This window comes from Citrobacter sp. Cpo037 (assembly GCF_030332945.1).
Taxonomy (GTDB): Bacteria; Pseudomonadota; Gammaproteobacteria; order Enterobacterales; family Enterobacteriaceae; genus Citrobacter; species Citrobacter portucalensis.
Map to the genome: position 1 here is coordinate 53,185 of NZ_JAOWGW010000075.1, position 40,789 is coordinate 93,973.

General features: G+C 48.9%; 50 protein-coding genes (1 of these 50 cut by a window edge). 45 read left to right on the top strand and 5 right to left on the bottom strand.

The features are described from left to right. The 38 genes from OGX94_RS19630 to OGX94_RS19810 form a co-directional block, all read left to right on the top strand. On the top strand, positions 1-1,007 hold the 3' portion of the coding sequence (locus OGX94_RS19630; protein WP_268056538.1) for a tyrosine-type recombinase/integrase. It extends 37 nt beyond the left edge of the window; the window shows 1,007 of its 1,044 coding nt (coding positions 38-1,044); its start codon lies beyond the left edge, outside the window; the stop codon is at positions 1,005-1,007. A gap of 20 nt (positions 1,008-1,027) precedes the next feature. Further along, positions 1,028-1,351: a helix-turn-helix transcriptional regulator gene (locus OGX94_RS19635; protein WP_256433909.1), complete on the top strand. Its 324-nt coding sequence runs from the start codon at positions 1,028-1,030 to the stop codon at positions 1,349-1,351. Positions 1,352-1,729: 378 nt separating this feature from the next. After that, the gene (locus tag OGX94_RS19640) at positions 1,730-2,383 is read left to right on the top strand and encodes a hypothetical protein (protein WP_071667176.1); all 654 of its coding nucleotides are present in this window, start codon (positions 1,730-1,732) and stop codon (positions 2,381-2,383) included. 219 nt (positions 2,384-2,602) lie between these two features. After that, positions 2,603-3,121, top strand: coding sequence for a hypothetical protein (locus OGX94_RS19645; protein WP_268056540.1), 519 nt, complete (start codon positions 2,603-2,605; stop codon positions 3,119-3,121). Beyond that, positions 3,118-3,294: a hypothetical protein gene (locus OGX94_RS19650; protein WP_286569811.1), complete on the top strand. Its 177-nt coding sequence runs from the start codon at positions 3,118-3,120 to the stop codon at positions 3,292-3,294. The genes OGX94_RS19645 and OGX94_RS19650 overlap by 4 nt, the downstream gene beginning before the upstream one ends. A 9-nt stretch (positions 3,295-3,303) precedes the next feature. Beyond that, a complete protein-coding gene (locus tag OGX94_RS19655; RefSeq protein WP_071667174.1) occupies positions 3,304-3,549 on the top strand; it encodes a hypothetical protein in 246 nt (81 codons plus the stop codon). Continuing rightward, on the top strand, positions 3,549-4,175 hold the full coding sequence (locus OGX94_RS19660; RefSeq protein ID WP_256433879.1) for a Ref family recombination enhancement nuclease: 627 nt from the start codon (positions 3,549-3,551) through the stop codon (positions 4,173-4,175). The genes OGX94_RS19655 and OGX94_RS19660 overlap by 1 nt, the downstream gene beginning before the upstream one ends. A gap of 225 nt (positions 4,176-4,400) precedes the next feature. Beyond that, positions 4,401-5,048, top strand: coding sequence for a hypothetical protein (locus tag OGX94_RS19665; protein WP_185656607.1), 648 nt, complete (start codon positions 4,401-4,403; stop codon positions 5,046-5,048). Next, positions 5,045-5,386 (top strand): hypothetical protein, encoded by a 342-nt coding sequence (locus tag OGX94_RS19670; protein WP_071667171.1) that lies wholly within the window; start codon positions 5,045-5,047, stop codon positions 5,384-5,386. Before OGX94_RS19665 ends, OGX94_RS19670 begins: the two co-directional genes overlap by 4 nt. Before the next feature lie 221 nt (positions 5,387-5,607). After that, entirely contained in the window at positions 5,608-6,318 is a 711-nt protein-coding gene (locus OGX94_RS25015) for a DUF2829 domain-containing protein (protein ID WP_373566558.1), read from the top strand. A 38-nt stretch (positions 6,319-6,356) separates the two neighbouring features. Next, entirely contained in the window at positions 6,357-7,568 is a 1,212-nt protein-coding gene (locus OGX94_RS19680) for a phage tail protein (protein ID WP_256433877.1), read from the top strand. Further along, the gene (locus OGX94_RS19685) at positions 7,568-8,326 is read left to right on the top strand and encodes a phage tail protein (protein WP_239177772.1); all 759 of its coding nucleotides are present in this window, start codon (positions 7,568-7,570) and stop codon (positions 8,324-8,326) included. The genes OGX94_RS19680 and OGX94_RS19685 overlap by 1 nt, the downstream gene beginning before the upstream one ends. Next, complete coding sequence (locus OGX94_RS19690; protein WP_268056542.1) at positions 8,316-9,131, top strand: hypothetical protein; 816 nt, start codon at positions 8,316-8,318, stop codon at positions 9,129-9,131. Before OGX94_RS19685 ends, OGX94_RS19690 begins: the two co-directional genes overlap by 11 nt. After that, complete coding sequence (locus OGX94_RS19695; RefSeq protein ID WP_071667167.1) at positions 9,121-10,131, top strand: phage tail tape measure protein; 1,011 nt, start codon at positions 9,121-9,123, stop codon at positions 10,129-10,131. Before OGX94_RS19690 ends, OGX94_RS19695 begins: the two co-directional genes overlap by 11 nt. Beyond that, entirely contained in the window at positions 10,115-10,726 is a 612-nt protein-coding gene (locus OGX94_RS19700) for a baseplate protein (RefSeq protein ID WP_185656604.1), read from the top strand. Before OGX94_RS19695 ends, OGX94_RS19700 begins: the two co-directional genes overlap by 17 nt. Before the next feature lie 267 nt (positions 10,727-10,993). Further along, complete coding sequence (locus OGX94_RS19705; RefSeq protein ID WP_139239846.1) at positions 10,994-11,245, top strand: hypothetical protein; 252 nt, start codon at positions 10,994-10,996, stop codon at positions 11,243-11,245. Continuing rightward, positions 11,245-12,147 (top strand): recombination-associated protein RdgC, encoded by a 903-nt coding sequence (locus OGX94_RS19710; protein WP_268056545.1) that lies wholly within the window; start codon positions 11,245-11,247, stop codon positions 12,145-12,147. The genes OGX94_RS19705 and OGX94_RS19710 overlap by 1 nt, the downstream gene beginning before the upstream one ends. After that, entirely contained in the window at positions 12,144-12,908 is a 765-nt protein-coding gene (locus tag OGX94_RS19715; protein ID WP_071667163.1) for a hypothetical protein, read from the top strand. The genes OGX94_RS19710 and OGX94_RS19715 overlap by 4 nt, the downstream gene beginning before the upstream one ends. After that, a complete protein-coding gene (locus OGX94_RS19720) occupies positions 12,890-13,702 on the top strand; it encodes a DNA adenine methylase (protein WP_268056546.1) in 813 nt (270 codons plus the stop codon). Before OGX94_RS19715 ends, OGX94_RS19720 begins: the two co-directional genes overlap by 19 nt. Next, positions 13,702-14,490 (top strand): hypothetical protein, encoded by a 789-nt coding sequence (locus OGX94_RS19725; RefSeq protein ID WP_268056547.1) that lies wholly within the window; start codon positions 13,702-13,704, stop codon positions 14,488-14,490. Before OGX94_RS19720 ends, OGX94_RS19725 begins: the two co-directional genes overlap by 1 nt. 5 nt (positions 14,491-14,495) lie before the next feature. Beyond that, the gene (locus tag OGX94_RS19730) at positions 14,496-15,236 is read left to right on the top strand and encodes a hypothetical protein (RefSeq protein ID WP_268056549.1); all 741 of its coding nucleotides are present in this window, start codon (positions 14,496-14,498) and stop codon (positions 15,234-15,236) included. Beyond that, on the top strand, positions 15,233-15,610 hold the full coding sequence (locus tag OGX94_RS19735; protein WP_268056551.1) for a hypothetical protein: 378 nt from the start codon (positions 15,233-15,235) through the stop codon (positions 15,608-15,610). The genes OGX94_RS19730 and OGX94_RS19735 overlap by 4 nt, the downstream gene beginning before the upstream one ends. Before the next feature lie 64 nt (positions 15,611-15,674). Then, on the top strand, positions 15,675-15,959 hold the full coding sequence (locus OGX94_RS19740; RefSeq protein WP_071667240.1) for a PAAR domain-containing protein: 285 nt from the start codon (positions 15,675-15,677) through the stop codon (positions 15,957-15,959). A 3-nt stretch (positions 15,960-15,962) separates the two neighbouring features. Beyond that, a complete protein-coding gene (locus tag OGX94_RS19745; RefSeq protein ID WP_268056553.1) occupies positions 15,963-16,745 on the top strand; it encodes a hypothetical protein in 783 nt (260 codons plus the stop codon). Beyond that, positions 16,745-17,194, top strand: a complete 450-nt coding sequence (locus OGX94_RS19750; RefSeq protein WP_181553339.1) for a hypothetical protein — start codon at positions 16,745-16,747, stop codon at positions 17,192-17,194. Before OGX94_RS19745 ends, OGX94_RS19750 begins: the two co-directional genes overlap by 1 nt. A 37-nt stretch (positions 17,195-17,231) precedes the next feature. Then, entirely contained in the window at positions 17,232-17,369 is a 138-nt protein-coding gene (locus tag OGX94_RS19755; protein ID WP_268056554.1) for a hypothetical protein, read from the top strand. 261 nt (positions 17,370-17,630) lie between these two features. Beyond that, positions 17,631-19,349, top strand: coding sequence for a DUF8615 domain-containing protein (locus tag OGX94_RS19760; RefSeq protein WP_268056555.1), 1,719 nt, complete (start codon positions 17,631-17,633; stop codon positions 19,347-19,349). A 54-nt stretch (positions 19,350-19,403) separates the two neighbouring features. Continuing rightward, positions 19,404-21,005, top strand: a complete 1,602-nt coding sequence (locus OGX94_RS19765; RefSeq protein ID WP_268056557.1) for a hypothetical protein — start codon at positions 19,404-19,406, stop codon at positions 21,003-21,005. 8 nt (positions 21,006-21,013) lie between these two features. Beyond that, entirely contained in the window at positions 21,014-21,754 is a 741-nt protein-coding gene (locus tag OGX94_RS19770; RefSeq protein WP_181553335.1) for a hypothetical protein, read from the top strand. Positions 21,755-21,759: 5 nt separating this feature from the next. Then, a complete protein-coding gene (locus tag OGX94_RS19775; RefSeq protein WP_256433883.1) occupies positions 21,760-22,374 on the top strand; it encodes a hypothetical protein in 615 nt (204 codons plus the stop codon). A gap of 15 nt (positions 22,375-22,389) precedes the next feature. Continuing rightward, a complete protein-coding gene (locus OGX94_RS19780) occupies positions 22,390-22,884 on the top strand; it encodes a baseplate protein (protein WP_181553334.1) in 495 nt (164 codons plus the stop codon). A 309-nt stretch (positions 22,885-23,193) separates the two neighbouring features. Continuing rightward, a complete protein-coding gene (locus tag OGX94_RS19785) occupies positions 23,194-23,505 on the top strand; it encodes a type II toxin-antitoxin system TacA family antitoxin (RefSeq protein ID WP_181553333.1) in 312 nt (103 codons plus the stop codon). Continuing rightward, entirely contained in the window at positions 23,489-24,034 is a 546-nt protein-coding gene (locus OGX94_RS19790) for a GNAT family N-acetyltransferase (RefSeq protein WP_181553332.1), read from the top strand. The genes OGX94_RS19785 and OGX94_RS19790 overlap by 17 nt, the downstream gene beginning before the upstream one ends. A gap of 89 nt (positions 24,035-24,123) precedes the next feature. Further along, the gene (locus OGX94_RS25020) at positions 24,124-24,330 is read left to right on the top strand and encodes a hypothetical protein (RefSeq protein WP_502873448.1); all 207 of its coding nucleotides are present in this window, start codon (positions 24,124-24,126) and stop codon (positions 24,328-24,330) included. Positions 24,331-24,413: 83 nt separating this feature from the next. After that, a complete protein-coding gene (locus OGX94_RS19795) occupies positions 24,414-25,127 on the top strand; it encodes a hypothetical protein (RefSeq protein WP_268056558.1) in 714 nt (237 codons plus the stop codon). A gap of 36 nt (positions 25,128-25,163) precedes the next feature. After that, positions 25,164-25,727 (top strand): hypothetical protein, encoded by a 564-nt coding sequence (locus OGX94_RS19800; protein WP_268056559.1) that lies wholly within the window; start codon positions 25,164-25,166, stop codon positions 25,725-25,727. 3 nt (positions 25,728-25,730) lie between these two features. After that, positions 25,731-26,336, top strand: coding sequence for a phage tail protein (locus OGX94_RS19805; protein WP_268056560.1), 606 nt, complete (start codon positions 25,731-25,733; stop codon positions 26,334-26,336). A 9-nt stretch (positions 26,337-26,345) separates the two neighbouring features. After that, positions 26,346-27,242: a morphogenetic protein gene (locus OGX94_RS19810; protein ID WP_256433804.1), complete on the top strand. Its 897-nt coding sequence runs from the start codon at positions 26,346-26,348 to the stop codon at positions 27,240-27,242. Positions 27,243-27,389: 147 nt separating this feature from the next. On the opposite strand, the gene OGX94_RS19815 is transcribed toward OGX94_RS19810, so the two are convergent. Together OGX94_RS19815 and OGX94_RS19820 are read right to left on the bottom strand one after the other, a co-directional pair. Further along, on the bottom strand, positions 27,390-27,647 hold the full coding sequence (locus OGX94_RS19815; protein WP_071667146.1) for a hypothetical protein: 258 nt from the start codon (positions 27,645-27,647) through the stop codon (positions 27,390-27,392). A gap of 90 nt (positions 27,648-27,737) precedes the next feature. Continuing rightward, the gene (locus OGX94_RS19820; protein ID WP_268056561.1) at positions 27,738-28,397 is read right to left on the bottom strand and encodes a ParA family protein; all 660 of its coding nucleotides are present in this window, start codon (positions 28,395-28,397) and stop codon (positions 27,738-27,740) included. Between the two features lie 358 nt (positions 28,398-28,755). Here OGX94_RS19820 and OGX94_RS19825 point away from each other — a divergent pair, with 358 nt between their 5' ends. After that, positions 28,756-32,271 (top strand): lytic transglycosylase domain-containing protein, encoded by a 3,516-nt coding sequence (locus OGX94_RS19825; protein WP_268056562.1) that lies wholly within the window; start codon positions 28,756-28,758, stop codon positions 32,269-32,271. A 37-nt stretch (positions 32,272-32,308) separates the two neighbouring features. On the opposite strand, the gene OGX94_RS19830 is transcribed toward OGX94_RS19825, so the two are convergent. After that, positions 32,309-32,995 (bottom strand): hypothetical protein, encoded by a 687-nt coding sequence (locus tag OGX94_RS19830; protein WP_256433810.1) that lies wholly within the window; start codon positions 32,993-32,995, stop codon positions 32,309-32,311. A 288-nt stretch (positions 32,996-33,283) separates the two neighbouring features. Here OGX94_RS19830 and OGX94_RS19835 point away from each other — a divergent pair, with 288 nt between their 5' ends. The 6 genes from OGX94_RS19835 to OGX94_RS19860 all read left to right on the top strand — a co-directional run bounded on the left by OGX94_RS19835 (position 33,284) and on the right by OGX94_RS19860 (position 39,240). After that, positions 33,284-33,631 carry a hypothetical protein gene (locus OGX94_RS19835; RefSeq protein ID WP_181553325.1) on the top strand — a complete coding sequence of 116 codons (348 nt, stop codon included), beginning with the start codon at positions 33,284-33,286 and terminating at the stop codon, positions 33,629-33,631. After that, positions 33,631-35,055: a baseplate J/gp47 family protein gene (locus OGX94_RS19840; RefSeq protein ID WP_268056563.1), complete on the top strand. Its 1,425-nt coding sequence runs from the start codon at positions 33,631-33,633 to the stop codon at positions 35,053-35,055. The genes OGX94_RS19835 and OGX94_RS19840 overlap by 1 nt, the downstream gene beginning before the upstream one ends. Continuing rightward, on the top strand, positions 35,055-35,975 hold the full coding sequence (locus tag OGX94_RS19845; protein ID WP_268056564.1) for a phage tail protein: 921 nt from the start codon (positions 35,055-35,057) through the stop codon (positions 35,973-35,975). Before OGX94_RS19840 ends, OGX94_RS19845 begins: the two co-directional genes overlap by 1 nt. 128 nt (positions 35,976-36,103) lie before the next feature. Continuing rightward, complete coding sequence (locus tag OGX94_RS19850) at positions 36,104-36,571, top strand: phage tail protein (protein ID WP_181553322.1); 468 nt, start codon at positions 36,104-36,106, stop codon at positions 36,569-36,571. Continuing rightward, entirely contained in the window at positions 36,571-38,697 is a 2,127-nt protein-coding gene (locus OGX94_RS19855) for a hypothetical protein (RefSeq protein WP_273622603.1), read from the top strand. Before OGX94_RS19850 ends, OGX94_RS19855 begins: the two co-directional genes overlap by 1 nt. Positions 38,698-38,709: 12 nt before the next feature. Next, positions 38,710-39,240, top strand: a complete 531-nt coding sequence (locus tag OGX94_RS19860) for a tail fiber assembly protein (protein WP_181553321.1) — start codon at positions 38,710-38,712, stop codon at positions 39,238-39,240. Here the strand turns inward: OGX94_RS19860 and OGX94_RS19865 are convergent. Then, entirely contained in the window at positions 39,212-39,751 is a 540-nt protein-coding gene (locus tag OGX94_RS19865) for a tail fiber assembly protein (RefSeq protein WP_268056571.1), read from the bottom strand. The two genes, OGX94_RS19860 and OGX94_RS19865, sit on opposite strands and share 29 nt — an antisense overlap. Positions 39,752-39,766: 15 nt before the next feature. Continuing rightward, entirely contained in the window at positions 39,767-40,678 is a 912-nt protein-coding gene (locus OGX94_RS19870) for a phage tail fiber protein (RefSeq protein ID WP_181553319.1), read from the bottom strand. Positions 40,679-40,789: the final 111 nt, after the last annotated feature.

Sequence of the window (40,789 nt, forward strand, 5' to 3'; positions counted from 1 at the left end):
CCCCGCTGCTGATAACTGCGGATAAATATGATGAACGGGTTGCTGAAAATTTACACATGTTCTTTGTCGACCGGGAAGCCGCGTCGGAAAATACCTGGGCGCAAATGAAGTCAGTTCTCCGCAGTTGGGGATTATGGTGTAAGCAGTTCAATAAAGTTTGGCTTCCGGCCAAGCCTGAAGATGTTCGTGAGTACCTGCTTTATCTGCGAGAGACACTTGGGCGCAAAAAGAACACCATCGCGATGCACAAATCAATGATAAACAAGATCCATCGCGAGGCTGGTTTGGCCCTACCTGCGTCACACATACTGGTGACTCGCGGGATGAAAAAAATAAGTCGGCAAGCAGTCCTCAATGGTGAGCGAGTAGAACAGGCGATCCCTCTTCACCTCGATGATCTTTTCCAACTGGCAGAAATTACCCAGGCCAGCGGTAAAATGCAGCAGCTTCGGGACCTCGCATTTTTAGGCGTGGCCTACAACACACTGTTGCGCATGTCAGAGGTTGCACGATTAAGAATTGGTGATATTCAGTTTCAACGAGACGGTTCGGCCACACTTGATGTGGGTTATACAAAAACAATTAAAGACGAGATAGGCGTAGTGAAAGTGCTGGCGCCAGACGTCGCCGGTTGGTTACGTAATTGGCTCGACGCAAGTGGCCTCACGGATGAATCAACCTTTATCTTTGGCAAGGTCGACCGCTATGGCAACGCTCATCCAGCAGCGAACCCCATGGCTGGTAAAAATATAGAGAAAATCTTTGCCAAAGCCTGGGAGGCAGTTAAAGGCGCACCTCTTGAATCCTCCCGCTACAGAACTTGGACCGGGCATAGCCCACGTGTGGGCGCTGCGCAGGATATGGCATTGAGAGGAACAGAGCTCACTCAGATCATGCATGAGGGTACGTGGAAACGTCCCGAACAGGTCATGAGCTATATACGCTATATCGATGCCAATAAGTCAGTAATGCTCGATATTGTAAACAGCCAACGCATGAAGCGGTAAGATCAAGGAGACAAGCAACAATGGCGCTTTCAACAATTCAAAAGTTAGCGTTATCTTGCATAGGGCGCAGATATATCGAGCAGCATGTTTTTACCCCGGTGACCCTGCTCGCTATAACTACGTATATTGATGACCATTATGGAGGTCGTAAAGCCAGGACGCAGAATGTACGTCAGTCACTAGCCAGGCTGGAACAGCAGAGCCTGTTGACGGTGCACACACTCAATGAAACACCACCGGTTCATACCTACCAGCTGACCGAAATGGGCATGCTTAAAGCGCAGGAAATCATTCTGGAAGAAGACAGCGCGGCGTCACATGGGCCGGATTTGTTTTGGTCATAAAATACTAATTATGTGCTTATTTTTATAAATGAAAAAATCAATGCTGATTAATGGCGTTCACGTCCACCTGCAAAGTGGGCTAAGGAACGGAGCGCCGGTAGTGGCTTGCACACTGAACTATGGTGCCCAGAACCCTCTTCACTTTATCCAGGTTGATCGACCAATGTCCTCAATGAAGGCAGCTGACGCATACATTACGCACGCTGATCACTTCGTATGTCGCAGCATTCTTTCACGCCTGAGCCGCTCAGAAGAGAACGTCATAGCCGGTGTTAATCGTGTATTCGGAGCCTCTGATGCTGAGGCATCCATCGCCTACGCAAAACTTGAAAGGAATAGTCATGTTAATCGAACACAAAGAAACGCTGGTGGCCGAAAATGAATGATCGCTTTTATATGCTTTGCCTACGAGAAACAGTTGGCACTAACGCCTCTTTTCATTGCCGGAACGGAAATGGCTACAGCAGCAACATCGATGCCGCACATGTTTACACACTGCAAGAGGCGCAAGAACGCTGGAATAAGGGCCGTCCGATCGATCTGCCGGTTGCGGCCGATTGTGTAGATGAACTGGCCATATGGCATGTCGACTGCCAGCAGCTGCCGGGCGAATCGCTAATAGAACCAGGTTGCACGCAATACGTGGCATACGTGAAAGGAGAATGGGATGGCAACGACGTTTACTGGCTTGCCGGTACCGAGCTGCCTACAACAGATTTCACGAAAGCCTATATTCATCCCTTCGCCGTCACCACCAGCGAAGGGCTAATTTGGCTCCCATATCATCTGGCCAACAAAGTTAAACGGCGCACGTTCTGCATAAACCGGCTCGACCGGCGGAAAATGATTCAGGCCCGCGGGTTACGTCAGCCTGACTGGCTGAAACGTCAGAAACGACGAGATCGCACATCAACCGGTAAAACTCGCTGGAATTGCCCGTGTTGCGGTCGGATAAGCTGGCAACTTAACCCGTATGATTTTGACGGATGCAGTAATTATATGTGCGAAAACTGGAATAAGAACGTGTATTAGAGGGACCTGGCTCGAAATGAACAGCCCCCGGCGAACCAGGGGCTGCATGCTCTTATCAATCAATCACTATTTCTAAAAGCACCAGCAGATGTTAATGCACTAATGCCAGACAGGCAATGCAATTCAAATCCCAATAACTCGCGCATTTTCAAGGCAAATACCCCGCCGCAATACAGATAATACTAATTATTTATTTTTTAATGTGTCATTATTACGAACATGAGACTGACCGACGACAAGATCATCACCGCAATTTTCAGCGCCACCATTAAGCGGCTTCCACGGGAGGCTCTCTTAATGGTCGATGGAGGCTATACGCTCACCCCGGATGATGGCTACTGGATGGATAAGGCCATACGGATTTCATCAGCGGAGCGTTCCGCTATTCTCCCGGGGCTGTCGACAGCTCGCCTTCATTCTCTGGCCAAACAAAACCATCTCCAGACAGCACCGGCTGGCCATGGATTCACATTTAACTTACCCGAAGAGCACCTGGGACAATGTTGGTTTCGCAGTCGAGAGATCCTTCGCGCTGCGTGCGTCCCTGCTTACGGTGATAAACCCGCGGTAATCGACCTTAAAACTGTTACTGCGATGGCCAGCACTCAATTGGCGAAGGAGTATTACGTCGCTAAAACAGTTGTGAATGACGCTATTCGCTGGCGCATCATCAGCTCTGCTGAGCACGGCATCGGCTGGTATCCCCCTACTGAACCATCACTCTGTTACTCATCATGATTGATCACTACATCAACATCGCTCTCGACTATTCGTTTGCTGGGTGGCTGATTGCGCTCAAGTTATCTGTGACCGTGATCCTTGCGCTTAGCACTCTGGAACTCATCAAAGCAGCTATCCGGGCGGGCCTGAAGCGCCGGATTAAATCAAAGCGCCGTCCTAAACACCGATAAGGAGAATACATGAACAATCCACTGCAATACCCTACCCGCGTCGCCGTGGCTGTATTCAATGAATACTGCACCCGTACAGTAACAGCAGCAAACATAGCCCAGCTGGCAGCAGCTCAACCGGGCGGTTATATAACTGCTGGAATGCGTGCCCGCCGCCACTTCCGATCGCTGTACATTTCCCTGGCTCTCCTGGGTACAGGGAAAATGAACCCGGCCGAAGTGGCCGAACGCTATAAATGGCTGGGCCAAATCTAATGGAATTAACTCAGGAAGCCCGGGAGAAGCTATTCGCCCGCCAGCGCGCCGCCGTTGAGCGGCAAAGAGCCCGCAATGCAGAAAAACTCGCGGACCCTGAGTATCGCCAAAAGCAGGTTGATAAAGCTCGCGAGGCGCAGGAACGCCAACGCGAGAAGAGGCTCCTTCAGTTACAGTCTCCAGAATATTGGGAGAAACGCAGAGAGATTATTGCGCGCAAGCGAAGTACGGTACTCAACACATCCACTAAGCCACGTAAGGCTATAAAGTCCCGTGGCAATAAGGGACGTACACCAACCGCAGCTGAACGCCGCATCATGGATAAGCTCGGAGCCTTACCATGTATTGCATGCCTGATACATGGGAAAGTGTCGCCGCTGATCAGTTTGCACCATATTGATGGCCGAACAGCACCTGACGCCCACGCTCACGTTTTGCCATTGTGTAATTTCCACCACCAGCACGCAGCACCGGCTGATATCCGGGAGCAATATCCATGGTTGTTACCAGTGCATGCCGACGGCAATGTTGGCGGTCCCGCTGAGTTTGAAAAAGCGAATGGTACTCAGCGTGACCTGCTGGCTGAGGCTTACAGACGTGCTGGAATTGAACGTTTAAAAAACTAATTGTGAGCTTATTTTGAAAAGAAAACACAACATAAACAGAAAGCGTTACTGGTTCTATCGTCATAAGGAAGCTATGATGGTAGCTGCCTCGCATTGCAATAGTTAAGGTTTACCCAATCCCTCAAGGCTGGTTTTATATCGGCCTTTTTCTTGTCCAGATTTCGCCCTTCCTTACAGAAAGTACTAATTATACTATAGAGACTTCATTACCAGCGGAGTCCTACTATGGATAAGGCCATATGTGCCATCACCCTTTCCACTTCCAAGCCAATGCTGGTGGAGGCTGTCTGGCATAAGGGAAACCTCACCCTGTTATCAGAACAAACCCTTCCAGCAGATCGTAAGGGGTTGCTTGACGTCCTTCCCAACATCATTCGCAAGATTGAGAAAAACGGCGATGACGTGCTGGTGGACGAACGCAGCGGTTTCTTCAGCGCGACCGGCGGAAAGCATATCCAGTTTGCTGCCCCAGGAACGAGCGGAAAGCCAATCCTAGTCGAGTCACTGGACCTCTATCGAGAGCTCTCGCTGCAGAAGGCCATCATCCGCCCCAAAACCACCGGAGCTGGCCAGCGTTATACCATCCCGGACAACATTATCGATGTAGAGCATGATACCCGCGGTCAAGCCGTGTATCGCATTGACTGGGAACGCCTTAAAAGCGAACACCTTCTAATGCTGCTTTGCGTATACGGTACGATCTATCAGAACGTGGCCAGCGCTTCCTACATAGAGCAAATGTACAGCTCGGTGACGGTTGAAATGCCTCCTGACCCTTTAGATCCTCTGCGTAAAATTGTTCGCGCAACCGAAACTGAAGCAATTAAATCAGTTACTATGAGTCCGCTCACGGGCAAAGGAAGATACCTATGAGCATCTCACGACTCGACGATCGTAACGTATCTGATCCAATCATCCGCGCGTACATGCACCAGGCCGTAGTAGCCAAGTGTAACAGCTACGATTCAGACCTGATCCCCCACGACATTACTCAGGACGAGATATATCGCCCTGACCTCATTGCTCAGCGTGTATGGGGCACCGACGAGCTGCGTTGGGTTATTACCCGTGTCTGTGGCCAAGAGGATGAAAGCGAAGCGCTACCAGTGGGCAAAGCCCTATTCCTCCCGGAGCTAGCGTGGATACGCGAGCAAATAAACATCTATTCCACCAGCTTGCCGGAATTAGACGGCACCATACAGAGCAACTGATGCAGCAATTTACAGGACAAAATGAAATGACTAACGATTTAAAACTACCTAAATATCGTTGCCATAAAGTTGTTCAGGCAGCAAAGATTCTAGCAGTGAAATCATTCCGATCATCTGTGATAGTGGACACCGGTAATACAGACGCATGGCTGGAAATACCGGAAGAACTGCTTAGCAAGGTTGATGTGGGTGGTTATATCGTCGTGTATGAAGACGGCTATATGTCATATTCACCAGAAAAGCCTTTCTCCGAGGGGTACACACGTATAGATGATAACCCTCAACCTGCCCTTACCCGCTGGCGCAGAAAGCCGATCGAAGTGAGCGCCAGCCAGTGGTTCAAGAATGGTGATCATCCACTGGATTATTCCAAGGTTCATTCAGGCTTAGACAACGACCAGTTACGGGACTTCTTACCGTCAGAACGTAAAGCGAATGGCTGGGAAGGCGATATAGTCCGCTATTTCCGCTCTCCCGACGTATCAGGCGATAAACTCTGTATCCGTTGTCGCAAAATCATGCGCGTTCACGGTTGGATCGACACATTGGACGGCGGGCATATCGTATGTCCTGGAGATTGGATCATCACCGGAGTTCAGGGTGAGTTCTATCCCTGTAAGCCAGGTATTTTCAATGCTACTTATGAACCTGCCGAAATCGATCTTAACGCAGCCGACTTCTCAGACGCCCTAATGTGGCTGAAGGAAGGCAAACGTGTTGCACGTCGCGGCTGGAATGCTGGTGGCCAGTTCTGCTGGATGGTCCCGGAGGGACAATATCCGGCACGGATGGAAGCAATCAAAGGTTATTACTCGACAGATATCGTCCCATACGGTGCTTACTTTGCACTGAAAAATGCCCAAGATGTGGTCGTGCCATGGGTGCCGTCAGTTGGTGATCTTCTTGCAACTGATTGGGTGGTCGTCGTATGACAGTTGCTATCCAGCGCTTAACAAAGAGGGGGTAGCTAATGCCCTCTTCGAGCTTTGAAAAGAAAGAGAACGGCCGTTACGCCACGCACGGCCTTTCTGCAACTGACTTCCTTAAGGTCTTCAACAAAATCCGTAAAGGTCAGCGCGCAAGCCGTAGAGGCGCACACCGCACGCTTACGCCTGCAGGACTGCGTAATAAAAGCGTCGATGAGATTCTTAAGCTCGGCAAGAAGAAAGACGGCACATTCTTTACTCCTGAAGATTTAAAGCAATTCATCGAAAAACGCGCTGGCCATCGCACGAAGTTCAGCAGTGATCAGGCTGGCATTACCTACGCTCAGCTGGTGGCCATGTCGACTCAGATCGATGTTAAGCGCGCCAACAACAAGGTAGATGATGGCACCGGCATTAAGTCGGCGCTGTTTATACGCATACGCCATAACATCGCCGATGTGAAGGTTACGGCATCTGATGCGTCGGTCGACGATAACCACCTGGTACGCGTGCGCTTTGAAGAATGGGACCGATACGTTGAAGACGTCGGTGATGAAAAAGTAAGTCTGGCCACGCTGGCAAAAAACCTCGCTAAAGGTCGCGTATCTTTCGACTGTGATTGCGGGCGCCATCAGTATTGGTTCCGTTACATGGCCACAGCCGGTAACTACGCACTGAAGCCACCAGCTGAGTATGCCTTCCCCAAAATACGCAACCCTGATCTCGTCGGCGCAGCCTGCAAACACGTCCTCCATGTCATGACCCGTTTTCAATCGTCTACCTGGCAACGCCAGTTGGGCACACAGATGAAGAAAGCTGCTGAGCAAGTAGCTTTTGGCGATGACAAGAAACGCACGACCAAGGTTTTTACCGACAAAGAACTGAAAGCTTTAGCCCGTAACCGCTCTGATCAAACAGACCAGACGAAGATCCGCCGCGAGTTCGAAAAATACCAGGCCGCACAACGCGGGTTAGCCAAGGTACAACGAACCGAGAAAGACAAGATCGATAGGCTGAGAAAACAGGCCTCCACCGCGCGTAACTCACTTAAGCGCAAAGCAGCAGAGCTTAAAACCGCCCGGGCAGAGAACGCGCTGCTGAAAAAGCAGCAGGAAGCGATGAAGGCTCAATTACAGGAGCAACTGAAGCTGAAGAAACAAGGCTTCATTCAGGCCATGAAGATAACCGGCATGACCGATCAACAGGCAGAGACAGCATTCAAGAAATGGCTCGCCTCCCAACAAGGTAAACAATAATGGCAGGTTTTTATGACGATCTCATCGATAACAACGACGATATCAAAGTGGCTGGTGGCGTTCCTGATGGCGTCCCTTCTCCTGTTGATACTGTAGCAGTTCAAAGCCCAACCTCTACTACGTTTGAGACGTTGGAACCGGTAGCGGACCCTATAGATGAGCCATCTGGAAAACATGAATTACCCAACGAAACCAAAGAGCCTACTGAAGCGCCTGTCTCAATTACTGCTGCAATGCTTTCCCGTCCTGCTAACAGTGATATGCGCGCTCGATTTCTTGGCCACAAGAGTTTCAACGACCTTTACCGCGAAGCGTGGGCTTTAGCCATCATTAAAGACCCATTGTCGTTCGACGCGCTCCTGTATCGCGCCAACTCGATAGACGCGCCTATTGATGATGAAGGTTTTGAGGTAATGCAGGCGGAACGCCTTGATCCAAACCAGGAAACGCTCTCCTACGGCGAGCCTGAAATCGTGAAAGTCCTGGACTGTCCGGACGAAATGGACAGTTTCCTGAGCATGAACGAAGAGGACGACAACACCGGCTATCAAGAAGACTCTTTGATACTCCGTGTGGCCGCCCTTGATATCTCGATAGGTTCGATCCTCGAATGGAATGAGGAACTGGCATCCGGAGAAATGACCCGGCGCTGGTGGTACGTTCACCGCAAATTTAACTATGGTACAGCAGCCGTGGGCACGCTCTTCGTCTGTATACCATGCCGCACGTTTGAGGAATCCGTATCTGATGGTGAATAACGACAAATTATTGATGCGCTTCAAGAAGGCTATGTTGACGCCCACGGGTAAGCGTGAGCTCTCATCCACCAGCGATGTGGATGCCGGTCTGGGTAATGCGCTTTTATCGGCACTGGAGGATATTGAAGTAACTGACACACGGCCATGGTCCAAGCCTCTTGTCGAATTTCTGTCCCGGAAGAAGAGCGATCAGCTTAAATTTGGCGAGTTTGATGATGTGGAAGCGTTTCTCCGGGCATACCGTGCTGCTGGTGCCGGTCGTCGCTTCAACCCAAACCGACCAGAAGTGAATACAAATTCCCTGCCAGTACTGAACCTGGGGCGAACTCCAGGATTCCAGTTACATGACAACACCATAGTGACAGATGAGTATGATGCCGGGTATATCACTGATAAGGATGGGAAGCCTACAGCCCTACTCAGCCACACCCCCATAGAGATCTCATACTCTCTGATGGTTTTAGCCAACGAAAAAGAGGTTTTGAACGCGTTAACCGGCATTTATGCGTCCTGGTTCCGCCAGTTCTCCAACTTTGGGAATACAAATTTCACCTTCCAGACCATGCTTGCAGGAGCCTCGTTGCAACTGAATTGCCTGATACGTGATCCCAAGGCAGTCATTGTCGACAATTTGACGCTACCGCTGGCGTCGAACAGAGTGTTCGCCTCAGCGATATCCTTCACTGTTATCGCCCCACTCTATTCCGCGTGGAAAGGTACGCCATTATCGCAAACCATCGATGTCCTCTCTGGTAATGATTCTGGAGTTATGCCTGAATCAGGTAGGGTGACCAATGGCCGCTAATAGCAATTCATCAGAGAAGCGTTCCCAGCTCTTCCTACAGACCGTAAAGATTGGGAAAACGGAAATCCCCCGCTCCATGATTGCGCGCTGCCTTTACATTGAGGTAGCCGATCTGACCGGTCCGCAATTGCAGCTGGAGGTTCGCGATAATTCCAGTTACGTAGTAGATCAATTAGGCGTTAAAAAAGGCACGATTCTTACCTGCAGCTTTGGTGATCCACAGGGCATAGGCAACACAACATGGACCGATACATTTGAGGTCCTGAAAGCCCCCCAGTCGGCGGATATCGTCACGATTATTGCTTTCAGTGAAAAGGTGAAAACACTCAAAGTTCCGGCTTCAAAGCCTCAGTTTTTTGTTAAGAAGCAACCGGCTAATATCGTCCGCGCTCTGGCCACAGGCCTGACGGTTAACGCTGACAATTTCAAAAAGTTGGGTACGTATCATCTGAACATGGGGCAAAAACCCAGCGGAGTGCTGGCGCAGATGGCTCAGGAAGCCGGTGCCCTTTGTTGGGTGTGTCGTGGTTCGATTAACGTTAAAAGCATGGCCACGTTATCCAGGCAGTCACCGGCACTAACGTATGAAGCGAATAACCCAAAGGCAGCGTTGCGCATTAACCGCTTCGCCAAGCTTAATAATGACGACCAATACATCCGCTCACGTCAATACCGGCTTATGGCATACAGCCCGACTAAAGGCCTCCTGACGTCCGGTGATAAGTCGTGGCCAGTAAAGATGGTGAGCGTTGATGATCAGACAGCCCTCAATAACCTTTCGACGTTCCTTTTACCCAAAATCGATATCGAGGTTACCGGCAACTCAGCTATTACTCCCGGGCTGCCGATGAAGGTCCTGATCCACAACTACAACACTGAAAGCGGACTTGATGAATCCGTGCCTACCAAATTAGTAGTTAAGCTTGCAGCCCATCAGGAAGACCGATTTGGATATGTAACACGAGCATTGTTAGGGGTGATTTATGACGGCACCAATTAACGGCCCGCAGCGGGCAAAGGTGGTAACGGTCGACGATCCTGCCGGTCTGCTTAGAGTGTCTGTGCGGCTGGTGGGTATATGGGATAGCATTCCTGACGGAGATCTACCATGGGCTGAGCGTATGCCTCCGGATGATGGCGCATTCATACCGTTACTCGCCGGTGATGATGTCTGGGTGGACTTCCCATATAGCGGGGATAGTACACGCCCGCGTGTTGTTGGGCGCGCTACAGATGCCCCTGGCGGCGTTCCTAACACAGCACCAGAAGCCTCCGGGCAAGGTTCACCTTATGTACCACCAGCTGTAGAAGGTGCGCCCGCAGCCGGTACAACTACGCCAGGTAAAGACTATGTGTGCGACAGGAACGGGTTATTAGAGATTAGGAACCAGAGCGGATCTTGGTCCATCACTCATAAAGCCTCGGGTTCTACCATGGGTGTGAATGATTCAGGTCAGTTATATATTAGTAGTCAGCTGTCTCTTTTCGTACACTCTGTTAGTGATATGACGATCAAATCAGATGCCAATATCAACATGAGCGCCGCGGGTAAAATATCCATTAAGGCTGCAGAAGTCGCCATTGACAAAGGCTAATCTTGATAGCGTACAAAGTGCATCCAATAGATTTATAAAAGGTGCACTTTGTACTTACTTAGTAAATCCTTTATACATCCATAAGTAATCACCGAGTACGAAACAACACGTGCCAACCACCTGGAATCAGCTTCCGTTCTGACAGTTAACCACCATGAGAGTAACCCGGCATTATCCTGAAAAAGCAAGCAGCTACCGTTTGAATCAATATCATTTTCTTAATAAATTAGTATACTCTGTAAGTTCTATTTATCGGAGTAATGCTAAATGGCCCAAATCGTACTAAATCGGGCGAACTTCATCCGCGAAATGACAGCCGGGAAGTTCGACGAATACATAATCTATGTTGAAGGAAAAGAGCATTACATCGTCGCCCGCTGCGCTGATGGCACCGAACTGGTGTTGGGCACAATCGGTTACGATCGCCGCACCTGGTCCAACATAATTCCTCCCGCTGATTTCCTGCGTGAATGTGGCGTTCTCAGCTTCCATGTCCAGTACCTTAAGGCGTCCTCCTGATGTTTAAGCAATACAAAAACTTCAGTGTTTATCGCCTTAGCCGCGATATGAAGCTCGATGAGGAAGCGCTCAAAACGGCTCTACCTGACTACCAGTTCTCACCATGTGGAAGCCAGGATATGGTTCGCACCGGCTTCACCAGCCCACTGGGCTCCGACATGCTGTATTTTGCGGCCAGCGGCTTCATCGCCTTAACCGTTCAACGCGAGAAAAAATTACTTCCCGGGCACGTCATCAAAGCCGAGCTAAACCAAAAAATTGGTAATCTCGAAGCCACTCAAGGGCGAAAGCTCAAAAAAACCGAGAAGGACTCGCTCAAAGACGAAGTGATCCACTCACTACTTCCGCGCGCATTTACCGCCACCGACCGGACCCAGATCCTCTATTCATCAGAATCAAACCTGCTGTATATCAACAGTGGCCCTCGCAAATCAGAGGATGCGCTGGCTATGCTGCGCAAAGCGTTGGGTTCTCTCCCGGTTGTGCCACTTACGCTCGAAAACCCTATTGAGCTGACGCTGACTGAATGGGTGCGTAATGATGCTCCACCAGCTGGTTACACCCTGGGTGAAAAAGCCGATCTTAAAGCCATCCTGGAGGATGGAGGTTCTGCGAAGCTGAATAAGCAGGACCTTTCCAGTGATGAAGTTAAAACAATGATTGCGGCCGGGAAGCTGGTCACCAAACTGTCGCTTTGCACCGACAGGGTGAACTTCGCTATTAACGATGGAGCTGGATTCTCCGGGGTTAAATTTGCCGACGAACTGCTCGATCAAAACTCAGATATTGATGTTGAAGACGAATTACAGCGCCGTTCTGCGGATATCATTCTGTTGGCCGGTGAGCTGGATAGCCTGACCTCAAAAATTGTAGCGGCCCTCGGAGGCGAGGCCTCTCGATGAGTAATCGCGCGCTGGTGGTTAGCCTATGCGATTTTACGGGGAAAATGGTTATCCCATGGCTGGAAGCCGGTTGCGATGCTGTAATAGTTGATCCTCAGCACCAGGCCACGAGCGAAGAATTACACCCCTCTGGAGCTACTTTGACGCGCATTAGCGCCATCATCGATAGCTCTGAGGTATATGCTTTCATCAGGGAAAACCTGAACCGTATTACATTCCTCGCTGGCTTCCCTCCTTGCACTAATTTAGCCACTTCCGGCTCGCGCTGGTTCGCTTCAAAGGCAGAGGAAGATCCGGCCTTTCAATTTAAGGCTATGCAGGTTGTCTGGCAGTGTTATGACCTTGCCCGCTTCATTGGATGCCCTTTCCTGATTGAAAACCCGGTCAGCAGAATATCGACTTTTTGGCGCAAGCCAGACCATTTGTTTGATCCCTATGAATTCACTGCGTACATAGCCAAAGATAACTACACCAAACGCACCTGCTTATGGACGGGGCAAGGCATGCAAATGCCCTTTCCGGCGCTTTTGCCCGCGGTAAGTGCGGCGATCGAAGGGGTGATCGCTGAATATGGTCGGATGATCCCAAAGGGAAAACTCCCGGTAACCTTCCCCGGTTACACAGACTATCCCGATAACCGTATCCATACAGCGGCGCCAGGCCCTGAACGGGCGAACATCCGCAGCGAAACACCTGAAGGATTCGCCCGGGCGATATTTGAAGCAAACAAGGACCGCGCCACATGCTTAATCCGATCCTGAAATGGGCTGGTGGCAAACAGCGTCAGCTCAAACATATCTTTCCCCTCATGCCTGAAGGTCTTCGCTTAATTGAGCCCTTTGTTGGTGGCGGTTCTGTTTTCACCAACTCTGATAAGCACGGTTCATTCCTGTTGGCCGATGTTAACCCTGACCTAATCAGCATGTATCAAATGCTCACCGTTGTGCCGGAGCTTGTTCTCCAGTTAGCCCGCGTAATGTTCGACAAGATGAATACTGAAAGCGGATATTTTGCCATCCGCAGTGACTTCAACGAGCAGCAGTTATCCGGTCCTGAGCGCGCGGCTGCATTCCTGTTCCTGAACAGGCATTGTTTCAATGGGCTCATGAGGTACAACAATTCAGGTGGATTCAACACCAGCTTTGGACACTACAAGGCCCCATATTTCCCAGAAAAAGAAATAAAAGCCTTCGCGAAATATGCGCATAACTACGTGTTCATGCTTAGTGACTTCCGGCGAACCATTGGCCTTGCGAGAGAGGGTGACGTGGTTTACTGCGATCCACCTTATGAACCGATGCCAGGCCAGGCGGGATTCACCAATTACACACCTGACGGTTTTAAATGGGAAGATCAGTTAGGAGTGGTTGAGGCCTGCCGCGCAGCTCACCGGCGCGGGGCCAAAATTATCATATCCAATTCCAGCGCGCCAGCTATTGACCAACTATACCGTGACGCGGGATTCACTATTCATCACATACCTCGCCGCCAGTCGATAGCCAGCAATGGTAACTCGCGCGAAACAACTACTGATATTTTGGGAGTACTTGATTAATGGTTACAGCAGATACAGACCCTCGCTGGCAAGCGCTCAGTGACAAATACCAGGGTAATTGGACCCTGGCAATGAAAGATTTGTTTGGTATTGAAGCTACTCACCAGCAGGAAAAAGTTTTGCTGAGTGCAGAAGTAAAAAGTTCGAGCACTTCAGTAGCTGTCGCTACAAATGGTGTGGGGTATATCGAATTAGTAGCGGTCATTACCATATTGAGAACTATTTTATACCGTGATTCCAGAGTGATTATTACGGGTTACGGAATCAGCCAGACGTACTTGCATATAATGCGCCGTATTGAATGTCTCTGGAAAAAGATATTAAAAACTGAACCGTGGCTTGATAACTACTTTGAACTAAAAATCAGCAAACTTCAGGCCCGGACTAATAAACATCTTTGGCAGTGCAAGAGTGTTTCGTACCGCACAGGCAAAGAGGAAAATCTTGCGGGTGAATGCAGTGAAAATCTGATGTTCATCGTTCTTGACGCATCGCGAATGCCTGAGCGTGGACTTGGTACGATCCGAGGTACTCTGACCAATTCAGATAACCGAATTTTGTTGATCTCAATTCCCGATAAAAACAAAGGTCACTTTTACGATTCTCAGCATGAGAAATTAGCAATAGGACCAAATAACCCAAGGGACATTTATACAGCCATTACATTAAGTGCAGAAGACTCTCCCCTGGTTCACCCCGCCTATCTTGATAAAAAGCAGAAGGAATATGGTGGCAGAGACAGTCGCGATTATCGGATAAAAATACTTGCTCAATTTGTGGAGGACTGAGACCCATGGCCAGAAAAACCCCGCCTCATTTAGAGCGGGCTCTTAGCCGGGTAAAAGCATACGTATTGCGTTACCCAAACGGCGTGGAAGAGTCCGATCTGTATAAGGTGGATTCCTTTTCAGTATTAAGTAAAAAAGAACGACAGCAGCTGGTGGGCATTATCGAAGCCACCAGCGCACTCCATGTAACTCGCTCCGGTAAACCAGGGAAGGAAAAACTCTGGTTTCAGCATATGAGATTCGCCGGTATCCCAGAGGACAAGGTTAGCCTGTTACCGGCTGCAAGCGTTATCCCAGCACAACCGACAGTTACAGAGGTTGTGAATTCATGGAGGGAGGAAGCTCCCCCTAAACATCAGTGCATGTCGTGCGGCACAAGCAAACCTCTTTCTGAATTTCCTGATAACTACGGCAAGCCACTGGAAACTTGCAGTCACTGCCTTAAACGTCTTAGAGAAGAAACCATGTTAGCTAAACATTCCACTCATCAACAATCATCCGATCCTCTCGCCGGTTTTACGCCTGAGCAGTTACTAAAAATCTCTGAAATGGCACTATCCCGCGCCAAGGAAGCGAAAGAAGCCCAAACTGCACGCGATGCCATCACTAAACAGCTAGAGCCAATCCGCCGTGAAGTGCTCCAGGCACATCAGAAAGTGACAAAAGCCTTCGATACTATGGTGGATGGAATGGCTGAACTGGATAAGGCAATGGCGAAGCTACGGGGATTTAAAGTAGAGATATGATGCTTAACTGGTGGGATAGCGAATCGTCTCATGAGCCAACAGCTGAGACGCTGAACATCGCGGTCGACTTCGACGGGACGTTTACGGCTAACACAGCCCTCTTCTGTCAGTTGGTTGGCCAGATGCTGAAATACGGTGCCGACGTGCGCATTGTGACGTTCCGTTTTTCGACAGGTAATAACAGCGACATTATCACCTGGGGGGAACGGCTTAATGTGCCGGTCATTTTTACGGAAGGTAAGCAGAAAGAAGCGTTCTGCGAAGCGCTCGGCTGGAAACCTAACATCTGGATTGATGATGATCCGCGCTTCATCCCTGTCGTTTCAGATCTCGAAAGCGTGGCGCGCGGTTGCCGGGTTAACGGCGAGAAATAACGCCCTATTTGAGAAGTAACTTTCCTTACACTGCCCACAGAACCATCAATCTGTGGGCTTTTTTATGTCGAACATCGCAGTAAAAAACTCTGTCTGTTCCGGGCACGGCGGATTCCCTTCAAGGCCACCAGCAGAGGCCGTCGAATTCGTTAAGGTAAACGGTATTGGCGTGCTGGTGGACGGTAACGCCTACCCCGCGCATACAGACGGTAAATCATCTCACCCGGGTAATGCTGTTTCTACCCGTCCCTGGTTCACTATCGGAGGCAAGCCGGTTGTGTGTGAGGGCGACCCGGTGTCTTGTGGATCGACTGTCACCAGCGGTGATCCGCTCGTTAAGGTTGGATAAATTATGCTCTCAACGACAAATCAACTTGATGCCTACAAAGCGCTCACCGCTGCCGGTGGGATGACGACACCACCAAGTATTGAAAAAAGCGTCGAGGTGGTCACCAATGCAAATGCGGTTAGTGGCGTGCTGGCTGGCCTGATCCTATCAACCATTGAATACCCTGCGACAATCAGCACAGGAACCGCGCAGATCACTGGCTGGGCCTCCATTCTATCTGAATTAGCAAAATCCACTGACGCGCACGTGAAGCTGCTACGTGTGTATGCCGATCCGTCGGCACTTATTCAGCTATCTATCGGCTGGGATGTTTATTGCCGCGCTAATGATCTCTCTGCAACTGAACTACCGGTATCACGGGCCATCGCTGACGAAACTCATCCGGAAAACCTCCGGTCTGCTCTTGCTGCGCTCGATACTGCGCCCCTCAAAGAAGCAATGGATGCCATCAATGCTGCGTTATCGGCTGGTGCCGGTGGCGAAGAAGCTGGTAGCGGAGAAACAGGAGGGACCACCAGCCCAACAATCACTGATGGCCAGATCAAAGCGTTAAACGATGCGGTTGAGGGATTCACCATTCCAATGGCCAATGTCACTGCTGCAGGTGATGAACTGAAAACCATCTATGAGGACGCGGCCAGCAGCAGCAATACGGCTCAGACAGCCTATAGCAATGCGATTTCCGTTGCGTTGGTAAACGCCTCAGTTAATGACAGCACGGTCGCCAGCGCTATTACAGCGATTACACCGGCTACTGTGCTTAACGCATTGAAAGGAGGTTCATAGTGTGGGCTTTGATTAAAGGTTGGATCGGGACCCCAAGCCTGAAAAGCGTCTCGATGATGGTCCTTATCGTCATGGTGTGTATCGCGGCCTATTTGGGGTGGCGCTGGCTTGATGGCGTTCTCACTACTGTAGAGACACAAACCACGGCCATAAATAACCTCAATAAAACCATTGGAAGCAAAGATCAACAGATCTCGACCCTCGATACAGCACGACAGGCGGCTGAAAAGAAAGCTGAATTCTATGCGGCCAAAACCGAGATACTTAACAAAGAGAGCCAAGTTAATGCCAAACAAGCTCAAGAATATCAGCAAAAAAGTAACGTTCTTCAGCAAAAACTTCGAGAACTCCAGAGTGAAGATAAATGTGCTAAAGCTGCTGTTTCCGATGATGTTATCCGGATGCAGCGGGAATCAATCGACGCCTTCAACGCCAAATATTCACGTTAACGCAGCACCTGCAGGTGTTAGCGCGTGGATGTGTCAGATGCCCGACTACAACGTAAATCTGTATGGCGATTACCCCACATACATCGAAGCAACACGACTGGGCCTGGAGATTACCAACGACCATAACATCACAGTGAACCGTATTAATGGCGCGACGTCGGTAGACAAACAATAAATACTAATTTAAATTACTTTCGTTGCATGTCTTTTAGAGTAATCACATAGCTCTTGCCTGTTTCCTTGGGAAGCAACCGTAGCAAGTTCCTTCAAGGCGTCGATTATGACGCCTTTCTCTTAAGCTTTGGGCGTTAATCGGTACATGGCAAAACCAAAGGCGCGAAAGCGCCTTTTTCTTACCTAATGTACTAAGCAATGAATAATCGAGATGTAACTTTCCGGATAATTGAGCCGACTGAAAACCACAAAGGCTTGATTTATGTCCGACAACAAAGAGTTTCGCCAACGCATTGCCGAGATCTCGAAAAATGCTCATCTCGTAACCAGCTATTGTTCCGATGCGCAATTCGACCATAACGGCTACATCCAGGACCCTGAACTGCGTATCACCTCCATGATGGAAGCAGCGAAAGCAGATCCAATCTTCGAAGGGGTTCCTGAATCCGTACAGCGCTCTGTACTGTCTGCCTGGGGTTCTGCGATCGCAGAATACTCAAACAAACACCGCTGTTCACCTCGTCCTGAAGTACTGGCAGCTGCTCACCAGACCCTGGAAAACTGCCTGCTGATGGAGAACGTCCAGTCCGGCCAGAAATCGTTGAACGATATCATGCTGGAATCCATCAACGCAGAAGTGATGTCCAGCCAGGACGGTATCATTCGTCAGCCAATCTTCCTGGCAATGATTCTGCCGGTCGCCCTGGGCGCACAAACCGGTGACGCTTGTACCTTCATTCCGGTACCGCGCGATAAATCCAAAATTTATGAAATCATCAACGTAGCAGGTACCACTTTCGGTGATTTCAAACAGGGCGACCAGCTGGACATGCAGTCTGTTGGCCAATACGCGCAGATGCGCCGCAACTATGTCCTGACTACCAAAGGCGACGGTGTAAAAACCTCTTTCACCTTTAAAATCTCCGACTTTGAAAACGGTAAAGAAATCCCTATCCGTAAGGGCCGCTCCGTCGTTTACATCAATAACGAATCAACTGATGTGGATGCCGCTAGCGGTAATTCCGGTCAGATCATTTACAGCTTTGCCAACGCAGACGGCCAGCAGAACGTATTGACTGGCGTTGTCGACTACGGCAAAGGTCAGATCGACCTCACCTTCTCTAAGCCACTCGATTCAGGCATTGAGTTGGAAGCTGAAGTTGAGATCAATATCGAAGCGGCTCCTGAATACATTCCGGTTATCAACCAGGAAATGCGGGAATGGACCGTTTACCCATCACAGTATGCTCTGGCTGCAGAACATAGCGTGATGGCAGCATACGATGCGCAACGCGAATTCGGCATTGACCTGGGCTCGCTGCAGTATCGTACGCTGAAAGACTACCTGTCCCACGAACAGGACATGCTGCGCCTGCGCACCATGATCCGCCGCTGCAAACACTCTGACACCTACGACGTGGCTATCCCGCAGGATACCAATCTGGATGTCTGGACCATGATGTTCAAAGGTAAGGTACAGCAGGTGTTCCGCGATATCGCAGAACGTACTCGCACTACCGGCTCCGTTGGCATGTTTGCGGGCGCTGATGCGGCTGGCTTCATCAAAATGCTGCCACCTACCATGTTTACCGCAGCGGAGAACTACACGCAGGTTCCGTACGTACACTTCATCGGTACGCTGTTCAACGGCATCAAAGTGTTCGAAATCCCGTCTGGTGTTTGCACCGCATTCACCGCCAGCGGTATCGAGTTCCACTCCTACGACATCCTGTGTTACTGCCGTGACGAAAACCCGGGCAAAGCTGGCTTCATCACCGGCGATGCCGTTCCGGTCATTCCGTTCAAGCATCCGACCACACCGGCGCTGGTGGACCGTACCACCCTTTGGGGTTCGTCTATCAACCGTATCCATCCGCGAAACGGCCAGGACTACTTCACGCTGTTCACCCTCACCAGCCTCAAAGTTGGCGGCCTGAACTTCCGCACCGGCGGCGTGATTGAGTCCGCTTCCAGCAACTAATCAAACGCTTTCAACCAACGCGCCCCATAGGGGCGCTAATCAGGACCGTACTGAATGAATTCTAACTACAGTATCCCTTTTTCGTTGACTAACGTTTCTGCTGTTGCGGTTGCCGCTATCGACGCAAGCAAAACAGCTACCGTGGGTTCCAACCTGAATCAGTCCTTATGGGCTGGCGTAGGTGTGTTCGCACGCGGGAAACCGTTCAAGGCGTTAAAAGTCACCAAATCCAACTATATGGATGTTCTCGGCGATCCGATTCGCCCGCAGGAAGGTAGCCACTTCGAACCAATGCGCCACGTCTATGAAGCCGTGCAGCAGACTGATGGCTATGTCGTGCGAGTGGTCCCGGATGATGCAAAATTCCCGATTATCAGCTTCACGAAGGAATCCTCATCCACCGGCGTAATCAACGCGGTACCGTCCAACAGCGCGCTAGCGTACGGCCAGAAGACTGAGCTGAAGGATAAGCAGTTCCTGATGATCTACCCGGTCGACGGCGATCCGTCCACGAACCGCAGCATTTCTTTCACTCCGGATAAAACTAACCCCAACCGTTTAACCCTGACACTGAAAGAAACCAGCAAGCTCGGTACCGTAACCGTACTTGAAAACATTGTTGTCTCTCTGAATTCCGACGAGATGGATGCCATGGGCCGTCCTTGCTTCATTACGACAGCGCTGGAATCTCGTTCTGCATACCTTGGTGCAACTTGTGATCTGACAGCAGCGGAAGGTGTTAACCTCGGCAATATTGCTGACGTTAAGTTTACTGGTGGTACTAATGGTGACCAGACCAAGATCACTGACGAACAGTATGCGAAAGCAATCGAAGTTCTGAACAATGCCAACGTGAACTATACCGCCGTTCTGGGGCTTGGATGCTACAGCACAGCGTCTTATACCCTGCTGGGTGATATCTGCCAGGACCGTCGTATCGATGGTTTCTTCGATATCAAACCCACGCTGACTTATGCGGAAGCATTGACCGAGATGGAATCGACCGGTCTCGTCGGTGTCGATTACGTGTCCTGCTCAATGTATCACTTCCCTTTCACCTGCAAAGACAAGTGGACACAAGCCCGGGTAGCTTACGGCCTGTCTGGTGCTGCGTACGCGGCAAAAGCACGCGGTATTGCGCTCAACACTGACGTTGGCGGCTGGCACTACTCTCCGGCTGGCGAAACGCGCGCACTCATCAACCGTGCCCAGCTCGAACCGATCGACGGTATCGGTACTCCTGACTTCGATGCGATGTACACCGCACGCATCAATAAGGTGGCCACCAGCTCGACCGGTCAGATGATTATTGACGATGCGCTGACCACCTATAGCGAAGAGAACTACCTGCGCTTCCAGCATGTGTCTTCGACCTTTGACGCGATCAGCCGCTTCTTCTTCCAATTGGGCCGCAAACTGAAGCACCAACCGGACGGTGTAACCGAGGAAAGCCTGACGCGTGAAATGACGAAAGTATTAGAGCGCTTCCATGCAGCTGGTGCTTTGGTCACTCCACGTGATCCTGAAACCGACGGCACCGCGCCATTCATTCTTGTGGTTAAGCAAGTTGAGGTCGATTACTGGTCCGTCACCTGGTGGGCATGCCCGACTGGTTCGGCACGTCGTCTTCTCGGCAAACCTGTTGTTATTCGATAAGGCATATTATGGCTAATAATTTCTTTCAAAACGGCGGTAGCCAGGCTGATGCTCTGACTACTATCGCAATGGGTGGCAAACCTCATACTTCCATCATGATGGAAAACCGCGGCAATAAACCCGACACAGAAGGCTCAGGAAGAGAGCCTAAACAGCCCGAGGTTGAACTCACCCCGGACAAGGCCCACCAGATGATTCTTGAGGCTGTTGCCGCTCAGGTGGCCAGCGCCAGCCTCGCCGACTCAGCTGCAGCTGTGTTTGATTGGGCGAGTAGTGAAGATTCCTCATACGACAACCTGGACGCATTCGCGCAGTCTCTGGCCGGTATTGACGACAATACCGATGAGCCCACTGACGAAGAAATGGATGACTACTACAACATCCTCGCTGAGATGGCTAACTTCATGGTCAGTGTCGGTATTGATGAAGATGCTGTTACAACGTTCTTCGACGATGCTGATGATGAAATGGGCGCCAGCATTGCTTCCCAGCTGAACGACATCGATATGGATGAACAGGATGAGCTGGTGGCTACTTACTCTGTAAGCGGCGATGACACCATGACCGAAGCACTCAAAAAAGTGGTACGCAACGGCAAGGTGAAGCTGATCCGTAAACCATTCAGAAAGCATCGTCGTACATCGGCGCAGCGCATGGCTCTTAAAAAAGCACAGCGTAAAGCCAATACGGCTCAGGGCAAGTTGCACCGTAAGAAATCCATGAAACTGCGTGCTAAGCGCATCGGCTAACGGATATGGCCACCAGCGATGGTGGCCGATTTGGGGTATCAATGGAGTACTTTGGTGCTATTAATCCTGATGGTGTAAGCCCTTTTCTGAAAGCATATATCACGTCAGATAAATACTGCGTGGTTGGCTATATCGGACAGGGTGCATCGATGCAAATAGCATCTGCGTGGAATAGCCCATTCGAAGGCGATAACGCAGGTTCTATTGCCGGGATAGAGACCGTCGCAAACATGGCTCAATCCGTAACGGCAACTACCTCAGTGTCTCGATGGAATAGCCTTATGGTATGGCAAGGATCACAACCCCCCGCTTTCACCCTGCCACTTGAATTTTTGGCTATTGATAACCCAGCGATAGAAGTAAACGGCGCTATCACCCGGTTATGTCAAATGATCTCCCCGGAGCTCAATGATACGACGCCAGGTGGACGCCGCCCTTACGCTGTCACGCTGAATATTGGCCGTCGGCTCATTCTGGCTGATGTCGTTATTCAGGATGTTTCATACAACATCGATGCACCCAAAGCATTTGACGGCAACTACATATCCAACGTAGTCAACCTTCAACTCTCTGGTATGGCGGTGCAAAACCGTTCAGAGATCGAGAAAATATTTATTTAATGAGGAAAATACCTTATGCCTGGTCATGCTAATGCCGTTGGCAATGTTGCGTTCCTGAAGGAGCAATACATTGCCAACCGCTCAATGGGTGAAAAGCTCAATGGCTCTGAGTTTAAGTTAACGATCATCGGCGCAGAACATCTGTCCGTACTGTTCCGCACTACCCAGTTCCCTGAGCGCACTCGTGAGGATGTCGAAGATTTTGGCCCTAATGGCATGAAGTTCAACCAGCACGGTCCGGTCCGTAACTGGGGTGAGATGCCATGTCAGGTTGTTGAGACCATCCAGGGCCCTGTTTTGAAGTTCATCGTGGATGCCGTGAAAAACAAAAGCTACTTCGATGTTCGTGTTGAAGCCACCCCCGAATCGCTGGGTGGGAAGTCTCCGGACTCGCTAAAGGTCAATCTGTACGACTGCAAAATCTACATGGATGGCACCGACCTCTCGACCGAAGACGTCACCGCTATGGTGCGTCCTAACCTGCGTATCATCTATAACTTTATTGAGTAATCCACTCGATAACGCTATCGATGATGTACAGATAAACCCGCTTCGGCGGGTTTTTTAATGCATTCCCCATACGGCTGATAGCCGTACCTGTTGACGAAAGAGATAATTGAGCGTAGATTAACCATACGGCCAATAGCCGTATCAAATTTTAAGTTTTACTAATTTAGTGAGTAATTTATTAAGTTGATAAATTCAACGATACCGAGTGAGGCATTAAAAATGCAAAAACATCAGAAAGATACCACCACTAACTGGCTGGTCCTTTTTTAAAAACGAAGGAGGTTCATCAACAAACGAGAGGAAAACAATATGACAGTTCAAGTAGCAACACTGCCAGGTGCTGAAAAAGCCCTGAAAAACGCCAGGGTCGAGTTAAAAACCAGCCCTGATGCCAAAAACGTGCTTCGCGAAGCAGCTGAAGCTGTGGGATTAGATCTGAGTGCATTCATTCTCAGTGCTGCGATGGAACGAGCTGAAAGTGTGCTGGACAACCAGCGCCGCCGCCAGCTTTCGAACCAGAGTTGGGAATTAATGAATCAGCTCATGTCTGAACCTGCTCAGCCTACGCTCGCTTTACAAGCGTTGATGAGAAGGAAGAGAACAAATGGTCGGTCAGCATGAAAGTAATGATGCAGTAAACCCGGTGATGTCCTGCAACTACCAAGCGGATATCACCTACAAGAGACAGAAACACTTCGAATGCGGTAATCCCGTAATCGATAAATTTATACGCTCTTCGCTAAAGAGAAGTGTGGCCAACGGCGACTGCGCCGCGAAAGCCCTTATTGACTCTGAAAGCGGTGAGCTTATCGGTGTGTGTACCTTCACAGCGTACTCACTCGAACGACAGCGCGTTGCCGGTGTTCTGCAGGGCTCCCTGCCCTCTGAAATCGGTGTCGTGAGATTGGTAATGCTTGGGATAGCATCCAACTACCAGAAGAAAGGTTATGGCCAAGATTTGCTTTGCGATTTTTTCGAGCACGTTAAGGTCATTCACCAGTCATTACCAATCAAAGGTGTTTACCTGGATGCCGATCCCGATGCCATAAATTTCTATGCGCGATTGGGTTTCGTCCAGTTGCAGGAACCGCCAAATGCCTATGGCGCTGTTCCAATGTTTTTAGGCATACAGCACATACTTGCTGCATAATTTATAAGCCCGCTTCGGCGGGTTTTTTATTACCATATTCAACAGACAGCAAATACGTCAGGTTAACGCATTCTAAAAAGGTACAACAGGTGAAGTACGAGCACGAAGTTCATGCCACTGGCAATCTCTCTCAGCAAGGCTATGAAGAGGCCCTTAAGACTGTAGAGCATCTGCTGGAGCACCAGCCTGATAACCCGCTGGTGGACATCCTATGCGATAAAATATCGAAGTATGAAGATAGTGCCTCAGAGCTCTTAGAGTTCAATGAACGGATTGCGCGCTCCCCTACCGCGTAGTATCACCGCCCCTTGAGGAACACTTCGGATATCCATAATACATCCATTAGAAACCCATTAAATTTTTCGACAAAAGGTATGCAATGAGCGAGAACTCAGCAGACGTCAGAGAAGACGCAAAAAAAAGAGTATCAAATGTTGTTTCCGACAGATTGAAGGATGGCTTTTACGGTTATTTAATTACGGCATTCTTTATCGGTAACTGGCAAAATATATTTATGTTGTTCATGTCCAAAAAACCGATAGAAGAGACAATTCAAAATATTATCTCCCAACCAGATTTCATGGCTGATAGGTTCTGGTGGCCTTTGGCTTACGGTACTTTAGCTGCATTTTTCATGCCATGGGTTGTAGTTGTGTATGTCCGATTGGTAGCAGCGGCTCGAAGCCATATAAAATCAGCTGAGAGAGCAGCGGATGCAGCAAGAGAGATCAAACTGGCCAAGTCTGCATTAAAAGCTCAGCTACAATACAACCAAAAAGCAAACCTCGCAGACTTACTCGAAAAACAAAAAAATGATTACGAAGCTCTGGAAGCAAAGTTAGCGAGTAACCTCATAGCCAAAGAAAATTTTGATAAATTTTTCGTATCTCTCAATAAAGTATTCGTTCAAGGTCCCAGAATTGAAAACAAAGAAGACTTAATTAAATTTTTTGAAAATGCTAAACGCGAAGGTATTTTCGAGTACTACAATGATCTTTCACTGCCTTCTCACCTAGAAAATGGAGAAATAGCCTGGGTACTCAAAAGTCCTTCGCCATCACCTCGCATTACCACTGAAACACCTCAGATGTAACTTTCCCTAACATAGTGCCTTTAAACAGGAGGCACTATGGCCACACCTCGCGAACTACTGGAGGAAGTGAAGAAACGCTTTCTCACCCTCTTGGTTGAAAACCAAAAAGACCTGCTCGACTCACTGCTCATTAAGGCGCTGACTGAGTACCAGGATCGAGCTGGATTCATAAAAGCTATTCAGATAACGGAAGGGACCAGCATCCCCTGCCCTGACGACTATCTTGAGCTGGTGGTCGTCAAAGATGCGACCGGCAACTATGTTTCTTGCGACGTTTTTAACGGTACCGTCGAGATAAGCACTGACCAGTACCTTAAGTATCCACTCCGGATGGAATACCTCGTTCACCTGTCGCAATTAGACCTCGATAAGGGAACCGTTCCGCCGGTGGCCGTGGGCATCATTAAGGATTACCTGGAGATCCTTATCGCTATCCCTAACTCTGAGCTCGATCGCCGCGTATCTATCGCCGGTAAGCTCGATGCGTCGAACATCCCGGACGAAGCCGCACTTGTGCAGCGTAGAACAGACCTGGAAAACGAAATGTCGACGCGCGGTGCTATCCCGCAGGCTATTTCCGTTTTCTCAAGCTGGGGCTAACTGATGGCCGTAAGTGATTTGATCGCCACTGCGGCAAAGTCGATGGTTGGCGCGCTGCCGTCGTTTATGTTCGCCGCCGGTCTCGGTGAGACCCAGATAAATAAGCTCACAGCATTGGCGCTAAACAAAATCCTGTTTGCTCAGGGATGGATGTTCGCCGTTGAAGTGGACGGTATTGGCGGTATGGGGATCGACTTCTTCATGAAGGACATTACCTGGGGCACATACACCATAGAGACGGAGCCGAAGCGATTCGGGGCAAATGAGTATAACCAACCAATTGCCAGGACAGCACAGCCCATTTCCATGGTGGTCCGTGATAACAATGCCGGTCTTATCTATGACACGTTCAAAAGCTGCCTGGCGAACGTCATTAACGACGACGGTACAATTAACCTTCAGTCGGCCTATCTAATGGATATTCGCATATACCGCCTGCAAGCCACCGGCATACCTTCACTGATGGAATCGCTCAGCGTGATCCCAACACAATGCGGTGAAATGACCTTTTCGAAAGATCAGGTTAGCGAGTATATGTCGTTCCCCCTCTCATTCGTACAACGGAAAACATTCGGTAACTTCTCCGATATATTCCTTCCGCAGGTATAGGAGTAAAACTTGTTAATCCCTGCCTTTCCCCTACCCTCTCGCCCGCGTAAACATATCGCGTTCAGAGGGCCAACAGTTGACGATGCCATCTACTTCTGTAAATCAACCGAAGCAACGGAAGAACGTGACACCACCGAATTCCTGAACATGTTGCAGGAGAAAGAGAACCTTTCCGACTCCCGGACGTGGACGGCCAGCGACCGACGAACGGCGTTATGGTGGATATTCATTAACTCACGTGCTGATACAGTGATCGACTTCTGTTACACCTGCCAACATTGCGGCGAGGACCACTGGTATAACTGCGACGTCTTCAAACTGACTAAAGACTTGAGCGTGTTAACGACTCAGCCATACCGCGAGGTTACGATCCCTGTCGATGGAAAACCCTATGAGTGGTCGCTGTCACCTCTGGACGGTTACGCGATGGAGCGCCTTGAAATTATGCGCGCCGCCCTCCCCCCTACCAGCAAACAGGATGAATACAAACAGGCGATAACCCAGCTGCGTAAATGGGAGCTGACGTACCAAGCTAAACTCGTGTATGACCTCGAACCTGACTTTGATACGTCCGCGCAAACACGTTTCGAACTCATTGGCCAGATGTCACTCGGGACCGAATTGATGCAGCTGGCCGCCAACGTCAAAATCATGCAGCAAGAGCTGCAGCACGGTCTCTATATTCGCTTCGACAAAGGCGAATCTGACCTTGTGTTGCCACCACATGAATGTACATCAGAGAAATATAAGGAGTCAGCAGAACGCCCTACAACGCGCCTGCTGACCCGATTTCGGAATTCACTCTTCATTCCAAACCTTGGGACTGGACTCCTTGCAGACATTAGTCTCCAACCTGGCGTTATATGGCCCGCAACCGCGCAGCGATATACTGCGCATGTCAGTTGATGATGCGTTACGTTTTGCTGATGCGGTATATGCGAAGAACAACCCGAGGAAAAGATAGGAAATATAAAGGATATACTAGGGATGTATAAAGGAAATCCATAAGGCATTCAAAGGAGGTTCAATGTATGCCTTATGGATTACTTGACGTTATTCTTCAAACGCCCCGTCTCGCTCCAGCTTTTCACGAAAGGCCTCTTTCATGTAGTTGGACACGTCCAGGTTCGTTTTATTCTTCTTTACCAGCCGCGCATGAGCTTCGAAGAGTTCTTCATTGATGGCCTTAATGGTCTTCGCGCGGGTTCTGCGTTCAGGTGCTGGCGCTCCCGATTCGTTTACTTTCAGTTTGGCATCACCGCCGACGTTGTTTTTTCTGGCGGCATCAAATATAGATTTTCTCTCAGCCATTACGGATACCTCAAAGATTCTCAAAATACATCTAATGTAAATCCATTATACACACAAAGGATGCACTATGGATGTACTTAATACATCCAATCAATCAGCCATCTTTTCTTTAACTATAGCCTTCAGTTCTTTAACTAGGGCAACAACTTCCTTACCGGCGGTCGAGCTGCGACCATGTTTGATCTCGGTAATACCCAACCCAAAGGACAGGCTATCCTGAAAACCATGCTGGCCGGTACGCCACGGCAATTTGGATTCAAGCAGCTTAATGTGCTTCATGTTGGATAGCACATCGTCCAACTTAGCGAAGTTCTTCTGGTTAGGGTGAGTTTTACAAAGCAGCAGATAGGCCTGGATGTCTTTACCCATTTGCTGACTTACTTCCTCAAGCGTCTGATCGAACGTAACCAGTCCGATTTGTTCAGGAACGCTATCGTTTGCAGGGACGATAACCAGGTCGGCGACAGCAACGGCTGTACGGCTCAAATCAGAGTCAAAACCACCGCAGTCGATAAAGACATCTTTACCTTCGCCGTCGAACTGCTCCAGTAGTTGCAGCAGTTCCTCTTTGCTCTTAACGACCGTAACAGACCATTTTTTATCGTCTGGCCGTAGGGTATTGATAACAGAAATGCCGGTATGAATATCGAGGTCCAATACTTCATCAGCCCCTAGCTCGCCGAGGATATGCACCGAGCTGGTGGTCTTACCCGCGCCGCCTTTGTTATGGGCTATAGCGTAAATTGCCATTATCACACTCGCTTTATTAGTTAATTTCCCATGTACATACTACATAAATCCATAATGCGTACAATAGGTATCCAACGTGTTTTTAATGGATATCCATGGTAAATCCCTAATACATCCCACATAAAACCGTTATAACAGAAAAGATAATCGGATTACGTCCGTTCAAAGCAGTCAATATCACAGCCTCCATAAGATACACAAAGGATGTATAAAGGATTGCCTTTGTATACCTAAAGGAAAGCCACAAGAAACACTTCGGATATCTCAAAGAGCTGTATCACCGACAAGCCAATGTGACTGGTTGGGATGTAACTTTCAATACACTCCGTGGGTAAACAAACCCCAAACCGGAGGCAGTATGAACGGGGATAAGCCAGAGATACCCGGCTTTAAAGAAGTAATCGATTCTGTTGATGGTGCCAGCTCTAAGGAGTTGGCCGTACTCGCACGCATAGAGAAAAGCCTGTCCGAGGGGCTGGCGAAGAATGGGGGCAATACCGCAGCACAAGCGCCAGATACGAATACTCCACGAAGTGTTGTATTGAACCAGCAGAGAAAAGCTCAGCAAGATGAGGCAAGGCGCAAAAAATGGAAAACCCAACCAAATGACAACCATAAGAAAGACATAAATCAAAAGAACCAGACAACTGAGGACAGGACTCAAAAAGATAAACAAAAAACAACCATAAACCAACCAATAACCAACCAAAAAACAGGAAGAACAACAAAAAGCAACAGAGCAACCAAAGAGCAATCAGATAACAACCATTCGACAAACTTAAAACAGGATGGTGAGAACGCGCTGAAATTATTACGTTCTCCGGTACGCCAGGAAGCGACACGCGACCAAAAAGGGCGATTTACCTCCAAAGACAAAGTAGATGACGATAAGGAGGCGCGCAGCCGCCAACGCCGAGAACAGGCTCAAGAAGAAAATGACCGAAAAGAAAACGCTCTTTTAACCCGGGTAGGGAAAATGATGTCCGAACTGGGTGATCCCATGGAAGCGGACTCGACAAATGCGGCAGGGACGGCTGCAGGCGGATCATTCTGGAAAGCCGGTCATGAAGTCTACTCAATGGCTAAAAATGTCGGCGGCGGGACTCTCGATACCGGGAAAAAGATGAAGGACTTTCTCACGGGCGAGGGGGAAGACGACGAAGAGCAGAAGAAACCAGGCATTTTGCGCCGGGCATTCTCAAGAAAAGAAAAGGACGGCAGTAAAAATGTCATAGAACGCCAGGTCCAAAAACAGCAGGTCGACGCAACCGAAAAGCAGACTGAGCAGATTAAGGAAGGCAATAAAGAAATTATTGATCGTCTTGACGAGCTGGTAGATAAGCAGGGCAGCGGCAATGGTAGTAAGGGTATTTGGGGCACGATGGGAGCCTTGTTCGGCAAGGCATTCATTAAGCCAATCAAGACAGTTGGAAAACTACTCGGTGCGGTTATAACTGCGCCATTCATAGTAGCGGCCGCCGTCATGAAATCGGCGTTTACGTTGGGTAAAAAAATCCTTCTTGAAGTCATTGCGCTGGCATCCAGGAGCCGTGCAACAGGCGCACTGTCTGATGTTGCAGACGGCAGTTTGCCCGATGGTAACGGTCGTCACAGCAAGAAAAAGAAACCCCGTGCGCCAAAGAAACCGAAGAAGCCTGGTTTACTAAATAAATTATTTAGAAATAAGGGTGTACAGATAGCAACTGGTGTAACAGCCACTGCAGCGACCGGCTATGCAGCTTCAGAGGCAATGGACCACCTTAATGCTGCAGAGAATAGTGAAGGCAAAGAAGCCCAAAAGAAAACTACCGAGAATAAAGTAGCGAAGGAAGAACCAGTACGGGCCAAACAGGCAGAAAATACGGTAGCGAAAGAGGCCTCTACAGCAGCCAAATCAGAAAAGGTTGCTAGCAAAGAGGCCACGGCAATAGCGAAAGAAGGCACAAGCAAGGCGGTTGAAAAGGGCGCGTTAAAGGCTGCGGAAGAGGGCGGCGAGAAATTAGCGGTTAAGGCTGGTACCAAAGTAGCAGCGAAAGCAGCGGGTAAAGTTGCGCTCAGGTCTATCCCCATATTGGGACCAATAGTTGGAGCTGGTATTGATGCTGTTTCCGGTTGGCGAGATACGGAAGGTCAGCAAAATACATTCGGCCTGGAATCAGATCAGAAGGTATCTGCACGTCAAAAAACTGAGTATACAGCTGCCAATATCCTGGATATGGGAGGACTTGTATCCGGTGCGGCAGGACTGTTGTCATCCGGCGCCAGTGCGATCGGTTTGGACGGTGTAGCCAAAGCACTGGACTTTGACACCTCAGATATCGCCAAACTGATTGATAAAGGGGTAGGGGATTCAATCTCTGCGGTTAAGTCAGTCACTGATGCTATAGGGATAACTAATTCCGATAAAAATGCCGATGAGCGCAACAAAACCCTCGTTGAAACAGTTAAGAAGGGGGCATCAGACACCATCGATGCTATTAACCGGCTGGTGGACAACGGAGTTTCAGCTACTCGCCAGATATTCACAGGTAAACCGAATAACGGGCCGGTTACTGTGGGCGATATTAAAGTCCCACGACCAACGTCGACCGGCAAGATGCAGTTGGATACTATGGCTGGCAAGTTCGCCGCTCTCGAACAGCAGCACGGATTGCCTCCAGGATTGTTAAGAGCAGTAGCGACAACTGAATCAGGCGGAGATAACGGAGCTGTTTCGCATGCTGGCGCTAAAGGCATGTTCCAGTTTATGCCAAAAACCGCGGCAGAATATGGCCTGATTGGTGAAGATGTTTACGATCCTGATAAGTCCGCCGCAGCAGCAGCTAAAAAACTCAGCGGCCTGGTTAAGCTTTATAACGGAGATGTTGGCCTGGCGCTTTCTGCCTACAACTGGGGCGAAGGTAATATCCAGCGTAAGGGCATGGGGGCAGCACCAAAGGAAACACGCGAGTACGCACCTAAAGTATTTGCAGCGATGCAGGCGGCTGGCGCGGCTGTACCATCCACAGCGATTAACTATGCTCAGGCGACTGGCGCCAACGATAACACTGTAGCTTCAGCTACAACTGATCACACACAGCAAGCACCGGCTCAACAGGTTCAGTCCGTTGCTTCCACCGGGAATAATCCTCTATTTACCCCCAGTAAGTTACCTACAGACGAAGAAGGAGCAAAATCACTTATCGGCGATACGACGATTGGAGCCGTCGTAGATAAGCTTGGTGGAGATCTGATTCGTAATGCTGAGGGCAACCGTCACCAGGTTTCCGCAGCCGATATTCTTGCGCTGCAAAGTGGCCAAACACCACAGAGTCAGCAAAAAGTTCAGGAGGCAAAAGAAGCCACAGCGCAGGCCACTGCCGTAGCCACTGGCTCAATGTTCTTCCGGGCAAAACTCCCTACAGATAGTCAGTCGCTAAAAGATATCCCTGGCGGTGAGTTAATAGGGAAGATCATCAGTGAGTATGGCGGGGATAAAATTGCTAATGCAGAGGGATTGCGTCACCAAGCATCAGCATCTGAAATTCAGGATATGCAATTAGGCATTGCACCTGCTAAAGCGACACAATCCAAACAGAACGTGCAACCGGCAGCGTTGGCCATACCGTCAAAAATTCCGTCTGTTAAGGATATGACAGCAAGCCAGATGAAATCGACGGTAAATGTCGCTAACGAAGTGGCATTGCCAAAATCGCTAACGAATACCTGGGACAAGATCCTCAAACGCCTGGATGAAATCGCTGGCCATACTAAAGATACGGCCGAGAAAACAGGCGATAGCTCACCTAAAGCCAACACTCCACAGCCAGCCCCAAGAACGAGCGTTCCGTTATCTATCGAGGACCCACTGATAAACGAAGTCGCTAACAACTAGCACCGGCACCAATAAAAAAGGCCCTGTTGGGCCTTTTTTATTCTTCATCGTCTTCTAACTTAAATGGACGATGTGACAAAATCACTTTACTAATAACCGCACGACGATGCTTATGTACTTCCGGATCATTGCCCCAAGCATACTGATCCCATTTTTCATAAAATTCGTCCATGCTGGCAACCTTATAGAGCGGCCACCCCAAATCATTTAACGAGCCATGAGTTCCGTCTGCAATGAATACGTTGTAGTCAGACTGAATAGCCCATGTCAGCATTACCTGCCAAAAACGTCGGCCCGCGCCAGTTTGCTCTTCATCAGATACAACAATGTCGTGCTCACTAAGCAAAAACTCAAAGAACCGCTGAGGCAAACCACGAACAGCTTGATCATGCCGCGGATCAGGCGTTCTCCATACCATGATCTGAGAGCATGAACGATGTGGGTGTGCAAATTCAGTATGAAATTTAATTTCTACTGCATAGACAGTGATACTTTCGCCATCCCCGTTCTTTGCAATCAATCGGTACTGATCATAATTCTTAGCTTTTAAGAAGGTGTATCCATCAGGCACAACGTAACCGGGCAGAACAAACGGCTCTGTCCCCTTATCCAAAAAATCTTGGGTATGGACTACATTTCGTCCAATAACCAGCAATTTTTTGTTGAAGTCAGCATCATTAATTAGTAACGGCATCGGTCTTTCTAGTTCTGTCCTTATGCGCATCGTGCCCTCCTGTTACCTTGATGGATGGAGTCCCGATTTGGTACACGTGGAGTTAATACCTTAAAAACATATAGCTAAGAATACCAGAAAGATATCAGCTCTTGCAAAAATGGGGCAACTTTCCAGAATGAAAGCCCTTTTAGCTAAAAAATGAAGGGCAAATCTCCCCATTGCGCCCTCTAAATGCCCTCGGCCGCACAATCCAAAAGTAACTATCAATACAATCACCCCAGGATTAGGTTGGCTCAGGTCAACTCAGGCAATTCAATTTACCGATCAGGGTAAGCAATGAATAACGAAATCGACTACCTGATGACGCTCACGTCAACAGGCCTACGGACATACGACACCCCGCTCGAAGCAAAGGCAGCCATGCTGAAAGAATGGATCGATACCCCAATGGGCTCCATTTATGGCCTTCCAGGATGGGGAAACATACTTTCTGAGTTTAAGCATGATCCCATCGGTTCAGACCATGTTCAGGTGGCGATAGAGAGCAAACTTCTTCAAAAGCTGGCCGAAGACTTACCCTCGCTCAAGATCAACGGTATTTCACTTACCGGCCAGGAATTCGACCTTGCCGTTATCTCTATTCGCCTTCCCGAGGGAACTATCAGCTCCGGAGTATCAAATTAATGGCAACACTCGATCTCTCGTCAATCAAAGATAAGCTCAACAAACTCATCGCGGGGAACAGCTGGTGGTCTCAGTTCGCCGGTTCTCAGTTCGTCAACATGCTGGCCACGCTGATCTGGCAAATGGTATATCGCTGCCTGCAATTCGCTTCCGCATCGTTAGCTGAGGGGTTCATCTCAACGGCAACAAAGCGAGCCAGCATCCTGGCAGCTTCAGAAGACAGAAACTATGTTGGTACGCGAGTAACTCCCAGTAAGGGAAGGGCACTAATCGCTAACACCTCGACACAAGCAATGTCGTTGCCACAGTACACAACTTTTTTATCCGATGACCAATACCCGTATATGACTGATGATGTCGTTACTGTACCTGTAGGCGGTACAGCGACGGTCGGTCTGACTCAAATGGAGATTATCGAAGTCATTACGACGGTTACCGAAGAAAAGGCGTTTTACCATGTGTTACTCAGCCGCGCGCTGACTGAAGTCTGTTACAAACTGGACGTTCTAATCACTATCGACGGCGTAGAAACTCAGTGGACCAAAAGCACTCAATTCCGCATGGCCACATCGACAAGTAAAGTCTATGTCGAGTTCTACAAACCAACAGATCAGCTCGGTGTACGCTTCGGTGATGGCACGATTGGCATGATTTTACCCGTTGGCGCGACGATAAAACTGAAAGTCTGGTGCAGCAATGGCGATATAACCCTGCTGGCCAACCAGGACCTTACCCCATCAAACGAACATGCTTTCCTTGCTGATTTCATCACGGCGAAAACGGAGACTTCTATTACCGGCGGTACCGATGTTGAGTCGATTGAAGCGACTCGCAACAGGGCGATGTATTACCTGTCCTATGACAACCAGGTATGTTGGTCCGAAGACTACACGTATTATCTGAAGCGAAATCTGCCAGCCACTACCTGGTTAGCGGCCTGGGGCGAGGAACAGCAGGAAAAAATAGCGGGAAAGATGGATCTTAAGTTCATCAACCGGATCTTCATTTCAGGCTGGTTCCCGGGGAAAACCCAGGCGGAGCTCCGCGAACTGATAATGACAGCACTGAAGAATGTGCCAAACCCGCTTAACAAGCGCTATGTCTACGTCGAAGCCGCAGAGAAACCATTTACCATCACGCTATCTGGCACCATACCAAGCAACCTGACATTAAGCGTCGTGATTTCTGAGCTCAAAAAGGCTCTGGAGACGCGTTTCGGCAAAGACTCAAAATACTTCGACCCCGACGACATAGGCAGCTACGAGGTGATCAAAGTGAAGGATCTTTGGTCCTTCATCGACCAGCAAGGCTTTTTCTCGAAGTTCGAGATCGAGGTAAACGGTATGCAGGAATCCAATGGGTTCAACGATTTCGTTTACCTCGATGTCGAAAACTCTACTTTCCCGGTGCCGGAGGATAACTGATGAAACCCGGTTGGTTCAGAAACCAGCTTACGCCCTCTAAGCGAGTATCTGAGATGTACGGCAGCCTTGCTGACATCATCCAGGATATCTTCGAAGAGGCTGTAGAGCCCATTCTCTCCCGGATATCAGCCCGAAAATCCTTTTTCACTATGGCTGATGAAGACCTTGATACCCGTATAGGGGAAATGGGGAAGTTTTTCACGATCCGAGTATCTGATGCCTCCAGTAAACCCATGTTACTGCAGCAGCGGCTGGACGAAATCCACTTTAAGGGCACAGCGCAACCAATAACCCAGACGTTCTATCGCGAATTCAATGGGATTCCCGTTACCTGGCAACCGTTGTTCGCGCCGGTAGACGTTGAGAAATATCCTTATGGCTCACAGCTCATAGCTGAAAATGACCTGAATTCGATTGGTGAATCGTTCGGTGAGTTATTTATGACGAGCCGTGGCGTGATCAGCGTGTCGATCGTCGACCTGCAGAAGCTAATCCTGATACTGGGAGAAGCTAAAACAACCGAAGAGCTTACCGAGATAGCTCTAAACAAATTTAAGCAAGTGGTTAAACCGCTGTTGCCATTACATATCGTTTTCGATGGCATGCAGCTGATGCTGAAACTGCATATCGATGAAACTCCGGATATTGGCTGGCATGCCTATTCAACGTCCGAGATGGTTTATTCCAGTCAGGATCTCGCTGACATACCTGTATTGGTCAGTGTAGGTACAGAAATGGCACCGCTGGTGGCTGAACCTACTTCAACCGTACCTGGAGGAATCAGACGCTTCGATCACACCCGCCATGACGGCGCTGTACTCGATACGCTTTATCACCTCGATTTTGAGGCTCCGGCTCCTAATATCGTTGCCAAGCTTCGTGATCGCGAGGACATAGGCAGCCATAAACACCTCGAATAGGGCAGGGAAGAAAGAAAAACAGCATCCAGGCTAAATGTAACTTTCAGTAGACTCGCATTAAGAATCAACATGCCCCTACGCGCCGCTTGCACTACGCGCCGGGGCCTTAATGAGGAAGCTGGATCTGAATGAATGTTTCTGACCAACTATCAAAGGTCAAACTGCTGGATTATTACTACCAACGCCGCGCAGAGTCGTCTATTGGCATCGGCGATCGCTTCGAGCTGACTTCAGCTATTTTTGGCACTTCAGACCTCGTTACGAGTAATCCTTCAGGGATATATGACATTGCTGATATCCCGGCAGACTTTGATCTATCCGACCTCACTTCCCAGGTGGCCACTTCAACTAAAGAAGGCGATCCAGGCGGTAACTCCAACAAGAAATTCCTCACGTCATATGACTCGGGAATCATAACGCTGCGCGCAGAGCTGGACTCTTCAAAACTGGAGGCAAACGTCAGCTATCCCTTTAACACCCTGGTAGTCTGCGACAACTTAGGTAAAGCATGTCTTGTTTTGTGTTGCCAACAGGACAGCCTTTACCTCGGTAAATCATATGTCACGGTCACCGAAATCAATACGATGGTGAGCTAATGGCTGCTGATGTTGTAGTTTCTTCTATCAAGTCGTTCCCAGATGCAACAAGTCTGGCGCTCGTTAGTGATCTTCAGTTCAATGAGCCGTATAGCTCAGCGGCCCTAAACCGAAAATTTAGAGGTATAGTCAACACCGGCTTTTATGGCGGTTTCTTACCGTCACCGGCTGGTGGCCTAAATTTAAAAATTTCATCGGGAGAAGAGGGCGGTACCGCATCGATTGACATCGATAAGTATTACCAGCTTACCGTTCGCCAGCAAGCTGATGTGACTTTGCCGGTAACTGCCGGGAAAAAGGTCATAGTAGTACTTGAAGCAACCTATGCTTTGGGGCAAGAAACATATCAAGTTAACTGTAAATCCGCAGTTCAGGCAGTTGAAATTAAGTTTCTGGAAGAAGGGACAGCGCTTCGTCAGAATCAGTTAGAACTATGCACGGTGACCGTACCAGCAGGCGCTACAGAGCTCACTGAAGAGATGATCGATGTATCGCGCCGTCGAAATCAGACTGTTGGTATCACGTTAAGTAGCGAGATAGACAGCGATGCCGATCATATTGCGGCATCATCTCACGCGGTAAAAAAAGCAGTAAAAGCAGCTCGTGACGAAACAGAAAAACAGATTGAAGAACTGGTAGATAATGCGCCAGCGAGTCTCGATACGTTGAAGAAAATTGCGGATGCAATTAACAACGATCCTGATTTCTTCAACACTCTAAACGCGGTCTTGGCGCTGAAGGCTCCACTGAATGATCCTGCATTTACAGGAATTGTCACAGTACCTACGCCACCATTAAGCGTAATCAACCAGCAGGTTGCTAATACCGAATTTGTTCACGCAGCCGTTGCAGCGTTAGTTGGTTCATCTCCTGAAGCCCTGGACACCCTGGCTGAGTTAGCGCAGGCATTAGGCAATGATCCCAACTTTGCCACCACGATGCTTAATGCTTTATCAGGTAAGCAGCCATTAAATCAGATTTTAACATCTCTCTCTGGTCTAAATTCTGCAGCTAATAAGCTGGCATTCTTTAACGGCCCCAATAGCATGGCGTTGGCAAATTTAACTGCCGTCGGTCGTGTCTTGATTGGTCAAGAGACTGTAGCGAAGGTTCTCGAATACCTTGGTTTAGTAGAAACCATAAATCGCGCTGCCGGATCACTGCAAAAAGAGCAGAATCTGAATGACGTCACGGACAAAGCGAAAGCTCGTAAAGCCCTACAACTTGGTTCTGCAGCAACACTCGATGCTACAACTGCGGTAAATGATTGTACTCTTGGTCGTGCACTGAAAGTTGGCGATTTTGGCCTGGGCGCTCAGACTTTCGGTGTTATACCGGATAGCCATCCGGTTAGCGAAAGAGCCGCATACGGCGTGAATTTTTCCCGTGTGTTTAAATCCACCGACGTCCCGAGGGCTGATACTTATTATAATTTGCTCATGGTACCGGAAACGTTAAATGGGACGTTTGCAGCTCTGGCCATGAGTGAGAACACGACACCGTTTTATAGGGCGTATGGCGTTGGTTCAAACAAATCAATACATTGGGCAAAGATTTACGACGAGCTAAACAAACCTACTGCGACAGATGTAGGGGCACTGCCAATAACAGGCGGTACTTTACGCGGAGCGCTGCACTTTTTATTCCAGGATGCAAGGCCCAACGCTAACTGCATGATAGCCAACGATGACGCCAGTGGAATTCTGTCCTGTGCGTACGGTTATTATCAGGACAGATTTGATATTCATTTTTATGATGAAAAAGGTGCGTGGGCATCGAATCCCTTAGTTATCAGGCGCGATGGGAATACAACTATTAATGGGGATGTAGCCGCGCACGGTATCTATGATTATGGTCAACGTGTTTATTCACCCAACAACCCGCCGCCAGCCACAGATTTATCGGCTTACGCCACGCAACAATGGGTATTACAGAACTTCGTCCAGAATATCGACCTGACAGCACCTGCTGAAGTTGGGTTCTGGGACGGACGTGGTTATATGCGCCCAACTGATGGCGCGGCTATGTATAACTTTAATATGGTTGGAGGTAGCAGCAATGTTGGTAATTTTATTATTCGTTACATGCGAAAACAGGTTAATAATACATGGTATGTCATTAACTAAAAGGAAATAAAAATGCAAAGTTTTGGTAAATTCATTCCTTACATTCCCGAAACCACAAACAGGCCAAAAATTATAGATGGTCAGAATGTTATGTTTTTGCAGGATGATAAAGGTAATGACTGGTATGACGTAATTGAGTTATTTGATGAGTCAAATACGCTGAAAATTGGCTATGACGATGATGGTTGTGTGAGAACGTTCACGACAAATATTCACGCGTTTTTTCCGGTTAATCTGAACGTTGTCGAGCTTCCGGCCACGAAAGCTAATTTGCGTGTTACGTTGGGTGACGACTGGTTTTATAAAGACGGGAAATTGCAGCAAATCCGCAATCACCTGGCGAACGCAGAAGCTGAACGCGCCCGCCGCATGGCTGAAGCTACAGCGCGTATTGACTGGCTGGACGCGGCACAAAAAGACGGCGATATCTCAGGCGAGGAAGAAACGGAACTGGCAGCGCTCCGGGCTTATCGTACCTCGCTACGCCACCTTGACTTAACTACAGCACCAGATGTTAAGTGGCCTGAATATCCGGTGGCATAGGCCATTCAGGTTTTGTTGTATCAACACGCATAACCCTCACCCTATATTTTTTCCATTCTGACAGAGCGGCGGTTTCTTCTGCCGTCGCCATTCCTTCATCGACAGCATCTTGCAGAGGTGCAATAGATACAGCAGCGTTAGATAGTAGCTCCGTTTTCTTGGCTTCAGCCTTCACGCGCAATTCATCTTGCGAATATTTGCGGGGTTTAATTTCACCATCAGTAAATATCCAGCCACCAGATATATCTACATTTTTATTTTTGATGTTAACCTCGACTTCAGCAACACTAAGGTCACGCGGGTTAATACTCGAAACATCCTTGCTGATACAACGAATTATACCTTCACTATCATACGCAATTTTTAGTGTATCAGGTAAGAAATCAGCCTGAGATTTGTACCAATCCCTTCCATCATCTGAAATGTAAAACTCAACATTATGTTCTTTGATGAGATACAGGCTGTTTTCATCGTCTGGTATGTATTTTTTTAGGTTTTTAATGTGCTGCATTTTGTTTTCTACCTTTTATTCAGTGACATTATACCAATTGTTGTTAATCTGCTTTTGAGCATATCTGACAAGCAAAGAACCAACGTTCGAACTTCCTCCAACCATAGAAATAGCGGTCGCAAATGCTGCATCATTAGCTGAATAGCCCCATCCGTCACGAAACTCACGAACTACGGCGGCACTGACACGGATATTCTGGACAAAGTTCTGCAATACCCATTCCTGCGTTGCGTAATTACCTCTCGGCTGATATCGGCCATCAAAGTTTTCATAACTGGCAGGATATATTTTACCCCCGCATTGCCAGTTCCCGTTTTCATCAAGATAAGCTTGCCCATCAGTTCCATTTTCTGAACGGGATTTATTTATCATGTAAATGCCGAACTGATGATTACCCAGCCCACCAAGGATAAAATGTCTGTCCGGGTGTTCCTGCCTGACAATTGCTGATGCGCCGTCTTTGTCCACAGGTGCAACGCTGGAAAAACAAGTCTGCTCGCGCATGTAAATCCAGCTCCCCGTTGAGCCAAATACCTGCGCACCACCAGGAACAATCCTCATCACCTGACGACTATTGGAATAAGCATCAAGAACGCCATCACCGTTCTGTTTAAAACCGGTGTCGTTGTCGCCCAAAGCAATTGAGTTACCGCCGAGGGCGTTCGTTGTTCCAATTCCCAGGCTCCCATTAATAACAGCGCCAACGAGAACATTCAAAAGACCCAATTTAAGCGTCATAAGGTCTTTGGTTGTATTACCTGAAACAGTACGCCATTTGAAATACTCGTCCCCATTATCACCTGTTTCAAACCACATATAAGAATCAGCGTCTGAATCCGATTCATTTTTGAACCCGATCTTCGCAAAATCAGTGTTTCTAACCCAGGCAAGGATAGAGTCATTATCAAATGTCAGACCACCAGTCATGTGATCGCCTGATTTTTGCACTGCCCCTGCCGCGCGATTTATGGTTTCTACTAAACCAACGTTTTAGCTCCCTGGAGGCGTAGGCCATTCAGGTTTTGAGGTATCGATCCG

Excerpts from the sequence above, each read along its gene's own strand:
- OGX94_RS19635 (WP_256433909.1), top strand. The coding sequence starts at position 1,028 with ATGGCGCTTTCAACAATTCAAAAGTTAGCGTTATCTTGCATAGGGCGC.
- OGX94_RS19640 (WP_071667176.1), top strand. The coding sequence starts at position 1,730 with ATGAATGATCGCTTTTATATGCTTTGCCTACGAGAAACAGTTGGCACT.
- OGX94_RS19645 (WP_268056540.1), top strand. The coding sequence starts at position 2,603 with ATGAGACTGACCGACGACAAGATCATCACCGCAATTTTCAGCGCCACC.
- OGX94_RS19650 (WP_286569811.1), top strand. The coding sequence starts at position 3,118 with ATGATTGATCACTACATCAACATCGCTCTCGACTATTCGTTTGCTGGG.
- OGX94_RS19655 (WP_071667174.1), top strand. The coding sequence starts at position 3,304 with ATGAACAATCCACTGCAATACCCTACCCGCGTCGCCGTGGCTGTATTC.
- OGX94_RS19660 (WP_256433879.1), top strand. The coding sequence starts at position 3,549 with ATGGAATTAACTCAGGAAGCCCGGGAGAAGCTATTCGCCCGCCAGCGC.
- OGX94_RS19665 (WP_185656607.1), top strand. The coding sequence starts at position 4,401 with ATGGATAAGGCCATATGTGCCATCACCCTTTCCACTTCCAAGCCAATG.
- OGX94_RS19670 (WP_071667171.1), top strand. The coding sequence starts at position 5,045 with ATGAGCATCTCACGACTCGACGATCGTAACGTATCTGATCCAATCATC.
- OGX94_RS25015 (WP_373566558.1), top strand. The coding sequence starts at position 5,608 with ATGTCATATTCACCAGAAAAGCCTTTCTCCGAGGGGTACACACGTATA.
- OGX94_RS19680 (WP_256433877.1), top strand. The coding sequence starts at position 6,357 with ATGCCCTCTTCGAGCTTTGAAAAGAAAGAGAACGGCCGTTACGCCACG.
- OGX94_RS19685 (WP_239177772.1), top strand. The coding sequence starts at position 7,568 with ATGGCAGGTTTTTATGACGATCTCATCGATAACAACGACGATATCAAA.
- OGX94_RS19690 (WP_268056542.1), top strand. The coding sequence starts at position 8,316 with ATGGTGAATAACGACAAATTATTGATGCGCTTCAAGAAGGCTATGTTG.
- OGX94_RS19695 (WP_071667167.1), top strand. The coding sequence starts at position 9,121 with ATGGCCGCTAATAGCAATTCATCAGAGAAGCGTTCCCAGCTCTTCCTA.
- OGX94_RS19700 (WP_185656604.1), top strand. The coding sequence starts at position 10,115 with ATGACGGCACCAATTAACGGCCCGCAGCGGGCAAAGGTGGTAACGGTC.
- OGX94_RS19705 (WP_139239846.1), top strand. The coding sequence starts at position 10,994 with ATGGCCCAAATCGTACTAAATCGGGCGAACTTCATCCGCGAAATGACA.
- OGX94_RS19710 (WP_268056545.1), top strand. The coding sequence starts at position 11,245 with ATGTTTAAGCAATACAAAAACTTCAGTGTTTATCGCCTTAGCCGCGAT.
- OGX94_RS19715 (WP_071667163.1), top strand. The coding sequence starts at position 12,144 with ATGAGTAATCGCGCGCTGGTGGTTAGCCTATGCGATTTTACGGGGAAA.
- OGX94_RS19720 (WP_268056546.1), top strand. The coding sequence starts at position 12,890 with ATGCTTAATCCGATCCTGAAATGGGCTGGTGGCAAACAGCGTCAGCTC.
- OGX94_RS19725 (WP_268056547.1), top strand. The coding sequence starts at position 13,702 with ATGGTTACAGCAGATACAGACCCTCGCTGGCAAGCGCTCAGTGACAAA.
- OGX94_RS19730 (WP_268056549.1), top strand. The coding sequence starts at position 14,496 with ATGGCCAGAAAAACCCCGCCTCATTTAGAGCGGGCTCTTAGCCGGGTA.
- OGX94_RS19735 (WP_268056551.1), top strand. The coding sequence starts at position 15,233 with ATGATGCTTAACTGGTGGGATAGCGAATCGTCTCATGAGCCAACAGCT.
- OGX94_RS19740 (WP_071667240.1), top strand. The coding sequence starts at position 15,675 with ATGTCGAACATCGCAGTAAAAAACTCTGTCTGTTCCGGGCACGGCGGA.
- OGX94_RS19745 (WP_268056553.1), top strand. The coding sequence starts at position 15,963 with ATGCTCTCAACGACAAATCAACTTGATGCCTACAAAGCGCTCACCGCT.
- OGX94_RS19755 (WP_268056554.1), top strand. The coding sequence starts at position 17,232 with ATGCCCGACTACAACGTAAATCTGTATGGCGATTACCCCACATACATC.
- OGX94_RS19760 (WP_268056555.1), top strand. The coding sequence starts at position 17,631 with ATGTCCGACAACAAAGAGTTTCGCCAACGCATTGCCGAGATCTCGAAA.
- OGX94_RS19765 (WP_268056557.1), top strand. The coding sequence starts at position 19,404 with ATGAATTCTAACTACAGTATCCCTTTTTCGTTGACTAACGTTTCTGCT.
- OGX94_RS19770 (WP_181553335.1), top strand. The coding sequence starts at position 21,014 with ATGGCTAATAATTTCTTTCAAAACGGCGGTAGCCAGGCTGATGCTCTG.
- OGX94_RS19775 (WP_256433883.1), top strand. The coding sequence starts at position 21,760 with ATGGCCACCAGCGATGGTGGCCGATTTGGGGTATCAATGGAGTACTTT.
- OGX94_RS19780 (WP_181553334.1), top strand. The coding sequence starts at position 22,390 with ATGCCTGGTCATGCTAATGCCGTTGGCAATGTTGCGTTCCTGAAGGAG.
- OGX94_RS19785 (WP_181553333.1), top strand. The coding sequence starts at position 23,194 with ATGACAGTTCAAGTAGCAACACTGCCAGGTGCTGAAAAAGCCCTGAAA.
- OGX94_RS19790 (WP_181553332.1), top strand. The coding sequence starts at position 23,489 with ATGGTCGGTCAGCATGAAAGTAATGATGCAGTAAACCCGGTGATGTCC.
- OGX94_RS19795 (WP_268056558.1), top strand. The coding sequence starts at position 24,414 with ATGAGCGAGAACTCAGCAGACGTCAGAGAAGACGCAAAAAAAAGAGTA.
- OGX94_RS19800 (WP_268056559.1), top strand. The coding sequence starts at position 25,164 with ATGGCCACACCTCGCGAACTACTGGAGGAAGTGAAGAAACGCTTTCTC.
- OGX94_RS19805 (WP_268056560.1), top strand. The coding sequence starts at position 25,731 with ATGGCCGTAAGTGATTTGATCGCCACTGCGGCAAAGTCGATGGTTGGC.
- OGX94_RS19815 (WP_071667146.1), bottom strand. The coding sequence starts at position 27,647 with ATGGCTGAGAGAAAATCTATATTTGATGCCGCCAGAAAAAACAACGTC.
- OGX94_RS19820 (WP_268056561.1), bottom strand. The coding sequence starts at position 28,397 with ATGGCAATTTACGCTATAGCCCATAACAAAGGCGGCGCGGGTAAGACC.
- OGX94_RS19825 (WP_268056562.1), top strand. The coding sequence starts at position 28,756 with ATGAACGGGGATAAGCCAGAGATACCCGGCTTTAAAGAAGTAATCGAT.
- OGX94_RS19830 (WP_256433810.1), bottom strand. The coding sequence starts at position 32,995 with ATGCGCATAAGGACAGAACTAGAAAGACCGATGCCGTTACTAATTAAT.
- OGX94_RS19835 (WP_181553325.1), top strand. The coding sequence starts at position 33,284 with ATGAATAACGAAATCGACTACCTGATGACGCTCACGTCAACAGGCCTA.
- OGX94_RS19840 (WP_268056563.1), top strand. The coding sequence starts at position 33,631 with ATGGCAACACTCGATCTCTCGTCAATCAAAGATAAGCTCAACAAACTC.
- OGX94_RS19845 (WP_268056564.1), top strand. The coding sequence starts at position 35,055 with ATGAAACCCGGTTGGTTCAGAAACCAGCTTACGCCCTCTAAGCGAGTA.
- OGX94_RS19850 (WP_181553322.1), top strand. The coding sequence starts at position 36,104 with ATGAATGTTTCTGACCAACTATCAAAGGTCAAACTGCTGGATTATTAC.
- OGX94_RS19855 (WP_273622603.1), top strand. The coding sequence starts at position 36,571 with ATGGCTGCTGATGTTGTAGTTTCTTCTATCAAGTCGTTCCCAGATGCA.
- OGX94_RS19860 (WP_181553321.1), top strand. The coding sequence starts at position 38,710 with ATGCAAAGTTTTGGTAAATTCATTCCTTACATTCCCGAAACCACAAAC.
- OGX94_RS19865 (WP_268056571.1), bottom strand. The coding sequence starts at position 39,751 with ATGCAGCACATTAAAAACCTAAAAAAATACATACCAGACGATGAAAAC.
- OGX94_RS19870 (WP_181553319.1), bottom strand. The coding sequence starts at position 40,678 with ATGACTGGTGGTCTGACATTTGATAATGACTCTATCCTTGCCTGGGTT.